Below are 40445 nucleotides of genomic sequence, written 5' to 3'. Positions count from 1 at the left end.
GCCCGATTCCTCTGAATAGTGGAGGCACTGCACCCTTCCGGTCGTTGCAGTTGGCAACCTGCTGATGGCGTGCAATACGTGTACTGATGGGGCTGTATGGGGTCGTTGTTGGCCGTCTAGTTCAGTTCTTCGTGACCTGACCCAGCCGCTCGGCCACCGGGCGCACGAACAGCGGCTTCGTGAGGAACCAGCCGGCCGCGATCACCGCGAGCGACGCCAGGAACACGAGCAAGCCCCATGCGTCGCCGGCCTCGGGCCGACTCGTGTACATGTGGTTGAGATTCGTCAGGGCACCCGTCAGGAACACCAGTGCCACGTGCACCACGGTGAACAGCACGAAGTACAGCATGGTCGGCATGTGCAGCGCGCGCGCCGTCTCCACCGGGAACGCCTTCGACAGCCGCTCGTTGCCCGTCGGCCACCACGTGGACATCCGCAGACCCGTCGCCACCGCGATCGGCGCGGCCACGAACACGGTCAGGAAGTACGCCGTGACCTGCAGGGCGTTGTAGTGCACCCAGCCGTTCTCGGCAGGCCAGTCCAGGGAAAGATACTGCAGGCCCGCCGAGAGCATGTTCGGGAACACGTCCCAGCTCGTGGGGACGATCCGCATCCAGTGCCCCGTGGCGAACAGGAGCACGAAGAACACCAGGCCGTTGAGCACCCACAGCACGTCCAGGCTCTGATGCAGCCACTGCGTGAGCGAGATCTTCTTCGGCGGGTGCGAGCCCGGCGAGAAGAACGAACCCTGCTTCGGCTTCCAGTAGCCGGGAGGCCGCTGCTCATGACGGATCTGCAGGCCCGTACGCACCACGAGCACCATGAGGAACATGTTGAAGAAGTGCTGCCAGCCCAGCCACCACGGCATGCCCACGGGGGCGGACTCCGGCTGGGTCGAATGCCCGTCATAGGTGCGGATGAACTCCTGCACGCCGTCCAGGCTGCGCAGCCCGCGCGCCGCCAGGACGAGGATCAGGCCCAGCAGCACCACGCCGCCCACCGCCATCAGCGGCTTGCGCCAGCGGCCGCCTGCTCCCGGGGCGGGGGACTCGCGGTCCTCCGGAGAGCCTTCGCGGGTGGACGACGACGGCCCGGTTGCGTCCTTCTCGACCCGCGAGGGGGCGGGAGCCGGCGTTCCGAGGCGACGCTGCCCGGTGCCAGCCGCGGTCTCCGATGCCGTCGCGGCCGGTGCGGCTGGCGCTTCCTCGGCCGCCGCCGCGGGGGCAAAGGATCCGGCGGCGGGTTCGGGGGCAGGAGCCTCGAGGGCCACAGCCCGGGCCGCCGAGGCCTCGTCGGTTAGCGCGCAGGTGGAGGCCCCGCCCATGCGACGCCGCTCCGGCTGCTCCGACCACGCGGTGTGAACGGCGCTCAGTGGCGAGCCCGTCGCGGCGCCTCGGCCGTTCGCCGACGCTGCCGCGGCAGGCGCCGGGTCCAGCGCGGTGGCGCCCTCGGAGGTCCCGGATCCGGGCCGTTCCACCGTGGGCAGCGGAGGCAGGCCGGCCATCCGTCGTCGTCCCTCTGCGGGTGCCCAGCACCGGTGGACGTCCGCGCCCTCCGTGGGGCCGGCCGGGGTCGGTGTCCCCGCCGGTACAGTGCTCGGTTCCGTCGCAGAACCGCCGGACGCCTCCTCGCCGCGCACCCCCAGGTGGGCGAGAGCGGGGGAGGAGAACCTGCCCGTGTCCACTTCCGCGGTCGGCAATGGCGGCAGGCCGGACATGCGGCGGCGGGCCGGGCCCGATGCTGCGTAGGGGCTCATGGGGACTCCTTGGAGGACTCGTCGGTTGCGCGGGGTGCTCAGTCGGCCGAGGCCGCGGTCAGCCGCGCTCCTCCAGCTGCTCGATCACGGCGGGCACGATGCTGAACAGGTCGCCGACCACGCCGAGGTCTGCGATCTCGAAGATCGGAGCCTCCTCGTCCTTGTCGATCGCGATGATCGTCTTCGCGGTCTGCATGCCCGCCCGGTGCTGGATCGCGCCGGAGATCCCGAGCGCGATGTACAGGTCCGGGGAGACCGCCACCCCCGTCTGGCCCACCTGCAGGTTCTGCGGGGCGTAGCCGGCGTCCACCGCCGCGCGCGAGGCGCCCACCGCGCCGCCGAGCTGATCCGCCAGGCGTTCCACCAGGGCGAAGTTCTCCTTCGAACCCAGGCCGCGGCCGCCGGAGACCACCACGGAGGCGGAGGCCAGGTCCGGGCGGTCTCCGCCCGTCGCCGCCTGGCGCGCCTCGGTGACGGTCGCGCCTGCCGGCACGTCGCCTGCGAGGTCGTGGGTGGTCAGCTCGGCGTCCTTCGCCTCCGCGCGTGCACCCACCGCGCCGGAGCGCAGCGACACGATCATCAGCCCGCCTTCCACGGTCGACTCGGTCACGTAGGTGCCGCCGAACACCGAGTGGTGGGCGATGACCTCCCCGGCCTCGAAGGACAGGTCCACCGCGTCCACCGAGACGGACGCCCCCGTGCGCGCCGCCAGCCGGGCGGCGACGAGCCGGCCCACCACGGAGTGGTCCACGACGACGGCCAGCGGACGGTGTGCCGCGATGCCCGCCACGAGCGCCGCTAGCTCACAGGAGCCGAGCGGTCGACCCTCGACGGGGGCCTCCGCCACCAGCACCCGGGACGCACCCAGCCGGCCCAGCTCCGCCTGCAGCCCCTCGGCGGAGCCCGGAGGGGCCACCGCCACGGCGACGGCCTCGCCGACGGAGTCCGCGGCGCCCAGCAGTGCCGCAGCGGAGGGGGAGGCGGTGCCCTCGGGGCCAGTCTCGATGAGGACGAGGACGGTGGTCATGGAAGTCTCCTCTGCAGGGTCCCGGACTCGAGTCCGGTGGGGCGGGGTCTGGCTCAGGCGTGACGCCGGGCCTCGATGAACTCGACGATCTTCGCGGCGGCCTGGCCGTCGTCCACGATCACGGTGCCGGCCTCCTTCGCGGGGGCCTCGGACGCGGAGACCATCACGGAGCGGACGGGAGCGTGCGCGGGGCCCGCCTTGAGTCCGAGGTCTTCCGTGGACAGCCGCTCGAGTGGCTTCTTCTTGGCCGCCATGATCCCCTTGAAGTTCGGGAAGCGGGGCTCGGCCACCCGCTCGGTGACGAAGACGACGACGGGCAGCGGTGCCTCCAACGTCAGGTCCTGCTCGCCGGTGCGGCACGTGCCCGATGCGGTGCCGTCTGCCACGGTCAGGGAGTCCAGGTCCGGCAAGACGGGCAGGCCCAGCAGCTCCGCCACCATCGCCGGCACCATTCCGCCGCGGCCGTCCGTGGACCAGGTGCCTCCGAGCACCACGTCCGGGGACTCCTTCTCCACGGCCGCCGCGATCACCCGGGCGGTCTGGAGCATGTCGGACCCCGCCAGCGACTCGTCGCACACGTGCACGGCGCGGTCGGCGCCCAATGCCAGCATGTGCCGCATCGTTTTCTCCGCCGCCTCCGGGGCCACGGTGAGGACGACGATCTCAGCGGAGGCGTCCTCACCCTTCGCCTGGACGGCGGCCTCGAGGGCGCGCTCGGTGAGCTCCTCGGCGACGAAGTCGATCGAGTCGCGGTCCAGCAGCCCGGTCTCGCCGCTCAGGTGCCGCGGCTCGTCCGTCGAGGGGACGTGCTTCACCAGGACCAGGAACTTCATGCTTCTCCTTCGTGGAAGATCGGGGCCGGTGCGTCGGCGGCGGGAACCCGCTCGGGGCTCCCGTCGCCGACGCCGGTGCGGCCTCGAAGGGCCGCGGGACCGGTCAGAGGCCGGTGCGGTTGAGGTACTGGCCGCGGGGCTCGCCCAGCACCTCGCCGTCCCTGTAGATCGCACCGCCGCGCAGGAAGGTGTCGGTGACCTTGGCCGTGAGCTCGAAGCCCTCGAACGGGGTGTACTCCTGCGTGGACAGGGAGTCCTCGGCGTGCACCTCGTAGGACACCTGGTCGTCGACCAGGCAGAAGTCGGCGTCCAGGCCCACGGCGAGATCGCCCTTGGCGTTCAGGCCGTAGCGCTCGGCCGGCGCCTTGGACACCAGCTCCGCGATGCGGTTGTAGGACAGGCCGCGCTTGCGTCCCTCGGAGATCATGCCGGGCAGCAGGTACTCGGTGCCGCCGAAGCCCGACTTCGCCACGAACACGTCCTCACGCGGCTCGCCGAACTTCGCCTCGTCCTTACAGCAGGCGTGATCGGAGGTGACCCACGAGAAGTTGCCGGCCAGCAGGTGTTCCCACAGGGCCTCGACGTCCTCGCGCGGACGCAGCGGCGGGTTCACCTTGCCGCCCAGGTTCGCGGAGTGGCAGTCGGCGAGCAGGTGGCCCACGGTGACCTCACGGCGGAAATTGATGTGCGGGAACGTCTTCTGCATCAGCATCGCCGCCTCGATCGCCTTGCGGCTGGTCAGGTGCAGGAGGTTGATATTCGGCAGCTCCGTTTCGTGAGCCAGGTACGAGGCGATGGTGATGGCCAGGCCCTCAGAATGCGGCGGACGGGACGCCGAGTAGGCCTCCAGGCCGGTCAGCTTGCCCTCTTCCTCGACCAGCTTCGTGTATGCACGCATGATCTCGGCAGTCTCGCAGTGCAGGGACAGCGAGATCTGGTCCTTGATGTCCGCGTAGCGCGGGTCCTGTCGGGCCTTCTCGATGCCGCGCATGATGAACTCGAAATGGGCGTAGTCATAGGACTCGTCCTCCGGGATCATCAGGAACTTTGACTGGTCGCTGGAGCGGCCGTGCAGACCGTGGATCCCGTAGAACATGAAGATCTTGAACGAGGGGACGCCCATGTCGAGCAGGTCCGGGATCTCGTCGATGTGGCTCTTGAGGATCGGCGCCACGTGGAAGCCGTAGTCCATGTAGGACTTGCCCTCTGCGGCGGCCAGCACCTCGGGGAAGATTTCCTTGTAGGGGCCGGTCTTGTTCAGGTAGTAGGCGCCGGTGCGGACATAGGTGATGCCCGAGGTCACGCCGCCCTGGGCACTTGCCTTGGACTCGGTGGCCGTGTCTTCATCGAGCGGGTTGTAGATACCCCAGTGCTGGTGGACGTCCACTACACCCGGGAACAGGTGCTTTCCGCCGCCGTCGAGGACCTCGTCCGCCTCGGAGGCGTCGATCGCGGGCTCGAACGCCGCGAACTTGCCGTCCTTGACGGCGACGTCCAGGTCCTCCGGGGCCTCCTGGCCGGGGCGGACGACCTTTACGTTCTTGATGAGCAGGTCATAGTTCGACATGGTCCTGATCTCCTTGATCCTGGTTATGCGTCGAGGTCGACGGAGGTGAGGTGGGCGAAGAGGGTGCCGACGCCGGTATCGGCGTCGGTACCCAGGGTGCGGCAACTGTCCTCCAGTGCGGCCATAGCGTCCGGGGACATCGTTCGTTGGGCGTTGTCCCGGAACTTCTTCGTCAGCTCTTCGAAGCTGAGCGGGTTCTTGTTGCCACCGCGATTGGCGAGCACCTTTTCGGTAAGTGTGCGGCCATCCTTGAGATGCGCGGTCAGCACAGCGGGGAATTGCATCGGGAAAATAGCGGTGCACTCGTCGTCGGGAACGACGTCGACCTTCGCCATGATCGCCCGGCGCTCCGGATCCTGCGCGAGCTCGTCGGTGTAGTCGTCGAGTCCGACCTCGAGGCCGCCGCCGCCGAGCAGGCCAGCCGCCACCGCATATGGGCCGGAGAACTGCGCCATGTAGGCGGTCTCCGGCGTGCGCTTGACCTGGATCGGCTCGCCGATGGTCCGTAGGTTTGGGGCAGGGACGCCCAGCACCAGTGACTCGATGTCGTCAGGGGTGATACCGGCGCGGCGCATCGCGGCCGCCGCGTCTACGGCGGCGTGAGTGAAGTGGTTCGCAGGGTACGGCTTGAAGAAGATGTCCTGGATAGACCAGCGCTCTCCGAGCCCGTTCGTGATTTCTTGCGGCGCAAACTTCCCGTGCAGCCATGCCTGGAAGAAACCGAACCGGCCCTCCAGCACAGTCGGCGGTCCGGTAAGCCCGTGCTTCACGAGCTCAACCGCGGTCACGGCAGAATGAGCCGCCCAGCCGCAATGGATGCGCTTGACCGTACCGCCGGTGCGATTCGCCTCGATGATGCCGGCGGCCATCGAAGCGGTAATGCCGAGGGCGTGGGTCACGCTCTCTGCCGTGCCGTCCAGGGCCGCGATACCAGCTGCGGAGCCCATGGCGCCGCAGATGGAGGTGGCGTGCTGGCCGTGCTCGAAGAAAACGGAGTTCTGCGACTCTGTGTCGTAACCGGCCATGCCCAGGCGGACGGCGATCTCGAGGCCGATGGCGATGCCGCGGATGACGTCCTGGCCGCTGGCCCCCTTCGCCTGGGCCGCGGCGAGGATCGCTGGAATGACACTCGCCGACGGGTGAAGTACAGAGGGCAGGTGGGTGTCGTCGTAGTCCAGCGAGTGGGCGAGCACGCCGTTCACAAAGGCGGCCTGGGCTGCAGGCAGCGGCTCGGCGACACCCACTGCGCTGGCTTGGGCGACACCGCCCTGTGCGGCGGCGAACCGGCGTGCGGCCCGGCTGGTGTCGAGCGGTGCCGCCGCAGCGGCGATGCCCAAGATGTCCAGCACGCGGGCCCGGATGTTCTCGACCAGCTCCGGGCTCAGGTCCTCGAAACGGACCGACTCTGCCCAGGCGCCGATCTGAACGGCGAACGGGGTCTCGTTCACGGTGTTGTCGCTCATGCCGGCACCACCGCCAGAGGGCGGACCGGGGAGCCTGTGGCGCCGAAAATGTTCAGTGGCACCAGCACGAAGAAGAACTCATGGATGGCTTGCTCGGCCAGCCCCTCGAGGTCCAGGGCCTCGATGATATAGATGCCGGACTCGACCAGCAACACGCGGTGCGCCGGCAGTTGGGCGTGGCCGCCTCCGGCCGGCAGCATCTCGAAGGCGATGGTATCCGCGCCGAGGGCGTGGACGTCCAGGGAGGCAAGGTACTGGGCGCCGGCCTCGCTGATGCCGGGCACACCGGTCGGACCGCCCACGTAAGCTGCACCCTCGTCGAACTTCTTGCCCCAGCCGGAGCGGATCAGTACGACATCACCGGGGCGGACCTCGACGCTCTGGGCCTCGATGCAGCCCTTTAGGTCCTCGATGGTGATCTCGTAGCCGCCCTCTAGATCGGGTAGCCCCTTGTAGCTCGGGATGTCGAGGAGGAGGCCCCGGCGCAGCATCGGCTCGATCGTGTGCACGCCGTGCTCCACGTATTTGCCGCCAAGGCAAGAGGCGCCGGCGTCGGCACCGCCGTAGAGCTTGCCATCCTGGCTGACATGCGCCAGGGCGTCGATGTGGGTGCCTACGTGGGTGCCGGTGGTGATCATGTCGTTGGCGGCGCTGCCTCCGTCGGCACGCTCCATGTCACCGTGCCGCCGCGGCAGGGTGTGCCAGAACTGTGGGTGGTTCGGGGACTGTGGCATGCCGACGCGCAACTGCCGGCCGAGGTCCACGGTGTGGAGACCGCCGGCGACGGCCTCGAGCAAGGGGTTGGTCATTTGATGATCCCGTCTTCTTTCAGGATGGTGATGTCTTCGTCCGTGTAGCCGAGCTCGCCGAGGACGGCATCCGTGTCCTCGCCGAGGCCGCGGCCGGTGAACCGGATGCTTCCGGGCGATCTGCTCATCCGCCACATCACGTTGTGTTGCAGCACTGGGCCGAGGTCCTCGTCATCGACTTCCACCAGCATCTCGGTCGCACGCACGTGTTCGTCTTCGACGAGGTCCTTCGCGTCGTATACCGCTGCAATCGCGGCGCCAGCCTCGGTGAACAGGCGCAGCACCTCGTCTCGGTCGCGCTGGGCGATCCAGTCGCCCACGTAGGCGTCTAGTTCGTCCACGTGCTCCACACGGCCGTGGCCGCTCGCGAACCAGGGTTCGTCGATGACCTCGGGGTGGCCCACCAGGCGCATCACGCGCTCAGCGATGGACTGAGCGCTGGTGGAGATGGCCACCCATTTGCTGTCCTTCGTCAGGTAGGTGTTGCGCGGGGCGTTCGAGGTGGAGCGGTTGCCGTGGCGCTGTCCGATGATGCCCTTCTGCTGATACACGGTCGGGGCGGGGCCGACGGCGGTCATGATCGGCTCGAGGATCGACATGTCGACGACCTGGCCCTCTCCGGTGCGGTCCCGGTGGCGTAGGGCTGTCAGGGCTGCGGAGGAGGCCGCGATGCCGGCGATCGAGTCGGCGAGGCCGAACGCGGGGAGAGTGGGCGGGCCGTCCTCCGGACCTGTGAGGTGGGCGAACCCGGACATGACCTCCGCCAGGGTCCCGAACCCGGCGCGGCTCGAGTAGGGGCCGGTCTGCCCGAAACCGGTCATTCGGATTATGACGAGTCCGGGGTTAATCTCATGCAGCACGTCCGGGCCGATGCCCCAGCGCTCGAAGGTGCCGGGGCGGAAGTTCTCAACGACGACGTCCGCGTCCTGAACGAGGCGCTTGAAGACCTCCGCGCCCTCGGGCTGGCCAAGGTTCAGGGCCAGGGTCCGCTTGTTCCGCGAGACCTCCTTCCACCACAGCGGCACGCCGTCCTTGCTGTGGCCGTGGCCGCGCATGCTGTCGCCCTTGACGGGGTGTTCGATCTTCACGACCTCAGCGCCGTAATCGCCCAGGATTTGGCAGCACAGCGGGCCAGCCAGGATGGACGAGGCGTCGATCACCTTCAGATCTGCAAGGGGCAGCATCAGTAGCTCCTCTTCGGGGTGTCGGGGGAGTGCTGCGGGTCGGCGGTGCCCGCCCGCTGGAGGATCTCTCGCGACTCGCGGACGACCGCAGCGTCGATGAGGCGGCCGGAGTCGTCGAGGGTGACGCCGCCGGCCGCCGCGTCGGATAGCTCCACGATCCGGCGTGCGGCGGTGATCTGCTCCTCGTCTGGGGTGAACACCGCGTTGATCACGGGGCACTGCTTCGGATGAATGGCCGTGCGCGAGCGAAAGCCGAGGTTTCGCATCTTCTCCGTGGTCGTGGCGAAGGTATCGAGGTCCTTGAAGTCGGTGGATGTCGGCGCGATCGGTGCGGCGAGACCGCCCGCGGCCGCGGAGGCCACGATGCGCAGTCGCACAGCGTCGATCGCCGCGGTCGTGGTCGCGGTGCGGCTGATGCGGAGATCTGCCAGGAGGTCCACCTCGCCGATGCCGAAGGTGGCGATTGAGGCGAACCGGGCGATCTCGTCCAGGTCTCGGAGGGCGGCGGCGGACTCGATCAGGCAAACGACGGGCAGGGCGCCGCAGGTGAGTTCCTCTAGCTGAGCCATCGTGTCTAGACCGGTCTTGGCGAGCATTACCCCGTCGCATAGGGGGGCGGTGCCATCCATGACGGTCTTGAGGTCCGCGGTCAGATAGGTCGGGTCGATGCGCACCCAGATGGACGGGTCGTCTTCGGCGGGCTGTCCTTGAGCCCGCTCAAGGAGCCACTGGCGGAGATTCGCTCTGGCCTGCGGCTTTTCCGGGGCGGGGACAGCGTCCTCGAGGTCGATCACCAGTGCGCCTGCCGCAGAGGAGAGGGCCTTGGCCCAGAGGGCCGGGCGGTTGGCCGGCACGTAAAGCCACGCCGCGGGCAGGGGCGGCGCCGCCTGTTCGCTGGTGTGGAGTTCCAACATCGGGTTTTCCTTCTCCAAGGGATCGTGTGAGGCAGCTGCCCTCACGCCGTTCCGGTGAGCGAAACACAAGTTGTGTGTCCTGGATCTCAGCTTAGAGAGTCAGCGCGTGGGTGGTCAAGGGGAGCTTGGCAGAAAACTGCTGATAATCAGTGGTCCGTGCAGCGATCTTGGAGAGGTGGTGATATTGGCGAGCTGGCCGCCTTCGCGCTCGAGTGTTCCGCTCAACGGTCCGCGTGGACTATCAGGGTCTCGGTAGCATGGGTAAGAATTGCGGCCATGTCGGATGCTCCGGGCAGGTTAGTAACGAACTTGTCCACGGCTGCGGCCCCCTCTGGGCCGATAAGGCGTGCCACCTTATCTAGGACAGCAGTCGCGTCCAAGGGAAAGTGGTCTGAGTCGCCGATAGGGTTTGGCTGCGTGCCGCTGAGTTCGCCGTCCTCGAGTAGTAGCTTCACGACGACCCTCCGCTCCCGGGGGAGATACTTGTCCAGGGCAGGGTCGACTTCCACGGACACCCGGTCCATAAATGCGATCGCCGCGGCGAAGGCATCCGCCCCCGGGTTCATGCTCTGCGGTGAGATTTCGCGATTCACGGCGGCGTTGGCCGCAACGAATGGGAGTGAGAACATCGCCGAGAGGCGGTTCTTCACCCTTCGCCCGAACAAAGGTGCGGCCAGCGAATGGATGCGGATCTCCACGCCCTGCAGGTCCTTGGGATTGACGCAGTGCTCCTCCATCAGGTGAAGGATTACGTCGGCTGCTGCGTGCGTGTAGGAGCATGAGGCATGGAGCTTGCTGTAGCCGCGGGGAAGTAGCCACTCGTCGTTAATACCGTCTACGAGGGTCGAAGGGGACAGCTCGCCGATGATGGAGCCGAGCGAATGGGCCAGGCTCCCACTGTTGGACACCAGACCAGACAATGCCAGTCGTGCTGCGTCCAGGCCCGCTCGATTCGCGTGACCGATCCACAGATTTCGAGCGAACTCGCCCTGAAGGACGTGCTGCCAGGGGGTCACGAGCATGAGAGACCCGGACGTGTCGATCGCGGCGGAGATCTCCGCGGCGTCCGCACCAAGCAGACGGCTCGCCGCCGCTGCTGCACCTACCGCGCCCCAATGCCCATGGGTGTGCCACGCTGGACCACGAAACAGAGAGGACCCGAAGCGCGCGGCTACCTCGTAGCCGGCGGCGACCGCTGTAAGGAGCTCCTCGCCGGACACAGGGCGCGTTGAGCGCTGGACCGCGGCCAGTGCTGCGAACACCACGTGGGCGGCCGGGTGTCCCTGGGCGTGCTTATTGCCCTCGTCGAGCTCCATGCAACAGGCGGCGACTCCGTTCAGCACGGCTGCCGTGTCCGGGTCAGTGCTAATTGACGAGCCGATCAGGGGCGCACGGCCAGGTCCGGGGGCCCATGCCTGGGTCATGGCTTGCAATTCCGGGGTGTTATGCCCGGCCACCGTCACCCCGAGCAGGTCGATGAGCATCACTGGGAGGCGCTCCCGTACCTCGCGCGGAAGGCCCTCCCAGCGAAGGCCTGCGACGAAGGAACCGAGAACGTCGACAGCCTGTCGCAACTCGTCCTGGTTGTCGCGTCCCACGTCTACCTCAGTCATCGTCGCGAGGACTCCTCAGGAGTCGTCGGCAGCGACAGCAAGGCGAGGGCCAGAGCCGTCGGGTCTACAAGCAGAGGTCTGCACCGGTCGAGAGACACCTCAACGGCGGAGCAGCCATTGACCACCACGTCAGTGTCCATGCGCCCGAGATGCTCGGTGACTGCATGGCCCCACTTCGTGTCATCAGATATGTCCTCGACCGAGAGGCCCAGCACCTGGGCGCCGCCGACGAGGTCACCGGTTCCGTAGGAACTGAACTTACGGTCGAGTTCTGCTCCAATGGCGTCATTGCGGACGATGGCCCCGACAGAAAGTCCGCGTCCTGCGAAGTGATGTGCATTGAGCTTCAACAGTCCCAGGACCGGCAGAGCAAGGTCTCGACCGTCCACATCGACGCAGGGGTCAAGTACACAGTCCGGCATAAATGCGTCGAAGCCTGTCGGGTCCTCGGCCGCGAAGCGTGCGAACAGTGCTTCTTCGGAGGAGCTGACGTCGTCCGAAGTCTGCAGGGCCACAGGGGCGTCGGCGTCGTCGCCGAGGTTCATAAGCCTAATGTTGATGCCTGGTGGACACAGTCGGTTGTATCGGTCCTGACGGCGGTGCAATTCTTCGGTGCTGACGGAGATGGGTGTGACAGAGAGGATGCGCATTTGACCTTCTCAGTGTCGGTAGTTCGGTGGGGCGGGTGTCCCGAAGAGGGGTAGGAGACACGATGCCCCGGGCATCCGATTCGTTGACGACGGCCCGGGGCATCTGTGCTTACATGCCGAGGTAAGCCTTGCGGACCTCGGGGCTGTCATGAAGTTCTTGACCGGTGCCCTCGAGCACGATCGACCCGGACTCCATGACATAGGCGCGGTCGGAGATGGCCAGCGCCTGTGCGGCGTTCTGCTCGACGATCAGGACGGTCACGCCGGTGTCACGGATGCGCTTAATCGCGTCGAGCACCTCGGCTACGAGGTTCGGCGCCAGGCCGATCGACGGCTCGTCGAGCGTCAGGCACTGCGGGCGCGCCATCATGGCCCGGCCGATCGCGAGCATTTGCTGCTGGCCTCCGGACATGGTGTCCGCGCGCTGGTTTCGGCGCTCTTTCAGGATCGGAAAGAGGTCGTAGACCTTCTCGAGCGATTCCTTCACCCTCGACTTTGGTTGCGTGAACGCGCCCATGACGAGATTTTCGTAGACGCCCAGGTTTCCGAAGAGTGCCCGGTCCTGTGCTACGTGCACTAGCCCCTCCCGGACAATCTGGTCCGGGCGCATTGTGTGCACGGGCTTGCCGTTGAAGAGAATCTGCCCGCGGGTTGGCCGGATCAGTCCTGCAATGGCGCGCAACGTCGTCGTCTTGCCAGCACCGTTGGCACCGATGATCGACACGATCTCGCCCTTGTTCACATGGAAGTCGATCTCATGGACGATTTCCAAGCGGCGGTAACCAGCGGAGGTGGAGTCAAGTTGAAGGAACATCAGTAGTCCTCTCCGAGATAGGCCTCGATCACAGTCGGGTCGTTCACGACCTCCTGGGGATCGCCGATCATGAGTGGAGTGCCTTCGTGCATAACCAACAGACGCTCCGACAGTGCCATCACCGCGGCCATGATGTGTTCGACGAACAGGGTTGTCACGCCTCCCTGGTGGATCTCGCGGAGCAGCTCGATGATCGGGGCGCGTTCCGTGGGCACGAGACCGGCGAGCACCTCGTCGAGCAGGAGGACCTTCGGCTCGAGGGCAAGTGCGCGGGCCAACTCCAGGCGCTTCAGTCCTGCGGTAGGCAGGGTGCCAGACATCTTCTCCATGTATTCGCCCAGTCCCACCCGCTCGATCACGTCGGCCGCGTGGTTACGTGCTTGTCGCGATGAGCGTATTTTCTGGTGCGATGCGATGGCCACATTGTCCAGGACAGTCATCGACTCGAACGGACGCATCAGCTGGAATGTGCGCACGAGACCAGCCTTAGCCACCCGGTCTGCGGACCATCCAGTGATGTCTGTATCGTCGAATACGACCCGACCCGACGTGGGGGTCAGCTGACCGGCTATGTTCGAGAACAGCGTGGTCTTGCCCGCACCGTTTGGGCCGATGATGCCGAGGAATTCAAGCTCGGACACCTCAATGCTGACGTCGCGGAGAGCCTTGAGGCCACCGAACGACTTGGACAGTCCTTCGAGCTTCAGAATGCTCATTTGCGCAGCCTTTCTCGGATGGTGCCATAGATGCCCTTGGGGAGGAACACAACGATGATGATGAGCAGGATCGCGTAGATGGCCACGTCAAGACCGCTCAGTCCCTGCAGGAATTCCAGCCCGGCCGGCGGGTTGCGGACTAGGTCGGCGATGGTCTCGGACAGGCCGCCGACGACCACGGCGCCGATGAGCGGACCCCAGATTGTGCCAACGCCGCCGATTACGGCCGGAACGATCGCGTCGACCGACACCTGCATGCCGAAGCCTTGGTTGGGGCCGACGAACATGTAGTACTGGGTGTAAAAGCCGCCGGCGATCGCGGTGATGGCGCAGCTCAGCGCAACGGTAATGAGACGGTGCCGCAGGACTGCGATGCCGAGGGACTCGGCCGCCACTTCATCGTCGCGGATGGCCGTGGTGAAGCGTCCCGGGCGCGAGTGGACGAACCAGATGCTAACTGCGACCGCAGCGACCAGCAGGAACAGGCCGATCCAGTAGTAGTTGTAGCTGGTTGGGTGGAACTGCATCATCAGCCACGAGTCATCCTGCAGGATGGGGATGTTGATGCCTTCAGTGCGGTTCAGGAACTCCAGATTCTCTGTCAGCAGGAAGAACATCTGGGCGAATGCGAAAGTTGCAAGGGCAAAGTACGACCCTTCCAGCTTGTACCGCAGGCACAAGAATGCAAACACAGTCCCGACGATTGCCGCCAGCATGGCTCCAAAGAGCATGCCGAACCACGGGTTGAGTCCGTGAGCGGAGAGCAGATAAGCCACCGAATAGGCGCCGATCCCAAAGAAGGCCGCATGGCCGAATGAGAACATTCCTCCGTAGCCAGACATGATGTTCCACCCCACCGCCATGATCGCAAAGATCAGGATCTTCACCATGACTGGCTGGTACGAAGTGGGGAGGAGGAAGGGTAGGAGGAAGAGAACGACAAGGCCTACGCCGAGCACGAGGTACTCGCGAGTCGCCTCGCCTGGTCCGCTGTTCCACGAGCGGACGCTCCTGGAAGAAGGTGAGGATTTCTTGGTGGAAGTGGTTGACTGGCTCATTGCTTTGCTCCAAACAGGCCCTGTGGCCGAAGGAAGAGGACGAGCAGGAAGAGGACGAAGACCAGTAGCAGCGAACCACCACCGGGAAGGTATAGGGACCCAACGGTCTGGACGAGGCCCACGATGAGACCACCTACGAGAGCACCGGGGATACTTCCGAGGCCGCCGAGCACCACGATCACGAATGCGAGAGTCGTGAACTGTTCACCCGCCGTAGGGATGAGCGAGGTAAACGGAGCCATGAGGCCTCCTGCCACCGCCACGCACACGGCCCCGAGGCCAAAGGTCATGGCGTAGATCCGCTTGACGTTCACGCCCACCAGTGCCGCTCCGGTGTCGTTGGCCGCGACGGCGCGGATGGCGAGACCCAGCGGGGTCTTTCGAAGGACCAGCGTCAGAAGGGCGCCGACGACGAGCGCGCCGAGGCAGGCGATCAGACGAGGGCGATCGACCAGCGTTCCGAAGAGGCTAATACTGCCTGCAAGCGGAGACTCCACGGCCGCTGGCCGTCCGCCGAACGCCATCAGCAAGCCGTTGATGATAAGCAGGGAAAGACCCAGCGTTACGAGCAGGGGTCGTTCGTGGCTGGTGTCGCCCATGACCCTGTTCATGATGCCTGCTTGAAATGCCCAACCGAATGCAAACATGATCGGGATGGTCAGGACGGCGGCTAGGTAAGGATTGAGACCCGCCTGCGTAGAGAGCATGAACACGGTGTACATGGAAAGTGTGAGCATCGCTCCCTGGGCGAAGTTCACGATGTGCAACACTCCAAAGATAAGCGTCAGACCGAGTGAGACGAGGGCATATACGCCTCCGAGTAGCACACCGGAAATGAGTGCCTGGTTGACCAACCGTGTCGGCTGGCCCCCGAGCAGGTAGACACCCGCAACGAGCAGCACGGCTACCGCAATGGTCGCGAGAATAATCCTTGTCTGTCTACGTTTGAGGAGCGGCGGGTGCGCCGACGTCTGTTCGGGCGAGAAGTTTGTTGTTTTGGACACGGAATCTCCCGTTCGGGGTTTGGATCCTTAAACGTTGGCTACGTCGTTCAATGATCGCGGGCGGGGAAAATGAGGTCCGAGGTAGCGAACTCCTCGGGGAAGACTTGTTCGATCCGGCCCTTCTGGACCTGGGTCACGATGACGGTCGCATTCTTGTTCTCGCCCTTGTCGTCAAATTCAATCGGTCCCTTGAATTCGAGGAGTGTGTCATCGATGCGGATATTAGCGATGGCATTTTGTAGTGCGACGGGGTCATTGGATCCCGATTTCTCGAGGCCGGCTGCGATGACTTCAACTGCCTGATAGCTGAGCATCGCGGCTGTCTCCATTGGTCGGCCGTATTTCTCCTGGAAACGCTTTCGAATATCCTGGGCCCGCTTGGATGTTGCAGAATAGTGGTAGTTTGCACTAAGTACGCCATTAGCGGCTGCTCCACCGTCGGACGGGAATGAAGTGTCGTCGTATGCGCCTGAAGCAATGCCGAAGACGGCTTTTATGTTGGGATTGATGGCCTTGACGGCTTCAGCAATCAACAGATTGTCTGGGTAGTAGCCGGAGACCACCAGGACGTCAGGATCACCGCTGAGCGCCTGAGTGACTGCGGTGGTTGCGTCGGAGAAATTGGTGGCTGGGTATGAAACATTGCGCACGACCTGGATGCCCTGCTTTTCAGCTTCCTTGCGAAAGGCCTGGTAGGTGCTCTCTCCGAACGCCCCTTCAATATGCATGTAGGAGACCTTGGTTACGTCCTGACCGGTTGCCTTGCCGATCTGAGAGAGGACTTCTGCGCCGGATGCCCCCATTGTTGATGCGTTAGGTTGGATTCGGAAAACATACTTGTATCCGTGAGAGAGGATCTTGTCGTCGATGGCGACATCGATGACGAGAGGAACGTCGGAGCGTTCCGCCATGGCAGCCACATTTTCAGTGACATCCGATTGGTAGGTCCCGATTAGGGCTACTGCACCGTCGCTCACAAGGCGGCGCGCTTCAGTTTGACCAACGGCTGCGGAACCCTCGGAGTCCCCGTCCATCAGTGTGAGCTTGGCGCCATGGATTGACTTGATGCCACCGGCCGCGTTGATGTCGTCGACGGCGAGTTCTGCGCCGTCATTCATCATGCCGCCGACGCCGGCGAGTGGACCGGAGAGCGGATGGACCGCGCCGATGGCAATCTCATCGGAGGAGCCGCCGTTGTCACCGCATGCTGTGAGTCCGAGCAGCAAGGCTGCTGCTGCTGCAATTGAGAGTCTCTTCTTGCGCATGTTTCCAACCCTTCGTCGAGGAATGGTGGGGCGAGCCCAGCGGGGCCAGTAACGCCCGCGACTGTTCCGTCGTGCGGACCGTGTGAAATGCCCCACATCTTGTCTGAATGTGGTCAGTCTGCCAGGATTGTGGGGGAATCGCTAGGGTTGTGAGGAAAAAACTTCGAAACCGTGTTCCAGTGAACGGAACATCATGAGTTCCTGACGGGTCGTGTCGGGCGCACCTGTGCGAGGTGGCAACGAGGAGGAGCCATGCAGGAAGAATTCGAAGGCCCGGATCTGATCGTGGCCGGTGCAGGCGGGGGGCTCGTAGCTGCACTCCGCGCTGCGGAACTGGGCAAGACCGTGCTCGTGGTCGAGGCCAACCCGAACTACAAGCGCGGCAATAACACCTCTATGTCCACAGCGATGATCCCAGGTGCTGGCTCGCGCTGGCAGGCCGAGGCCGGTGTTAACGACTCTCCGGAGGCGTTCGTGGCGGACGTCCTCAAGAAGACTGGTGGAGATGCAGAAGAAGACCTTGCCCGTGCGCTCGCCGAGAGCAGCGGGCGCCTCGTCGAGTGGATGGCCGACCACCTGGAGATGCCGATCTCCCTGGTCACTGACTTCTCCTACCCGGGCCACGCCTACCATCGCTGTCACACGATTCCTGGGCGGTCTGGCAAGGCGATGCTGAACATGCTCACCTCCAAGGTGGCGGAGTCGGACCTGATCGATGTGCTAGTTCCCGCCCGCCTGGAGAGTGTCAAGGTCGACGACGCAGGTGCTGTCTGCGCTGTCGTGGTTTCCATGCCAGACGGCACTGAGGAGGAGATCCCCGCGCGTGACGTTTTGCTGGCCACAAACGGCTACGGAGCCGCGGAGGAGCTGGTGAAGGAGTACATCCCGGAGATTGCAGGCGCCACGTACTACGGGTCGGAGGAGTCGAAAGGCGACGCACTGCGCATCGGGGAGGAGCTTGGCGCGGCGAGTGCCTATCTGGACTCCTACCAGGGCCATGCCGCTCTGGCCGTTCCGTCCCAGATGCTCATGACCTGGGCTTCCGTGATGCACGGTGGCTTCCTAGTGGGTGCTGACGGCAAGCGTTACGGCAACGAGACCTCTGGCTACTCGGAGTACGCCAGGGAGTCGCTCGAGCATGCCGACGGGACTTCCTGGATCGTGATCGACCGAAGGATCTACGACGATTGCATGGTCTTCCAGGACTTCGTTGACGTCGTCGAGTCGGGTGGTGTGCGCTGGGGAGATGGCCCGGCCTCTCTCGCGGAGGCCGCCGGCTTTGATGCCGCGGGTTTCGAAGAGACCCTCCGACAGACCCGTGCCTACGCGGCTGGCGAGGAGTCGGACCCGTACGGTCGTACCTTCTGGGAGGCGCCTCTAGGAGAGTCTCTCGCCGCGGTCAAGGTTGTCCCCGCGCTCTTCCATACTCAGGGTGGTCTGAGGGTGGACGGGAGCGCCCGGGTCCTGACCTTGGACGGAGAGCCGATTCCGGGCTTGTACGCTGCAGGCGGTGCCGCCGTCGGCATCTCCGGGCACGGCCCGGCGGGGTATATGGCGGGCAATGGCCTGCTGCCGGCACTCGGCTTGTCATTGCTCGCGGCTGAGACTGCAGTGGCGCGCTGGGACTGAGTCGGACTGGCCTTGCCGGCTGAAGAGCGGCCCGGTCGGAGGAAGCCGTGCGGCACGCGTCCGACCGGGCCGGTTCCTGTGCCGCAGACCGATGACCAGGCCCTATCTGGATCTTCTTTGACTAGTCTCACGAGCATGAAGAACGTGGAATCTGTGCGCCAGTCCGAGTCCACCACCGGCCGAGTCGTCCGGGTGTTGCTGGCCTTCTCGGAGGGGAAAACTGAGCTCGGAGTCAGCGAGATTGGCCGGATGTCCGGGCTTTCAAAGGCTGTGGCGCATCGAATCTTGCAGGAATTGTGTGCTGCTCATGTCGTTGAACAGGACCGCCAGACACGCAAGTATCGACTCGGGAGTGCAGCTCTTGCACTGGGGGATGCGGCGGCGGCGAGCTCTCGCTTGCGTGCTGAGGGGTTGCCTACTCTCGCCGAGCTCGCGGAGGTCACTGGGGAGACGGCGACGCTCTCTGCCCGTGTGGGCTATCGCCGCCTTTATGTCGGTCAGGTCGAGAGCTCGCGTCTCATCCGGATTTCAGTGCAGGTCGGACTCAGTTTGCCGCTGACGGTCGGCGCGTCCGGGCAGGCGATGCTCGCGTTCCTCCCTGAGCGTGAGATCGAGTGGGTGCTCAATCGACCGGTGCCTGCGATGTCGGATCGTACGGAGACGCGGCCGGAACGGATCCGGGGGCGTCTGGAGCATGTCCGAGAGGTGGGGTATGCCCGTACGGACAGCGAACGCGTGGCCGAGGCCGTCAGCTTTGCGGCACCAGTCTTCAATTCCTACAAGGAGGTAGTCGGAGCCGTGTCTGTCGCCGCTCTAGCGAGTCGTGTGGAACCGGACCGAGAGGCGGAACTGGGTGACGACGTGGTCGCGGCATCCCGAGAGTTGAGTCGCCGACTCTGACCGAGGCGCGCTACGAGTTTGTGATCGACGATGAGCGCAAAAGACCCATAGTCCGACAGGCGCGGTCAGCTGTTGTCGTGCCGGCCGGGGTGCTCGTCTTCCACCAGGCGCTCAGCCCTTCCGCACCACGATCGTCCACTCGGCCGCACCGCGCTTGGTGAACTCGGTGACCTCGTGGCCGTCCTCGGCCGCCCAGCGCGGCAGCGAGTCGGTGGCCTGGGTGCAGTCGAAGTCGATGACCAGCTCGTCCCCGCTGGGGATCTGCGCCATCGCCTGCTTCGCCTCCACCAGCGGGAAGGGGCAGACCTGTCCGTCGGTCTCGAGAAGGTGGCGTGCCATGGGTGTCTCTCCTTGGTTCGTGGGGGTCGTCTCCGTCTTCCCGACGACGGCTCCTCGCCTCCGCCTGCCCGCCCACCGTGGAGGTGGGCCGGGCGGGGAAGGGGGGGCGGCCGTCGTCGGGAAGGAGGGCGTGGGGCCCGGTCAGCCGACCGGGGTGAGCGTCACCGGGGAGGCGGTGGCAGCCGGGGTGGCGCCCTTGCCGCGGTGGTTGAGGATGAAGATCTTCGTGGCCAGCCCGGTGCCGAGGATCATGAACACCAGGGATGCCCAGCCCTGGAACGTGAAGGTCGCGGTGTTCACCATGGCGTTGCCGATGGTGCAGCCGCCGGCCCACGCCGCGCCCCAGCCCATGCCCAGGCCGCCGATAATCGAGCGGACCGTGGTGGTGGCGTCCGGGATGCGGATGCGGAACTCGCCGGAGGCCTTCGCGGCGATGAACGAGCCGACCAGCAGGCCGAGCACGAGCATCACGCCCCAGTCGACCAGCTCCGGGTCCCCGGTGCCGATGTACGCGCCGATGTTCGCCGAGGGCCCGGTGATGCCCAGGCCGGACTCGCGGCCGGTGGCCCAGGACAGCGGCCAGGCGAGGATCGCCAGCACACCGATGATCGCGGCGGTGACGAACGGGTGCCATGCCTTCTCGGTGAGCACGTGGGCCAGGCCCGTCTTGGTGGCCGGCAGCCGGAAGCGGGTCATCCGGGACTCGCGGCGCAGGTGGTGGCGGACGGCCACGCCCACGGCTGCCACGAGGACCGCCACGAACACCCACGGGGACAGCCCCGTCAGCTGCTGGAACGAGCCGGTCTGCGTCTCCACGGAGCGGACGGCCTCGGTGGTGCCGGCCAGCGGGCCCTTGCGGAACGCTGCGGCGCCCACGATGTAGAAGATCAGCGCGAACCAGGAGCCCACCAGGCCCTCGGCGGCGCGGTAGTAGGTGCCGGTGGCGCAGCCGCCGGCCAGCACGATCGAGAAGCCGAAGATCAGGCCGCCCAGGATGGTGCCCAGCCACGGGAAGGTCTCCGGGGCCAGGGTGATGACGCCGGCGGCGTCCAGGGCGAACACGCCCACGGACTGTACGGCCACCACCACCATGAAGGCGGTGAGCCAGCGGGACGAGCGGAGGGTGAACAGGTCACGGAACGCACCCGTGACGCAGAAGCGCCCGCGCTGGAACACGAAGCCCAGCACGGTGCCCAGGAGGAGTCCGGTGATGATCATGGCGGCCATGACACACCCGCCGGGGGTCTCGAAGCGAGGGATGCAGTCATGCGGGGCAACGCGGGGTCATGCGGGGACACATCCGGCTCCGGCGGGAATAGGCCGCGCGGGGAGCAGGTCCGCCGGGGCGCGCCCCCGGTGCGTACAGGCGGTCACCGAATAGACCGCGCGGGGAGAAGGTCCGCCGGGAGGGGGAGGCGCCGGCGTGGCAGGATCCGTCTTCCGGTGGAGGTGCGCTGTGCGGGCCGTCAGTAGCGTGGGAGCCACGGCGCACCTGACGCGGGTGCGCCCGGCACCGGCGCCCGGGGCCGGCGGAGGACCCTTCACGGGCCGGGGCGGTGCACAGACGCAGAGGGGAGTATGACCATGATGAACGGCGACGGCGGCAACACGTTCTGGCGGAAGGTCTTCGGCGACCGACGCGATCAGCGCCTCGTCCTGCGTGAGGCCGGCTTCTCCTGCGAGTCCGAGGCCGCGGCCTGGGCTGAGGACCTCGTGCCCGGTGGGACCCGTGGAATGTCCGAGCTGGACCTGATCGACCGGGTCCGCCGGGCCCGCCCGGACCTCACGCTCACCACCGCCGGGTACATCGCGCGGCACACGGCTGTCCGCAGCGCCTGAGGACGTGACAGCCTGGAGGGCATGAGCTCCTTCGACCTCACCGTGGACGCCGTGCTCTTCGACATCGACGGCACCCTCGCCGACTCCACCGCCTCCGTGGAACGCTCCTGGACCCGGCTGGCCGAGGCCCACGGCGTGGAGGTGGAGCGTCTGCTCTCGGTGACCCACGGCCGCCGCGCACGGGACACCATCGAGGAGTTCTTCCCCGCCGACCTGGTGGACGCCGCCGCAGCGGAGCTGCTCGAGTACGAGACGAACGACCTGGACGGGATCGTGGCCCTGCCCGGTGCGCTGCGGATCCTGGACGGACTGCCCGCCGGACGGTGGGCCGCCGTCACCTCCGGCGGCCGCGACCTGATGGCTCTGCGCCTGGACGCCGCGGGACTGCCCGTGCCCGAGGTGTTCGTCGCTGCGGAGGACGTGGCGGCGGGCAAGCCGGACCCGCAGGGCTACCGCATGGCCGCCGAACGCCTCGGCGTGGACCCCGCCCGCTGCCTGGTGGTGGAGGATGCTCCCGCCGGCGTCGGTGCCGGCCGCAACGCCGGGGCCACCGTGCTGGCCGTCGGCACCTCGCATGACCTCGCCCGGCTCTCCGCGGCCGACCACCTGGTGCCCGACCTCTCCGGCGTCACCATGGAGCCCGGTCCGGACGGCATCCGTGTGCGGGGTTGAGCCTGCGCTCGTCGGCGCCCACCCTTCGCGCAGAGTCAATGCGCACGACCCTGGTCGGTGTGACGGTGGATGCATGGACGCTCACACCCTCTTCGTCAACGGCACCATCGACACTCTCGACCCCGAACTCGGCACCGTCACGGCTCTGGCCGTGATCGACGGCAAGGTGGCCGCAGTCGGAGCCGCGGCGATGGAGCTGCGGGGACCGGATACGAATGTCGTGGACCTCGGCGACGCCTACGTCCTGCCGGGACTCCATGACGTTCACAACCACCACCTGATCGCAGGGCAGATGGACCTGTTCGAGCTTGATGCCTCGCCGACCCTCGACCTCGACGGGCTCCTGGAGGCGGTCGCCGCACACGCGGCACGGCTCGGACCCGAGGAGTGGGTCGTGGGCGGCAGCTGGGGCTCCGGCTTGATGAACCAGATCAACTCAACCGAGGCGCTTGCCCGTCTCGACGAGGCGACCGGTGGGCGGCCGGCGGTGCTCAAGGACGACTCGAAGCACAATCGCTGGGCCAACTCGGCGGCCCTTGCCCTCGCCGGGATCGGCGACACGGTGACTGATCCGGAGGGTGGCCAGTACCTGCGTGACGCGGACGGCCACGTCACCGGCGTGCTGATCGAGGCGGCGGGCAGGGACATGGAGCAGCTTCGAGAGCGCCTGCACCCCACCCGCGACGAGGACTATGCCCAGGCGGCGCGGCGCGGCATCGAGATCCTGCACTCCTACGGCGTCACCGCGTTCCAGGATGCCGCCGCCTCTCTGCAGCTGATGAAGGCGCTCAAGGTGCTGGACGATGCCGACGAACTGACCGCCTGGGTGGTCACTTCCATGCAGGCCAACGACTTCATCTTCGGCACGGCCCCGCTGGGAGAGGGGATTATCGCCGAGCGTGAGGGCACCCGCAGTCCGCACCACCGTCCGGACTTCATCAAGATCTTTCTGGACGGCGTGCCCCCGGCCGGCACCGGCGCATTCATCGAGCCCTACCTGGCGGAGGCCGGGTTCGGCGGCTGCCACCACGGGCAGACCACCATGGACCCCGCCGAGCTCGAGGGCTGGCTCATGGGCACCGCTGAGCGAGGCATCTCAGCGAAGATCCACTGCACCGGCGACGCCTCGGTGCGCCTCGTCCTGGACACCGTGCAGAAGGTCCGCGAGGCCGGCCACACCGACGTCCGGTATCACGTGGCGCACGGCCAGTTCGTGCACCCGGAGGACGTGCCGCGTTTCCGTGAGCTCGGTGTGGTCGCGGACATCTCTCCGGCCCTCTGGTTCCCCGGCGTGATCGCCAATGCCATCAAGGACGTGCTCGGCGAGGAACGCGGCTCCCGCCTGCAGCCGAATCGCTCCCTCGTGGACGCCGGCGCCATCGTCGCCGGCGGCTCGGACTGGCCGGTCAGCGAGACCCCGAACGCGTTCGAGGCGATCTACGGCCTGGTCACCCGCAAGGACCCGACTTGTCAGTTCCCCGGCGCCCTCTGGCCCGAGCAGGCGCTCACCCTGGAGGAGGCGTTGCACGTCTACACCACGGCTCCGGCTGAGGCGATGGGGCTGGCCGAGGTCACTGGGACGCTCTCGCCCGGCAAGTCTGCGGACCTTGCGGTCCTCTCCGCCAACCTCCGGGAGGTGGACGTGGAGGAGATCCCTTCTGTGCAGGCGGTGCAGACCTGGTTCGCCGGCCGGAAGGTCTTCGACCGGGACATTGCGCAAGGGTGCTCGGCCCTGACGGCATCCGCGTGCGCGGCTGAGGCGGGGCAGAGCACCTGTCCTCCACAGATGGACTAACTGTATTGACTAACCTCTGGCGGGTCCGTATCGTCGAGCTATGGAGACGGTGAAGGTGCACCAGGCGAAGACACATCTGTCGGCATTGCTCAAGCGCGTCGAGGCAGGCGAGGAGATCCTCATCGCCCGGGGCGATCGGGGTGTCGCGCGCCTGGTTCCGGTGGAGCCCGCCCGGCGGGAGCTCGGGTTCGGCTCCTACCGGCTGCCGGACGGCTTCTTCGATGAGCTGCCCGAGGACGAGCTCGAGGTCTGGGAGGCCTGATGACTGGCCGAGAGCAGGCGGCCGTCCTCCTCGACACACATGCATTCATCTGGGCAGTGAACGATCCGGACCGCCTGGGAGCACAGTCGCGCGGGGTACTCGAGGACGCCTCGGTCGACCTGTTCGTTTCGGCGGCGAGCGCGTGGGAGGTTGCCACGAAGAGTCGCCTCGGAAAGCTGCCCGGCGCCGATGCCTGGCTGCCGCAATGGGATGTGCAGGTGGCTCGCCTGGGTGCGCGTCCGTTGCCCGTCGACTCAGGCCACGCACTCCTCGCCGGAGGCCTCGACTGGACCCATCGAGACCCCTTCGACCGGATGCTGGCAGCCCAGGCGATGCGTGATGGGCTGGTCCTGATCACCAGGGACGCGGCATTCTCCACGCTCGCTGTCCGTGGAGAGGAGGCGGCGCTCCGCCTGCTCTGGTGAGGGGGCGCGGCCCGGGGAGAGGCTGTCCTGCCCGGCCCGGCCCCGCACGCGACGCGGCCGCCTACCGGAAGGTGGGCGGCCGTCGTCGTGAAGCGGAGGAGGAGAACCGTGCCGAGGAGGCTCCGGCGCGGGAGGAGGCCCTGTCAGGCGGCCCCTGTCAGGCCGCCGTCTTCCGCGCCGGTCACGTTCCAGCCCACGAAGGAGCGGTAGGACATGCCCGCGGTGCCGGCGGCGACCGGCATGCAGGTGTGGACGATCGGCACGAAGCGGCCGAGCACCAGGGCCAGCGGGCCGCGGCGTGGCGCGGTGCGAGCGGGGAGACGGTCATGGGCACGGGCCTGTGCCTGCGGCTCCAAGACGCGGCCCGGAATCCGCGGCTCCCCGGGGAACTCCCGGGCTTGAACTGCGAAGCGTTCGCAGTAGAGTGCCGGGCATGAGCACTCCCACTCCCGCGGACATCTGGGCCAGTTCGGACTACGCACCCACCGCCGCCCGGCTGAGGCCGGCGGCGCTCGCCGTGGCGGAGGAGGTCGCCGCCCGGGTGCGGTCCGGCGCCCACGTCCTCGACCTCGGTGCCGGCCATGGACAGGGCGCCGCGAAGCTGGTTGCACGTGGGTTCCGGGTCACCGCCCTGGACCCCACGCCGGCCATGGTCGAGATCGGGCGGGCACGCGTGCCGGAGGCCGACTGGGTCCTCGCGGACGGCGAGCACACCGGGCTGAAGGGCGGCGCCGTGGACGCCATCGCCTCCTCCTTCGCGGCGATGATCTGCGACCCCTGCGCCGGACCCGCCGAATGGGCGCGCGTGCTCGCCCCGGGCGGGACCCTGGTGATGACCGCCTGGGACGGCCGTGGGTTCCTCGCCGAGATGACGGACCGCATGACGGCTGCCGTGGCCCCGGCGGGCCAGGCGCCGCACACCCCGCCGCACATGCGGTGGGCGCAGGACGGGGTGGCTGCCGAACGCCTGGGCCCGTGGTTCGCGGACGTGCGTGTGGAGCACCGTGACCTGACCTGGGACTTTCCGAGCGTGGAGGCCGGCATGGAGCTCTACCTCGAAGGCAGCCCCACCCACACCTGGTCCCTGGCCATGGCGGGGGACCGGCGGCAGGCGCTGCTGGAGGCGCTGCGCGGGCACCTCGAGGAGTGTGCCGGCCAGGACGGGGCGATCCGGTCGAGCGCCGGCTACGCCATGATCACCGCGACACGCAGGTGAGGAGCACCGAGGAGAGACGATCGTCGCCGCCGCCTGGCACCTGAGTCCATGCCGCCCGGCACCTGAGTCCATGATGTTCCTGAGCCCATGGACGGGCCGTTGTCGGCTTCCCTAGCGTCGTAGACGTCACCGTGATCCACGCGTTGGCATGTCCCCAGATCACGCTCACCGTGAGGAGACCAGTCCCATGCCGAAGAACACCACGACCCTCCGTTCCCGCCGACTCCTCGGCACCGCCGCCGCCGTGCTCATGGCCGGCGGGCTCACCGCCGTGCAGGCTCCTGCCGCCTCCGCTGCCGCCGGAGGCACCACCACCGACGCCGTGAACATCCGCGCCGAGGCCACCACCGGCTCCGCCGTGCTCGGCTCCATCCCGGGAGGCACCGACATCACCGTGGAGTGCCAGACCGAGGGCGAGCAGGTGGAGGGCGCGTACTCCACCCATCACTGGGGCAAGGTCACCTACAACGGCCAGACCGGCTACGTCTCCCGCGCTTATGTGACCATCCCGGACGCCGCCGGCCTCGGCGCCTGCGACACCGCGGAGGACCCCGCCCCGGACCCGGGCGCCGACCGCCAGCAGGTGCTGGACCGCGCGAACCACTGGGTGAGCCAGGGCCTGCCCTACTCGATGGAGGGCTACGCCCCCGGCCCTGACGCGGACGGCTACAAGTTCCGCACCGACTGCTCCGGCATGGTCGCCATGGCCTACAACCTGCGCGACCAGTCGTACTCCACCGTGAACCTGCCGGAGAAGTTCAGCCCGATCGCCAAGGAGGACCTGCAGCCCGGAGACATCATCGGCAACCTCGGCCCCGGCAGCGCCGGCGCCGCCGGCCACGTGGTGATCTTCAACGGCTGGGTGGACGACGCCAAGACCCAGTTCCGCACCCTCGAGCAGAACGGCAGCCACGGCGCCGTCGCTCTGACCCACACCTGGGGCAACGCGTTCTGGAGCCAGCAGGCCTACCGCTACAACGGCTTCTGAGCCGCAGCCGGGCCATGAGGCCGGCGGTCCCGGGGAGGGGTCGCCGGCCTCAGCCACGCGGAGTCTGCGGACTGAACGGCGCAGGCCGAGCGGGCCTGTTGCCGCAGGCTGAACTCCGGATTCCGGACAACGGGGGGCCGGGGCCGCCGAGTGTGGTCCCGGCCCCTTCGCTGTGCCTACAGTTCCGGGGTGAGCTACAGCGTGGTGGCCGTCACCCGGTGCCGCCGCGCGCCCATTCCGTTCCCGACCCACGAAGGAATGCCATCGCGATGAGCACCGCATCGTCCGAACCCTCGCCCGTCCTCGCCAACGCGCATGCCCAGCTGGCGAAGGCGATCGAGACCCTCGGCTACGACGAGGGCATGCACGAGACCCTCAAGAGCCCCCGCCGCGAGATGTCCGTGTCCATCCCGCTGCGCCGCGACTCCGGCGAGATCGAGGTCCTCCACGGCCACCGTGTGCAGCACAACTTCTCCCGCGGCCCCGCGAAGGGCGGCACCCGCTTCGCCCCCACCGTGGACCTGGACGAGGTCCGCGCACTCGCCATGTGGATGACGTGGAAGTGCGCCCTGCTGGACGTCCCCTACGGCGGCGCCAAGGGCGGCGTCGCCATCGACCCGCGTGACTACTCCCAGGCCGAGCTGGAGCGGGTCACCCGCCGCTACACCTCCGAGATCATGCCGATCATCGGCCCGGACAAGGACATCCCCGCCCCGGACGTGGGCACGGACGAGAACACCATGGCCTGGATGATGGACACCTACTCCGTGTCCGTGGGGCATACGGTCCCGGAGGTCGTGACCGGCAAGCCGGTCGCCCTCGGCGGCTCCCAGGGCCGCGCTGCGGCGACCTCGCTCGGCGTCACCCAGATCGCCCTGGCCGTGCTGGAGCACAAGGGCATCGACCCGACGCAGGCCACCGCCGCCGTGCAGGGCTTCGGCAAGGTCGGCGCCGGCACCGTGGAGTTCCTCGCGAACGCCGGTGTGAAGGTCCTCGGCGTCGGCGACCAGTACGGCGCCGTGCAGAACGAGGACGGCCTGGACTTCTCCGCCCTGCAGAAGCACGTTGCGGAGACCGGCTCCGTGGTGGACTGCCCGGGCACCGAGAAGCTCGAGGCCGCCGATCTGCTCACCATGGACGTGGACCTGCTCGTCCCGGCCGCGGTGGAGGGCGTGCTCACCGAGGACAACGCCGCGGACGTGAAGGCGAGGATCATCGTGGAGGGCGCCAACGGACCCACCACCGGCGAGGCCGACCGCATCCTCAACGAGGCCGGCGTCATGGTCGTCCCGGACATCCTCGCCAACGCCGGCGGCGTGATCGTCTCCTACTTCGAGTGGGTGCAGGGCGGCCAGGCCTACTGGTGGACCCTGGACGAGGTGAACGAGAAGCTCGAGAAGCGCATGACCGGCGCCTGGAACCGCCTCATCGCCACCGCTCAGAAGCACGGCACCTCATTGCGCGAGGCCGCCATGGTCACCGCCGTCGAGCGCGTCGCCGAGGCCCACGTCCTGCGCGGCCTCTACCCGTGACCTGAGCCGGCCGCGCCGCCCTGGATCCACGACGACGGCCCCTCGCCTCCGGCGCGCGTCGGCCCCTCGCCTGCGGCGCGCATCGGCCCAGTGCCGTTGCGCGCCCGGCGTCCCTCAGCCGAACAGGTCCCGCCGCAGCAGGGTGAGGTGGTCGTCGTCCCTGCCGCGCAGGGTGGGCTCCGGGACGTCCGCCACCACGAGGTCCTCGCCGTGCTCGGCGCCCCAGTGCGCGGTGCCGTCCGGGGCGGCCACGGCGGACAGGCCGCAGTAGTCCTGCTCGCTCTCGGTGCCCACCCAGTTCGCGTACGCCACGGTGAGGCCGTTCTCGATCGCCCGTGCCGGCACCAGCACCCGGTTCACGGACTCGAAGCCGCGCATGTTGGCGGTCGGCACGAGCACCAGGTCCGCCCCGGCCTCGGCCGCGAAGCGCACGGTCTCCGGGAACTCCACGTCGAAGCAGATCAGCAGGGACACCGCCCGGCCGCGCAGGTTCACCACGTGCGGCACGGACGGCCCCGGGGTGAACCGTGCCCGGTCCAGGTCCCCGAACAGCTGCATCTTCCGGTGGGTCAGCAGCAGCTGGTCCCCGTCGACCAGGTTCGCGGAGTTGTAGACGGGGGTGACCTCCGGTGCCGGCGAGCCGTCCTCGGCGGGCGGGCGGCCGTCGTCGGGAAGCCCGGCCTCCGGGAAGCCGTAGGCTACCGCCACCGCGTGCCGTGAGGACAGCTCACGGACCCGCTGCGCGGTGGGGCCGTCCGCCGGCTCGGCGAGGGCACGGGTGTCCGCGGCGGAGATGTCATAGCCGCTGGTCAGCATCTCCGGGGCCACGAGCACGTCCGCGCCCGCCTGCGCGGCCCGGCCCAGGGCCTCGTCCAGGCGCGCGAGGGCGCCCTGCGGATCCAGCGGATGCGGGGCGGGCTGCCACAGGGCCACACGCATGGCGGTCAGTCCTCGAGCTGCACGGGCGCCAGATCGGCGAACACGTCACCGGGACCCGGGTTGGACTCGTGGCAGGCCCCGCCGAAGTGGGTCATCACGCCCCACACCGCGTTCAGGCCGGTCTGCACGGCGCCCTCGGCCCAGGCGGGGGTGAAGGAGACGTCGTCCCCGGCGAGGAAGATCCCCCGCTCGGACTCCGGCAGGTCCTGCTGCATGAAGTGCGTGTACATGCGGTGGTTGTACCGGTAGTGGCCCGGCAGGGCGCCCTTGAATGCGCCGAGGAAGTACGGGTCGTCCTCCCAGGAGACGGTCACCGGCTCGCCCACGATGTGGCTGCGGATGTCCAGGTCCGGGTAGATCTTCTCCAGTGCCGACAGGGCCAGCTCCACGCGGCGGTCCACCGAGTGCGGGAGCATCTTCAGCGAGTCGGACATCCAGGAGTAGGACAGGCAGATGGCCGCCGGCTTCCCCGGGCCGTCGTCGAAGAGGTAGGTGCCGCGGGTCAGGCGGTCCGTCAGCGTCATGGACATGCGGTCACGGCCGGTCTGAGGATCCTGCTCGAGCCAGAACGGCTCGTCCACCATCACGAAGGTCTTCGAGGACTGCATGTAGCGGGTTCGGTCCAGTGCCATCCACAGGTCCTGGGAGAACAGGGACTCGTCGCAGTCGATTTCCGTGGTGAGCAGCCAGGAGTGGCAGGTGGCCAGCACGGCGTCATGGGTGCGCGCCACGCCCCAGCGGTCCGTGACCGTGAAGCGGCCGGCCGGGTCCTTCTTCACCGCGGACACCGCCGGCAGGGTGGAGCCGCCGTGCAGCGAGGCCAGGGTGGTGCCCTCCGGCCACGGAGAGGTGCTGCGGGCCGGCAGCGTCCACAGGCCCTTGGGCAGCTGGTCCACGCCGCCGTCCACCAGGCGCTGGTCCTCGTCGCAGTTGGTGAGGACCACGCGGAGGATCTCCAGCATGGAGTTCGGGAAGTCCGAATCCCAGCCGCCCGTGCCGAAGCCGACCACGCCGAAGACCTCGCGGTCCCGGAACTTCAGGTTCTTGAACGCGGTGGAGGAGGCGATGAAGTCGTAGAACGTGCGGTCGTCCCACTCCGCCACGATCGCGTCCCAGCGGCGCTTGAGCTCCGTGGTGTCCCGGTTGCGGATGGCGGTCTGCAGCTCCGGGAAGCCGATCTCCACCAGGGCCTGTGCCCAGGCGTCCGAGATGGCGGTGAAGGACTCCGGCAGGTCCTCGGCGGTGCGGGCGTAGTGGGTCTCGCCGCCGATGTCGATCACGGTGGAGCGTGCCGCCTCCGTCAGCGGGTTCGGGAACGGGCGGTGCGTCAGGCCCAGCCGGTCGACGTAGTGGAAGAAGGACGTGCCGGAGATGGGGAAGCGCATGCCGCCCAGCTCCGCGGTCACGCCGGCGTCGCCCGGGAAGCGGTGGGTGCGCAGGCGTCCGCCGATCTGGGTGGCCTCGTAGACCACCGGGCGCAGGCCCAGGGACATCAGCTCGTACGCGGCGACCATGCCGGACAGGCCCGCCCCGATGATCGCGACCTCCTTGCCGTGCGCCTCCTCCGGGATCGAGCCCAGGCCGTCCGGATGGGCGATCCAGTCGTCGAAGCCGAACGGGAAGTCAGGGCCGAAGATCGTGACCGGGCGCTCGCCGGTGGTCTCGTCCTCGGTGGGCGCAGGGAAGATCGTCATGGTGGTGGCGTCCGCCTCTCGTGTGCCGGACCGCCAGGGGGTGATGGCGGTCACATATCTGATGGGTCGGCAACACAGTAGCGGCAGGTCCGCATTCTGGACAGCCGCCCACGTGAAAGAGAGGACGAAGGTCCACGGGAGGCGCCGAGCCAGAAGATGTGGCGCGCCGAACCAGAGGAATCGCACACTTCGCGGGGCCGGGAAGTGCCCACTCCCTCTGGTTCGGCGCAGGGGTGATGACAGGATCGGGGGATGCGTCCCCACGTCGCCTCCTTCCCGACGACGGCCCCCTCGCACTCCGCGGAGTCCCTCACCTCCGGCGCGGCGTCCTCATCGTGCTCTCCGGGCTGCCGGGGGTCGGGAAGACACGATCGCCCAGGCCGTCGCCCGACGCCCCGGCGCCCGCAGCCCGGACCCCGGCACCCCGAACACCCCTCGGACAGCCCCGGAACGCAGCGAGCGGGCAGGCGGTCCTCAGGGGATCGCCTGCCCGCTCGCCGTCGTGAGAGGTGCGGGATGGGTGCGCGGAGAGGCCGGGGGATCAGCCCTTCACGCCGCCGGCGGTCAGGCCGGACACGATGTACTTCTGCAGGAACAGGAACAGCGCCATCACGGGGAGCGCCGCGAGCACGGCGCCGGCGGCGAACACGCCCCAGTTCTCGGAGCGGGTCTCGGACACGTAGCCGAACAGGCCCACGGCCAGGGTCTGCGTGCCCGGGTCCGTCAGCACCACGGAGGCGATCACGAACTCGGACACCGTGGAGATGAAGGACAGCAGCGCCACCACCGCGAGGATGGGGGTCACCAGGCGCAGGATGATCTGGAAGAAGATCTGCACGTGGGAGGCGCCGTCCAGCTTCGCCGCCTCGTCCAGGGACTGCGGGATGGTGTTGAAGAAGCCGTACATCAGATACGTGTTCACGCCCAGCGCGCCGCCCAGGTACACCAGGATCAGGCCCAGCTGGGAGCCGATGCCCAGCACCGGGACGATGTCCCCGATGTAGGTCAGCAGCAGGAAGATCGCCACCACGGCCAGCAGCTGCGGGAACATCTGCACCAGCAGGAGCGTCAGCAGGCCCACGCGACGGCCGGCGAAGCGCATGCGGGAGAACGCGTAGGCGGCCAGGGCGCCGAGGAACACGGTGGACACCGAGGTCACGATGCCGATGATCATCGTGTTCATGAACCACTTGGCGTAGGGGCGGGCCTCGTCGTTGAACAGGTCCACGTAGTTCTGCAGGGAGAACGAGCTGAACAGGCTGTTCGAGGACGCCATGGTGCCGGTCGGGTCGAAGGACGCCGAGAGCACGTAGAGCAGCGGGAACAGGGAGAACGCGGAGGCCAGGACGCCCACGATGTGGCGCCAGCCGTTCTCCTTGAACCACTTGCCGAAGGAGCGGCGCGAGCCCGAGGGGCCGTCCGTCTCCTCCCAGCGGATCGGATCCTTCTCCTGCGCGGCCAGGGCCGCGGCCATTCCCGATGGCGACGGGCCGGCGGGCACGGTCGGCTCGCCCGGGCGCGGGGTCCCCTGAGGGGTCGATGCGGTGCTCACGAGTCGATCTCCTCCAGGGCCTTGGTGCGGTTGAAGCTGATCGCCGAGATGGTGGCCACGATCAGGAAGATCACGATCGACAGCGCCGAGGCCAGGCCGTAGTCGATGCCCGTGCCGGAGAACGCCGTCTTGTAGACCACCGTGATGAGGATGTCCGTGGCGCCGATGTTGCCGAACGCGTCCGGGAACTGCGGGCCGCCGCCGGTCAGCATGTAGATGATGTTGAAGTTGTTGAAGTTGAACGCGAAGGACGAGATCAGCAGCGGGGCCACCGAGACGAGCAGCAGCGGCAGCTTGATCGAGCGGAAGATGCGCCAGGCGCCGGCGCCGTCCATCTTCGCGGCCTCGTCCACGTCCTCCGGCAGGGACTGCAGCGCGCCGGTGGTCACCAGGAACATGTACGGGAAGCCGAGCCAGAGGTTCACCAGGAGCACCGAGAACTTCGCGAGCCACGGGTCCGTGAGCCACTCGATGTGCGCCCCGCCGAAGAGGGTCGCGTTGACGAAGCCGAACTCCGGGTTCAGCAGGCCGGACCACACGAGGCCGGACAGGAACGCCGGGAACGCGTACGGCAGGATCATCATCACGCGGTAGACCTTCTTGCCGCGCAGCGACGCCTTGTTGAAGGTGATCGCCAGCAGCAGGCCCAGCACGAACGTGGTGAGCACGGACAGGAAGGCGAACGCGAAGGTCCAGACGGTGACGCGGATCAGCGGGTCGCGCAGGTCCGGGTCCGTGACGGTCTTCGCGAAGTTGTCGAAGCCCACGAACACGCGCCAGCCGTTGCGCAGCTCCTCGCCGGAGTCGTTGGCGTACTTGCCCTGGCCGTTGTCCCGGAACACGTCCCCGGTCTCCCGGTTCGTGAAGGTGTCCGCGGCCTCGTCGTAGTCGTAGGTGGGGATGTAGGCGTAGGCGACCGAGCCGTCGCTGGTCTCCAGGGTGCCGTCCTCCGGGTTGTCAGAGACCGGGACCTTCAGGGAGGACATCTCGTCCTGGCGGGAGAGCAGGTCCGCGAACTGCAGGGTCTGGTAGCCGTCCACGGAGATCGGGCGGTCGCCCTCCATCGCGGCGTCGACCGACTCGAGCGGGTGCTCCGCGTTGCCGACCACGGCCTCGCCGTTGCGCTCGGTGAGCATGTACAGCTCGCCGTCCTTCTCCAGGACGGTGACCGGGTAGGTCGGAGAGCCCTCCACGCGGGTGGACTCCTCGCGCTGGATCGCGGCGATCGCGTGGTCCTTGTCCGAGATGTGGCCGCCGCCGTAGTTGGTGAACGCGATGTAGGAGGAGTACACGACCACGAACACCTGGAACAGCGCCAGGAAGAAGACGCCCGGCGCCAGGTACTTGGCGGGCAGGCCGCCGCGGCGCAGGTAGATCCAGTTGATCAGGACGGTCACGGCCAGCGTGACGCCGAAGACCAGCCAGTCGCCCATCGCGACCAGCTGGAACATCACGTAGACGGCGAACGCGTCCACCAGTCCGAGGAGGACGATCTTGGACAGCGTGCCGAGCAGGCCGTCCGGCCCGCGGCGCTCTCCGCCGAGGCCGCGACGGCGGCGTGGTGCGGTGCCGGTGTCCCCGGCCTGCGCGCCGGTGGTCTCCGGCGCGGTGGAAGACGAGCTCATGGTCCCTCATCCGGCCCGAAGGCCTGCCTCATGGTGCGGTGGTCCCCGCTGTGCCGCGGGGCTGCGTCGGTGGCACCGTGCGCCGCCCGGACGGATCCGGACGGCGCACGGTGCGGACGGCTCAGATCACTTCTTGATCTTGCCCTCGATGTTGGACACCATCTTCTTCCAGTCGGCGGCCGGGTCGGCCTCGCCCTTGATGACGCGCATCTCGGTGCCGCCCCAGAACTCCCAGACCGCGCCCATCTCCGGGTCGGCCGGCATGGGGACGCCGTTCTTGCCGATCTCGCCGAAGGCCTTCACGACTTCGTCCTTCGCCGCCTTGTCGAAGGAGGCGGTGAGGGCCGGGGCGCGCTTGCCCTCGGTGTAGAGGGCGTCCTGGGCCTGCTCGGAGGACAGGTAGTTGATGACGAACTCGTTGGCGGCGAGCTTGTTCTTCGACTCGGAGGAGACGAAGAAGGCGTTGACGCCGATGAACGGCTGCGCGTCCTGGTCGCCCATGGCCGGGATCGGCTCCACGGCGAAGTCGATGCCCGCCTTCTCGGCGTCCTCGACGTTCCACGGGCCGGTCAGGAAGTAGGCGGCCTGGCCCTTGAAGAACTGCTCCTTGGCGATGTCGCCGGTCATGTTCGGGTTGAAGGCGCCGGTGCCCTTCGGGCCGTGCTCGGCGAGCTTCTTGGCGAAGGCCTCGCCCTTCTCGCCGCCCATGGCGACCTGGGAGGCGTCGTAGGAGCCGTCCTCCTTCTGCTCGAACACCGGAGCGCCCATGGAGGTCTGGAACGGGTACAGGTGGTACGGGTCGCCGGCCACCGGGTCCAGGCCCACGACGAAGCCGTACTTGGCCTTGCCGGAGTCCACGACCTCCTGGCCCTTCTTGACCATGTCGTCGAACTTCTCCGGGGTGGAGTCCACGAGCTCGGTGTTGCGCAGCAGGGCGATGTTCTCGACGGAGTAGGGCACGCCCCAGGTCTTGCCGTCGTAGGTCACCGCGGCCACGGCGGCCTCGGAGAAGTCGCCGGACTTGTCGCCGAGCTCGAGCGGCTCCACGACGCCGTTCTGAACGAGGGCGCCGATCCAGTCGTGGGCGCCGACGATCACGTCCGGGCCCTTGCCGGTGGGGGCCTGGGTGATGAAGTCGTCGCGCATGGAGGAGTTGTCCTTCACGACGAGCTTGACGGTGATGCCCTTCTCCTCCTTGAACTTCTTCGCCACGGCCTCGAGCGGCTTCTGGCGGTTCTGGTCCACCCACATGGTGATGGTGGTGGCGCCGCCCTTGGTCAGGTCCTCGGAGGAGGACGAGCCGCCGGCCGAGCCGGTGGCGGAGGACGACGAACCGGAGTTCGAGCCGGAGCCGCCGCAGGCGGTGAGGGCGAACGCGGCGATCGCGCCCGACATGGAGAGGGTGAATGCGCGACGGGAGACGTCGCGGGAGCTGTTCGCGGCCATGGCCTGCCTTTCGGGGTTCAGGGGGACCTCGTGGGGGGGGGGGTGCTGCCCGGGTGGGCGGCCATGGGGCCGCTGCGCCGTTGCAGCCGTGGTCCGCCGGGTCCGCGTCAGGCCTGCTGCACAGTGCGGGTGCGGTCGGACGAGGACCTCGGCGTCACTGAGTGTAAACGCTTCCACTGAGATATTCCACACATTCGCTGGAATCGGCATGAACGCGGGCCTCTCCGTGGGTGATGCGGTATGTCGGGCACTGAAACGGCCGGTGGAACCGCTTTCATAATCTCATGCGGTGCGCCTAGGATGTCGCTCGTCCCCATCACGCCGATGAGCAGCGGCGCCCGCTGCAGAACAGAGACCACCATGGCCGGCATCAAGGACGTCGCGCGCATGGCCGGCGTCTCCACTGCGACCGCCTCGCGCGCCCTCAGCGGCTCCGGGCCGGTCGCCGACTCCACGCGCGTCAAGGTCCTGGCCGCCGCCGAGTCCCTCGGGTACGTCGCCCACGCCTCCGCCGCGTCGCTGGCTTCCGGCCGCACCCGCAGCATCGGGCTCGTGGTCCCCACCGTGGACCGCTGGTTCTTCTCCGCCGCCCTCGAGGGCGCCGCCCAGGAGCTCATGGCCCACGGCCTGGACCTCACCCTCTACGACGCCGGCCTGTCCGCCGAGCGCCGCTCCACGATCTTCACGGACCTGCTCCGCCGCGGCCGCCTGGACGGGCTGGTGACCATCTCCTTCAAGCTCAGCCCCTTCGAGCTCGCCGGCATGGAGCGCATGGGCCGGCCCGTGGTGGCTCTCGGCGGCCGCGTGGAGTCCCGCGCCCAGCTGCCCGAGTGGTTCACCGCCCTCCAGGTGGACCACTTCCGGGCAGCCACCCTGGCCACCGAGCACCTCACCGCCCTCGGCCACCGGGACGTCGCCTACCTCGGCCGCGTGCCCGAGGACGTCGAGTTCCAGGTCTCCACCGAGCGCACCCGCGGCTTCCTGCAGGCCATGGCCGCGGTCGGCGTGCAGGTCCCGGACGAGTGGATGGTGGAGGCCGACTTCACCACCGGCGGCGCCTTCCACACCGTCCGCGAGCTCCTCTCCCGGCCAGGCCCGCGCCCCACCGCCATCCTCTGCATCTCGGACGAGATGGCGATCGGCGCCTACACCGCCGCGCTCTCCCTCGGCCTCTCCGTGCCCGGCGACGTCTCCGTCATGGGCATCGACGGCCACCCCGACGGCGCCCGCCTGGGCATCTCCACCGTCGACCAGTCTCCGCGAGAGCAGGGCCGCCGCGCGGTCCGGCTCATCGTCGAGGCCCGCAAGGGCAACCCCGCACCCCGGCAGATCCTGCAGCACCTCGCCGTCCGACCCCGGGCGAGCACAGCGGCACCGCCGGGCGTCCCGAGGACGGACGTGCCGTCGTCGGGAAGGATCTCCGCCGCCGGCTGACGCCGACGCGCACAGCGGAACCACCCCCCTCTTTCACTACGGATCGTCGGGCACGTGCCTGCCCGTGAAAGGACACCCACCATGGCCTCCGTGACGTTCAAGTCCGCCACCTGCCAGTACCCCAACGCCCCGCGCCCCTCCGTGGACGGGCTCGACCTCGAGATCGCCGACGGCGAGTTCCTCGTGCTCGTCGGCCCCTCCGGCTGCGGCAAGTCCACCTCCCTGCGCATGCTCGCCGGCCTCGAGCCGCTCACCAAGGGCCGCGTGTTCATCGGCAACCGCGACGTCACCGACGTGGAGCCCAAGGATCGCGACATCGCGATGGTGTTCCAGAACTACGCGCTCTACCCGCACATGACCGTGGCGGACAACATGGGCTTTGCCCTCAAGATCGCCGGCGTCCCCGCCGCCGAGCGTCGCCAGCGCGTGGAGGAGGCCGCCAAGCTCCTCGACCTCGAGCAGTTCCTCGACCGCAAGCCCAAGGCCCTCTCCGGCGGCCAGCGCCAGCGCGTGGCCATGGGCCGCGCGATCGTCCGCAACCCGCAGGTCTTCCTCATGGACGAGCCGCTGTCCAACCTGGACGCCAAGCTCCGCGTGCAGACCCGCGCCCAGATCGCCCAGCTCACCCGCCGCCTCGGCACCACCACCGTGTACGTCACCCACGACCAGACCGAGGCCATGACCATGGGCGACCGCGTGGCCGTGCTCAAGGACGGCCTGCTGCAGCAGGTGGACACCCCGCGCAACCTCTACGAGAAGCCGAGGAACGTGTTCGTCGCCGGGTTCATCGGCTCCCCGGCCATGAACATCTTCCGCGTGAAGACCTCCGCCGACGGCCTGCACGTGGGCAACACCGTGCTGCCCGTGGAGCGCGACGTGCTGGCGAAGGCGGGCGAGAGCCTGGACCTCGGCGTGCGCCCCGAGAACCTCGAGATCACCGACGGCGCGGGCCTCGAGGTCGAGGTGGACACCGTGGAGGAGCTCGGCGCCGACGCCTACGTCTACGGCCACACGGACATCGACGGCGAGGAGCGCATCATCACCCTGCGCACCGTCGGCTACACCGCCCCGGAGAAGGGCGCCCGCATCCGCGTGGCCCCGCAGATGGAGCGCGTGCACCTGTTCCACGCCGAGACGGGCGATCGCCTCAACGGCTGACACGCCGGCGGCGGTGCGCAGGCGCCGCATGCCGACGCAGGGCGAGGGCGGGCGTCCCGAGGATCCATGGGGATCGTCGGGGCGCCCGCCCTCCTGTGTGGTGGGGGGGTGGTGTTCGCCGGGTTCCGGGCCGCAGGCCTCAGATGGTCGAGCCGGTGGGGTCTGAGGTGGTCCCCTCGCGGGGCGCGTCCTCACCGGCGCCGTCGCCGTCGGCCGAGTCCTCGGACTCCTGCCCGGCCAGGGCCCGCTGGATGCCGCGCTCGAACACCTCCGCCGGCTGGTCGCCGAGCAGCGGCTTGCGGTCCAGCATGAAGGCGGGGGTGGAGGAGGCGCCGAGGGCGTAGCCGAGCTGCTGGTTCTGGGCGATGGCCTCCTTCGCGTCCGCGGAGTCCATGTCCGCGGAGAACCGCTCGGTGTCCAGGCCGAGCTCGTCGGCGAGGTCCACGAGGGCCTCCTCGCTGAGCTGCTCGGCAGAGCGCGGGTGGCCGTCCGCGAACAGGGCGTGGTGGTAGTCCAGGAAGCGGTCCTGCCGGCCTGCGGCCCAAGCGGCGCGAGCGGCGCGGGCGGAGTCCTTCCCGAAGATGTTGAGGTCACGCCACTCGATGCGCAGGGTGCCGTCCTCCACGTGCTTCTGCAGCGCCGTCATGGTGTCCGTGGACCACGAGGCGCAGTGGCCGCACTGGTAGTCGCCGAACGCCACGAGCACCACGGGGGCGTCCACGCGGCCCAGGGCGAGCGGGTCCTTCGGGTCCCGGCGCTCGATGAAGTTCGGGGAGGTGTCCTCCGTGGCGCCGGCGGCGGCCCGCACCGAGCCCGGGTTGCCCTGCAGGTCCGAGGTCACCGAGTGGAGGCCGAGTCCGATCCCGACGGCGGCGAGCAGTGCGGCGGCGGTGCCGGCCAGGGCGCGGTGTGACAGGGAGACGGGCATCGGTGGACCCTTTCGGATGGACGGTGAAGGACGGGTCCAGTCTTCCACTCGCCCGGTGGTGGCGGCGGACGTGTCAGCCCACCCCCGAGTGCCGAGCCAGAGACTTCGGCCCCTTCAGGGGTGTGCGAAGGGGCCGATTCTTCTGGTTCGGCGCGCGGGGGGCGTGGGGGAGCGCATGGATCGGCGCAAGGGGGAGGCACGCGCGAGGGCGGTCCGTGCAGGGAGGCAGGGCCATTGAGCAACCGAGGTTGACAACTCGCCCGCACGTCAACCATAGTTGACGCATGACCACCTCGGGACACCCTGACCCCACACCGGCGGACCCCGCCAGCAGGACGGACCTGGCCGCCGTGGCCGCCGATGTGGCCGACCCGCAGCGGGGACTGCGGGCAGTGGCCGCCCTGCGCCGCCTCGCAGACGAGCTCGAACTCAAGCAGGTCGAGGCGGCGCTCGCCGCCGGCCTCGGCTGGCCCGAGATCGCCGCCGCGCTCGGGGTCACCCGCCAGGCAGCCCACAAGAAGTTCAGCCGCCGCGTCAGCACCGAGCTGCGCCGACCCCGAAGGACGGAGACCCGATGACCCGTGTGACCGACGCCGTCAGCACCCTGACCGAACACCTCGCCGCGAAGCCCGCCGCAATCGCCCGCACCCTTGCGGCCGCGCAGGACATCGCCGGCTCCGCCCACCTCGAGGCCGACGCCGCCGGCCGGGGCGCCGTCTCCCTGGACGACCTGCTCGTGGCCTTCGCGCAGATCGGCGGGCCCGTGGGGCAGGCGCTCGCCGCCCAGGGGCTGACCGCCGAGTCCCTGCGTGCCGGCATCCGCGACCGCGACGCCGCGGACCTGTCCGCCCTGGGCATCACCCTGCCGCCGGCCGGTGAACCGGTGGCCGTCCCCGGCCGCCTGGACCCGAAGCGCTCCTTCCGGCTGGACGCGGAGGCCGCACGCTTCCTGGAGAAGGCCGCCGGCACCCCGGCCGGGATGTTCGCCGACCTCATGGACCACCCCTCACGCCGCCCGGCCGCAGCCCTGCGCGCTGCCGGGGCGGACCTGCACGCCCTGCGTGCCGCGCTCCCGCCGGTCGGCGAGGACCAGGCCGAGGACAACTCCCCGGCCGCCCCGATCCCGGGCCTGCTCGACGGCCTGGCGGAGACCACCCGCCGAGCCGAGCGCTGGGTGCCGCTGTCCCCGGAGCGGGTGCGGGACGTCGTCGTGGCAGAGGAGTCCATGAAGCCGCTGCTGATGCCGGGGATGGACGATGTCCTCGTGGCGCCGGGGCTGCTCAACGTCACGCGCAAGGGGCGTGAACACGAGTACCGCCGCGTCCGCGACGCACAGGTCGGTGAGGCCCGGGAGGTCGCCTGGCAGATGTTCTGGCCCGGTGGCGCCAAGCCCGACCAG

At 68.2% G+C, this 40445-nt stretch carries 38 protein-coding genes; 14 read left to right on the top strand and 24 right to left on the bottom strand.

What is annotated here, in order from left to right; translation table 11 throughout:
• Nucleotides 1–121 precede the first annotated feature (121 nt).
• The 15 genes from MLY01S_RS12090 to MLY01S_RS06720 form a co-directional block, all read right to left on the bottom strand.
• Complete coding sequence (locus MLY01S_RS12090) at nt 122–1756, bottom strand: cytochrome b/b6 domain-containing protein (RefSeq protein WP_245232155.1); 1635 nt, start codon at nt 1754–1756, stop codon at nt 122–124.
• Between the two features lie 58 nt (nt 1757–1814).
• Complete coding sequence (locus MLY01S_RS06785) at nt 1815–2783, bottom strand: electron transfer flavoprotein subunit alpha/FixB family protein (protein WP_067190548.1); 969 nt, start codon at nt 2781–2783, stop codon at nt 1815–1817.
• A 53-nt stretch (nt 2784–2836) separates the two neighbouring features.
• Nucleotides 2837–3616, bottom strand: a complete 780-nt coding sequence (locus MLY01S_RS06780) for an electron transfer flavoprotein subunit beta/FixA family protein (protein WP_067190546.1) — start codon at nt 3614–3616, stop codon at nt 2837–2839.
• Between the two features lie 103 nt (nt 3617–3719).
• Entirely contained in the window at nt 3720–5183 is a 1464-nt protein-coding gene (locus MLY01S_RS06775; RefSeq protein WP_067190544.1) for a dihydroorotase, read from the bottom strand.
• 23 nt (nt 5184–5206) lie between these two features.
• Complete coding sequence (locus MLY01S_RS06770) at nt 5207–6646, bottom strand: MmgE/PrpD family protein (protein ID WP_067190542.1); 1440 nt, start codon at nt 6644–6646, stop codon at nt 5207–5209.
• Nucleotides 6643–7455: a cyclase family protein gene (locus MLY01S_RS06765; protein ID WP_067190540.1), complete on the bottom strand. Its 813-nt coding sequence runs from the start codon at nt 7453–7455 to the stop codon at nt 6643–6645. Before MLY01S_RS06765 ends, MLY01S_RS06770 begins: the two co-directional genes overlap by 4 nt.
• A complete protein-coding gene (locus tag MLY01S_RS06760) occupies nt 7452–8639 on the bottom strand; it encodes a CaiB/BaiF CoA transferase family protein (protein WP_067190538.1) in 1188 nt (395 codons plus the stop codon). The genes MLY01S_RS06765 and MLY01S_RS06760 overlap by 4 nt, the downstream gene beginning before the upstream one ends.
• Nucleotides 8639–9571: an HpcH/HpaI aldolase/citrate lyase family protein gene (locus tag MLY01S_RS06755; RefSeq protein ID WP_135103323.1), complete on the bottom strand. Its 933-nt coding sequence runs from the start codon at nt 9569–9571 to the stop codon at nt 8639–8641. Before MLY01S_RS06755 ends, MLY01S_RS06760 begins: the two co-directional genes overlap by 1 nt.
• Before the next feature lie 203 nt (nt 9572–9774).
• Nucleotides 9775–11166 (bottom strand): MmgE/PrpD family protein, encoded by a 1392-nt coding sequence (locus tag MLY01S_RS06750; RefSeq protein WP_067190534.1) that lies wholly within the window; start codon nt 11164–11166, stop codon nt 9775–9777.
• Nucleotides 11163–11816 carry a hydantoin racemase gene (locus tag MLY01S_RS06745; protein WP_135103322.1) on the bottom strand — a complete coding sequence of 218 codons (654 nt, stop codon included), beginning with the start codon at nt 11814–11816 and terminating at the stop codon, nt 11163–11165. Before MLY01S_RS06745 ends, MLY01S_RS06750 begins: the two co-directional genes overlap by 4 nt.
• 109 nt (nt 11817–11925) lie before the next feature.
• Nucleotides 11926–12630 (bottom strand): ABC transporter ATP-binding protein, encoded by a 705-nt coding sequence (locus MLY01S_RS06740; RefSeq protein WP_067190530.1) that lies wholly within the window; start codon nt 12628–12630, stop codon nt 11926–11928.
• The gene (locus MLY01S_RS06735; protein ID WP_067190528.1) at nt 12630–13346 is read right to left on the bottom strand and encodes an ABC transporter ATP-binding protein; all 717 of its coding nucleotides are present in this window, start codon (nt 13344–13346) and stop codon (nt 12630–12632) included. The genes MLY01S_RS06740 and MLY01S_RS06735 overlap by 1 nt, the downstream gene beginning before the upstream one ends.
• Nucleotides 13343–14236: a branched-chain amino acid ABC transporter permease gene (locus MLY01S_RS06730; protein WP_209279950.1), complete on the bottom strand. Its 894-nt coding sequence runs from the start codon at nt 14234–14236 to the stop codon at nt 13343–13345. The genes MLY01S_RS06735 and MLY01S_RS06730 overlap by 4 nt, the downstream gene beginning before the upstream one ends.
• Nucleotides 14237–14400: 164 nt before the next feature.
• Entirely contained in the window at nt 14401–15408 is a 1008-nt protein-coding gene (locus tag MLY01S_RS06725) for a branched-chain amino acid ABC transporter permease (protein ID WP_209279949.1), read from the bottom strand.
• A 47-nt stretch (nt 15409–15455) separates the two neighbouring features.
• Nucleotides 15456–16673, bottom strand: a complete 1218-nt coding sequence (locus MLY01S_RS06720; protein ID WP_067190524.1) for an ABC transporter substrate-binding protein — start codon at nt 16671–16673, stop codon at nt 15456–15458.
• Nucleotides 16674–16925: 252 nt separating this feature from the next.
• On the opposite strand from MLY01S_RS06720, the gene MLY01S_RS06715 reads away from it, so the two are divergent.
• Together MLY01S_RS06715 and MLY01S_RS06710 are read left to right on the top strand one after the other, a co-directional pair.
• On the top strand, nt 16926–18302 hold the full coding sequence (locus MLY01S_RS06715; protein WP_067190522.1) for an FAD-dependent oxidoreductase: 1377 nt from the start codon (nt 16926–16928) through the stop codon (nt 18300–18302).
• Nucleotides 18303–18437: 135 nt separating this feature from the next.
• The gene (locus MLY01S_RS06710) at nt 18438–19202 is read left to right on the top strand and encodes an IclR family transcriptional regulator (RefSeq protein ID WP_067190519.1); all 765 of its coding nucleotides are present in this window, start codon (nt 18438–18440) and stop codon (nt 19200–19202) included.
• A gap of 111 nt (nt 19203–19313) precedes the next feature.
• On the opposite strand, the gene MLY01S_RS06705 is transcribed toward MLY01S_RS06710, so the two are convergent.
• Together MLY01S_RS06705 and MLY01S_RS06700 are read right to left on the bottom strand one after the other, a co-directional pair.
• The gene (locus MLY01S_RS06705) at nt 19314–19541 is read right to left on the bottom strand and encodes a sulfurtransferase TusA family protein (RefSeq protein WP_067190517.1); all 228 of its coding nucleotides are present in this window, start codon (nt 19539–19541) and stop codon (nt 19314–19316) included.
• A gap of 141 nt (nt 19542–19682) precedes the next feature.
• A complete protein-coding gene (locus tag MLY01S_RS06700; RefSeq protein ID WP_067190555.1) occupies nt 19683–20759 on the bottom strand; it encodes a YeeE/YedE family protein in 1077 nt (358 codons plus the stop codon).
• Between the two features lie 360 nt (nt 20760–21119).
• On the opposite strand from MLY01S_RS06700, the gene MLY01S_RS06695 reads away from it, so the two are divergent.
• From MLY01S_RS06695 to MLY01S_RS06675, 5 genes are all read left to right on the top strand, one after another.
• A complete protein-coding gene (locus tag MLY01S_RS06695) occupies nt 21120–21380 on the top strand; it encodes a hypothetical protein (RefSeq protein ID WP_067190515.1) in 261 nt (86 codons plus the stop codon).
• A gap of 21 nt (nt 21381–21401) precedes the next feature.
• Complete coding sequence (locus tag MLY01S_RS06690; RefSeq protein WP_067190513.1) at nt 21402–22052, top strand: HAD-IA family hydrolase; 651 nt, start codon at nt 21402–21404, stop codon at nt 22050–22052.
• A 73-nt stretch (nt 22053–22125) separates the two neighbouring features.
• Nucleotides 22126–23847: an amidohydrolase gene (locus MLY01S_RS06685; protein ID WP_082739810.1), complete on the top strand. Its 1722-nt coding sequence runs from the start codon at nt 22126–22128 to the stop codon at nt 23845–23847.
• Nucleotides 23848–23887: 40 nt separating this feature from the next.
• On the top strand, nt 23888–24109 hold the full coding sequence (locus tag MLY01S_RS06680) for a type II toxin-antitoxin system Phd/YefM family antitoxin (RefSeq protein WP_067190511.1): 222 nt from the start codon (nt 23888–23890) through the stop codon (nt 24107–24109).
• The gene (locus MLY01S_RS06675) at nt 24109–24534 is read left to right on the top strand and encodes a type II toxin-antitoxin system VapC family toxin (protein ID WP_067190508.1); all 426 of its coding nucleotides are present in this window, start codon (nt 24109–24111) and stop codon (nt 24532–24534) included. The genes MLY01S_RS06680 and MLY01S_RS06675 overlap by 1 nt, the downstream gene beginning before the upstream one ends.
• Nucleotides 24535–24677: 143 nt before the next feature.
• Here MLY01S_RS06675 and MLY01S_RS13120 read toward each other — a convergent pair whose 3' ends face one another.
• Complete coding sequence (locus tag MLY01S_RS13120) at nt 24678–24890, bottom strand: DedA family protein (RefSeq protein ID WP_067190506.1); 213 nt, start codon at nt 24888–24890, stop codon at nt 24678–24680.
• A gap of 77 nt (nt 24891–24967) precedes the next feature.
• Between MLY01S_RS13120 and MLY01S_RS06665 the strand changes: the two genes are divergently transcribed.
• The 3 genes from MLY01S_RS06665 to MLY01S_RS06655 all read left to right on the top strand — a co-directional run bounded on the left by MLY01S_RS06665 (nt 24968) and on the right by MLY01S_RS06655 (nt 28270).
• Nucleotides 24968–25750, top strand: coding sequence for a class I SAM-dependent methyltransferase (locus MLY01S_RS06665; RefSeq protein WP_067190504.1), 783 nt, complete (start codon nt 24968–24970; stop codon nt 25748–25750).
• A gap of 187 nt (nt 25751–25937) precedes the next feature.
• Nucleotides 25938–26738, top strand: coding sequence for an SH3 domain-containing protein (locus tag MLY01S_RS06660; protein WP_067190502.1), 801 nt, complete (start codon nt 25938–25940; stop codon nt 26736–26738).
• 269 nt (nt 26739–27007) lie between these two features.
• Entirely contained in the window at nt 27008–28270 is a 1263-nt protein-coding gene (locus tag MLY01S_RS06655) for a Glu/Leu/Phe/Val family dehydrogenase (protein WP_067190500.1), read from the top strand.
• A 114-nt stretch (nt 28271–28384) separates the two neighbouring features.
• Here MLY01S_RS06655 and MLY01S_RS06650 read toward each other — a convergent pair whose 3' ends face one another.
• The 5 genes from MLY01S_RS06650 to MLY01S_RS06630 form a co-directional block, all read right to left on the bottom strand.
• Nucleotides 28385–29209, bottom strand: a complete 825-nt coding sequence (locus tag MLY01S_RS06650; RefSeq protein WP_067190498.1) for a carbon-nitrogen hydrolase family protein — start codon at nt 29207–29209, stop codon at nt 28385–28387.
• Between the two features lie 5 nt (nt 29210–29214).
• A complete protein-coding gene (locus MLY01S_RS06645; protein ID WP_067190553.1) occupies nt 29215–30903 on the bottom strand; it encodes a flavin monoamine oxidase family protein in 1689 nt (562 codons plus the stop codon).
• Nucleotides 30904–31444: 541 nt separating this feature from the next.
• Entirely contained in the window at nt 31445–32455 is a 1011-nt protein-coding gene (locus tag MLY01S_RS06640; protein WP_245232152.1) for a sugar ABC transporter permease, read from the bottom strand.
• A complete protein-coding gene (locus MLY01S_RS06635; RefSeq protein ID WP_067190493.1) occupies nt 32452–34080 on the bottom strand; it encodes an ABC transporter permease subunit in 1629 nt (542 codons plus the stop codon). The genes MLY01S_RS06640 and MLY01S_RS06635 overlap by 4 nt, the downstream gene beginning before the upstream one ends.
• Before the next feature lie 126 nt (nt 34081–34206).
• Nucleotides 34207–35526 carry a sugar ABC transporter substrate-binding protein gene (locus MLY01S_RS06630; RefSeq protein WP_067190491.1) on the bottom strand — a complete coding sequence of 440 codons (1320 nt, stop codon included), beginning with the start codon at nt 35524–35526 and terminating at the stop codon, nt 34207–34209.
• A 324-nt stretch (nt 35527–35850) separates the two neighbouring features.
• On the opposite strand from MLY01S_RS06630, the gene MLY01S_RS06625 reads away from it, so the two are divergent.
• Nucleotides 35851–36960, top strand: coding sequence for a LacI family DNA-binding transcriptional regulator (locus tag MLY01S_RS06625; RefSeq protein WP_245232151.1), 1110 nt, complete (start codon nt 35851–35853; stop codon nt 36958–36960).
• 81 nt (nt 36961–37041) lie between these two features.
• Nucleotides 37042–38118: an ABC transporter ATP-binding protein gene (locus MLY01S_RS06620; protein WP_067190487.1), complete on the top strand. Its 1077-nt coding sequence runs from the start codon at nt 37042–37044 to the stop codon at nt 38116–38118.
• A gap of 139 nt (nt 38119–38257) precedes the next feature.
• Here MLY01S_RS06620 and MLY01S_RS06615 read toward each other — a convergent pair whose 3' ends face one another.
• The gene (locus MLY01S_RS06615; RefSeq protein WP_082739807.1) at nt 38258–39046 is read right to left on the bottom strand and encodes a DsbA family protein; all 789 of its coding nucleotides are present in this window, start codon (nt 39044–39046) and stop codon (nt 38258–38260) included.
• Between the two features lie 284 nt (nt 39047–39330).
• On the opposite strand from MLY01S_RS06615, the gene MLY01S_RS06610 reads away from it, so the two are divergent.
• Entirely contained in the window at nt 39331–39624 is a 294-nt protein-coding gene (locus MLY01S_RS06610) for a hypothetical protein (RefSeq protein WP_174520643.1), read from the top strand.
• Nucleotides 39621–40445, top strand: an 825-nt coding sequence (locus tag MLY01S_RS06605; protein WP_082739806.1) for a Clp protease N-terminal domain-containing protein, incomplete at its 3' end; no start/stop codon positions are given. The genes MLY01S_RS06610 and MLY01S_RS06605, both read left to right, overlap by 4 nt.

Origin of the sequence: Micrococcus lylae NBRC 15355, from assembly GCF_001570885.1 — a bacterium.
Classification (GTDB): domain Bacteria; phylum Actinomycetota; class Actinomycetes; order Actinomycetales; family Micrococcaceae; genus Micrococcus; species Micrococcus lylae.
Note: the sequence above shows the minus strand (reverse complement) of the source record. Positions and strands in the feature narration are given on the sequence as shown.

What these genes read in the sequence shown, in the direction of transcription:
- MLY01S_RS12090 (WP_245232155.1), bottom strand. Translation starts at nt 1,756, where the DNA reads ATGAGCCCCTACGCAGCATCGGGCCCGGCCCGCCGCCGCATGTCCGGC.
- MLY01S_RS06785 (WP_067190548.1), bottom strand. Translation starts at nt 2,783, where the DNA reads ATGACCACCGTCCTCGTCCTCATCGAGACTGGCCCCGAGGGCACCGCC.
- MLY01S_RS06780 (WP_067190546.1), bottom strand. Translation starts at nt 3,616, where the DNA reads ATGAAGTTCCTGGTCCTGGTGAAGCACGTCCCCTCGACGGACGAGCCG.
- MLY01S_RS06775 (WP_067190544.1), bottom strand. Translation starts at nt 5,183, where the DNA reads ATGTCGAACTATGACCTGCTCATCAAGAACGTAAAGGTCGTCCGCCCC.
- MLY01S_RS06770 (WP_067190542.1), bottom strand. Translation starts at nt 6,646, where the DNA reads ATGAGCGACAACACCGTGAACGAGACCCCGTTCGCCGTTCAGATCGGC.
- MLY01S_RS06765 (WP_067190540.1), bottom strand. Translation starts at nt 7,455, where the DNA reads ATGACCAACCCCTTGCTCGAGGCCGTCGCCGGCGGTCTCCACACCGTG.
- MLY01S_RS06760 (WP_067190538.1), bottom strand. Translation starts at nt 8,639, where the DNA reads ATGCTGCCCCTTGCAGATCTGAAGGTGATCGACGCCTCGTCCATCCTG.
- MLY01S_RS06750 (WP_067190534.1), bottom strand. Translation starts at nt 11,166, where the DNA reads ATGACTGAGGTAGACGTGGGACGCGACAACCAGGACGAGTTGCGACAG.
- MLY01S_RS06745 (WP_135103322.1), bottom strand. Translation starts at nt 11,816, where the DNA reads ATGCGCATCCTCTCTGTCACACCCATCTCCGTCAGCACCGAAGAATTG.
- MLY01S_RS06740 (WP_067190530.1), bottom strand. Translation starts at nt 12,630, where the DNA reads ATGTTCCTTCAACTTGACTCCACCTCCGCTGGTTACCGCCGCTTGGAA.
- MLY01S_RS06735 (WP_067190528.1), bottom strand. Translation starts at nt 13,346, where the DNA reads ATGAGCATTCTGAAGCTCGAAGGACTGTCCAAGTCGTTCGGTGGCCTC.
- MLY01S_RS06730 (WP_209279950.1), bottom strand. Translation starts at nt 14,236, where the DNA reads ATGGTGAAGATCCTGATCTTTGCGATCATGGCGGTGGGGTGGAACATC.
- MLY01S_RS06720 (WP_067190524.1), bottom strand. Translation starts at nt 16,673, where the DNA reads ATGCGCAAGAAGAGACTCTCAATTGCAGCAGCAGCAGCCTTGCTGCTC.
- MLY01S_RS06715 (WP_067190522.1), top strand. Translation starts at nt 16,926, where the DNA reads ATGCAGGAAGAATTCGAAGGCCCGGATCTGATCGTGGCCGGTGCAGGC.
- MLY01S_RS06710 (WP_067190519.1), top strand. Translation starts at nt 18,438, where the DNA reads ATGAAGAACGTGGAATCTGTGCGCCAGTCCGAGTCCACCACCGGCCGA.
- MLY01S_RS06705 (WP_067190517.1), bottom strand. Translation starts at nt 19,541, where the DNA reads ATGGCACGCCACCTTCTCGAGACCGACGGACAGGTCTGCCCCTTCCCG.
- MLY01S_RS06700 (WP_067190555.1), bottom strand. Translation starts at nt 20,759, where the DNA reads ATGATCATCACCGGACTCCTCCTGGGCACCGTGCTGGGCTTCGTGTTC.
- MLY01S_RS06695 (WP_067190515.1), top strand. Translation starts at nt 21,120, where the DNA reads ATGACCATGATGAACGGCGACGGCGGCAACACGTTCTGGCGGAAGGTC.
- MLY01S_RS06690 (WP_067190513.1), top strand. Translation starts at nt 21,402, where the DNA reads ATGAGCTCCTTCGACCTCACCGTGGACGCCGTGCTCTTCGACATCGAC.
- MLY01S_RS06685 (WP_082739810.1), top strand. Translation starts at nt 22,126, where the DNA reads ATGGACGCTCACACCCTCTTCGTCAACGGCACCATCGACACTCTCGAC.
- MLY01S_RS06680 (WP_067190511.1), top strand. Translation starts at nt 23,888, where the DNA reads ATGGAGACGGTGAAGGTGCACCAGGCGAAGACACATCTGTCGGCATTG.
- MLY01S_RS06675 (WP_067190508.1), top strand. Translation starts at nt 24,109, where the DNA reads ATGACTGGCCGAGAGCAGGCGGCCGTCCTCCTCGACACACATGCATTC.
- MLY01S_RS06665 (WP_067190504.1), top strand. Translation starts at nt 24,968, where the DNA reads ATGAGCACTCCCACTCCCGCGGACATCTGGGCCAGTTCGGACTACGCA.
- MLY01S_RS06660 (WP_067190502.1), top strand. Translation starts at nt 25,938, where the DNA reads ATGCCGAAGAACACCACGACCCTCCGTTCCCGCCGACTCCTCGGCACC.
- MLY01S_RS06655 (WP_067190500.1), top strand. Translation starts at nt 27,008, where the DNA reads ATGAGCACCGCATCGTCCGAACCCTCGCCCGTCCTCGCCAACGCGCAT.
- MLY01S_RS06650 (WP_067190498.1), bottom strand. Translation starts at nt 29,209, where the DNA reads ATGCGTGTGGCCCTGTGGCAGCCCGCCCCGCATCCGCTGGATCCGCAG.
- MLY01S_RS06645 (WP_067190553.1), bottom strand. Translation starts at nt 30,903, where the DNA reads ATGACGATCTTCCCTGCGCCCACCGAGGACGAGACCACCGGCGAGCGC.
- MLY01S_RS06635 (WP_067190493.1), bottom strand. Translation starts at nt 34,080, where the DNA reads ATGAGCTCGTCTTCCACCGCGCCGGAGACCACCGGCGCGCAGGCCGGG.
- MLY01S_RS06630 (WP_067190491.1), bottom strand. Translation starts at nt 35,526, where the DNA reads ATGGCCGCGAACAGCTCCCGCGACGTCTCCCGTCGCGCATTCACCCTC.
- MLY01S_RS06625 (WP_245232151.1), top strand. Translation starts at nt 35,851, where the DNA reads ATGAGCAGCGGCGCCCGCTGCAGAACAGAGACCACCATGGCCGGCATC.
- MLY01S_RS06620 (WP_067190487.1), top strand. Translation starts at nt 37,042, where the DNA reads ATGGCCTCCGTGACGTTCAAGTCCGCCACCTGCCAGTACCCCAACGCC.
- MLY01S_RS06615 (WP_082739807.1), bottom strand. Translation starts at nt 39,046, where the DNA reads ATGCCCGTCTCCCTGTCACACCGCGCCCTGGCCGGCACCGCCGCCGCA.
- MLY01S_RS06610 (WP_174520643.1), top strand. Translation starts at nt 39,331, where the DNA reads ATGACCACCTCGGGACACCCTGACCCCACACCGGCGGACCCCGCCAGC.